Genomic DNA, 56,187 nt, shown 5'->3' with positions numbered 1-56,187 from the left:
GCGAGGCTTCCATATCGATGCCGCGCAGGTGCGCAGCGCGCATTCCGAACTGCTGTCGCGGGCGCGCCTGCTGTTCGTCGCCGCCCACGCCCGGCGTTTTTCCGACACGGTGATCACCGAGATCGTCGGCTACAGCAGTGATGAAGGCCACTCGCCATTTTGGGACGCCGTGGGCAAGCATTTCTTCGACCTGCCCTACATCGAGGCCGAACGGCTTTGCGGCTTGCAAAACCGCAGCTTTCTCGCCGAACTGATGCCGCAGTATCCGATCTACGTGCCCATGCTGCCCCAGGCGGCACAGGACTGCATCGGCAGCATCCACCCCGATGGCCAGGAAGCCTTCGATATCCTCGAACGGGAAGGCTTCGAAACCAACAGCTACATCGATCTGTTCGATGGCGGCCCGACACTCTTCGCGCGCACCTCGGGCATTCGCTCCATCACCCACAGCCAGTGCGGCGTAACCCAGCCTGGCCTGGTGATCGATGCTCGTGGCAGATTTCTGGTGAGCAACGATTCACTGAAGGATTATCGGGCCATCGTCGCCGATCTTGATTACATCCCCGGGCAACCCGTGACCCTGGACACCGCCATGTGCGAGGCGCTGAAGGTGACCGAGGGCAGCCCCATCAGGCTGGTTGCCCTGTGAACACTCAGCAGATTCAACGCCCGGGCACACGCGCACAAGGAACCACCGCATGATTGTTCGTCCGGTCCAGATCACCGACCTGCCCGCCCTGTTCACGCTGGTGCGTCAGGCCGTTCCGGGGCTTACCAGCCTGCCGGCCGACGAAGAACGCCTGGCCAACCGGATTCGCTGGGCCCAACGCACCTTCGCCGGGCAGGTCGATCGGGCCGATGCCGATTATCTATTCGTGCTTGAGGACGACGAGCAACAAGTGATGGGCGTCAGCGCCCTGACGGGTGGTGTTGGCCTGCGCGAGCCCTGGTACAACTACCGGGTCGGACTGACAGTCAGCGCTTCGGTGGACCTGGGCATCCAGCGCCAGATCCCGACCCTGTTCCTGAGCAATGAATTGACCGGGCAATCGGAGATCTGCTCGTTGTACCTGCGCCCCGATCAGCGTCAGGGCAGCAACGGCCGTTTGCTTTCCCTCGGGCGCCTGTTATTTGTGGCCGAGTTTACCCAGCTGTTCGGCAACCGGATCATCGCCGAACTACGCGGCAGTGCCGACGAACGCGGCGGCTCGCCGTTCTGGGACAGCCTCGGCCGGCATTTTTTCAAGATGGAATTCAGCCACGCCGATCACTTGTCCGGGCAGGGCAACAGATCCTTCATCGCCGAACTGATGCCGCGCCAGCCGCTGTACACTTGCCTGCTCACCGAACAGGCCCAGGCAGTGATCGGCAAGGCCCACCCCAATACCGAACCGGCCCTGAAAATCCTCAGCGCCGAGGGTTTTGCCCACAAGGGCTACATCGATATCTTCGACGGCGGGCCGGTCATCGAAGCCCCGGTTTCCGCGATCCGCACCGTGCGCGACAGCCGGCCGCTGTCACTGGCCATCGGCTCGCCGGACGAGAAAGCGCCCCTCTGGCTGATTCACAACCGCCGCCTGGAAAACTGTCGCATTACCTGCGCCCCGGCCCGACAGGTGGGCAATAGCCTGGTGGTTGATCGCCTGACCGCCAAGCGCCTGCAGTTGCAACCCGGTGACTCGGTGCGAGCCGTACCGCTGCTTGACCAGCGGCAACAGGCTGTGGCGGCGTGACTTATCAGTTCCATCGCTGCGACGTCAATCGGCCTGATCCAGCAAATTCGTCATCATTCTCCCCTGGCGCGCGTGATAGCCTTTTATCTCTTCGGCGTTGACACTTTTGCTCAAGCCCTTCCATTCCATTCCATTGGTGGAACTCATATGTCCAGGCTTTCCCATCAAGACTTGCGCCGCAATTTTCGCCAACTGTTCGCCTCCGACACCTGCTACCACACGGCCTCGGTGTTCGACCCGATGTCGGCCCGCATCGCCGCCGACCTGGGCTTCGAAGTCGGGATCCTCGGCGGTTCGGTCGCCTCGCTGCAAGTGCTGGGCGCCCCCGACTTTGCCCTGATCACCCTCAGCGAATTCGCTGAACAGGCCACCCGCATCGGCCGTGTCGCCCAGTTGCCGGTGATCGCCGACGCCGACCACGGCTACGGCAACGCGCTCAACGTCATGCGCACCATCGTCGAACTCGAACGGGCCGGCGTCGCCGCGCTGACCATCGAAGACACCCTGCTGCCCGCGCAGTTCGGCCGCAAATCCACCGACCTGATCACGGTCGCCGAAGGCGTCGGCAAGATCCGCGCAGCGCTCGAAGCCCGCTGCGATTCGGAAATGGCAATCATCGCCCGCACCCATGCCGGGATTCTGCCGGTGCAGGAAATCATCAGCCGCACCCGGCAATACCAGAGCGCCGGCGCCGACGGGATCTGCATGGTGGGCATCAAGGACTTCGACCATCTGGAGCAGATCGCCGAGCACCTGAGCGTGCCACTGATGCTGGTGACCTATGGCAACCCGCTGCTACGCGATGACAAGCGCCTGGCCGAATTGGGTGTGCGCGTGACCATCGACGGCCATGGCGCCTACTTCGCCGCGATCAAGGCGACCTACGACAGCCTGCGCGAACAACGCCAGATCCTCACCCAGACCTCGGACCTGAGCGCCACCGAGCTGACGCACACCTACACGCAACCCGAGGAATACATCCGCTTCGCGGAAGAATTCATGAGCGTCAAGGAATGACCGTTTAAACCGACACGCCGCCTTCGTCGGATCGCCGCCCGGAGCAAGCCCGCTCCCACAGGGATTCGGAGTGAGTACAAGATTTGTGTTCAACAGAAATCAACTGTGGGAGCGGGCTTGCTCGCGAATAGGCCATCACATCCAGCATCCCTGCCGACTGACACCCCGTCATCGCGGGCACAAATGTCTTGCGCTAGACAGTCACACCGAGTCGAGCAGTTCGCGATGGGGTTTGCCGTTACCGCAGCAGATCACTCGATTGCGCCCGGTGGTCTTGGCTTCATACAACGCATGATCGGCGTCATTGAGCCAAAGCGTCGCGTCGGCGTGGGCCGGGTTGAATGACGCCAGGCCGATGCTCAGGCTGACTTTCAGCGCCGGATTCTGCTCGTAGCCCAAGGTGGCGAAGCGATCACGCAGGGCATCCATGACGGCGATGGCGCGGTTCAGGGGCAGGTCCGGAAGGATCACGCAGAACTCGTCACCGCCGTAGCGCCCTGCCACATCAGTCGCCCGCAGGTTCTGCTTGAGCATTTTGCTCAACTGACGCAAGACGATGTCGCCGGCAACATGGCCGTAAGTGTCGTTGATCGCCTTGAAATGGTCGATGTCGATCAGGGCGATCGCCCCACCTTTTTGCTGGCGTTTGCAACGCTGGAACTCGATCTCCAGCTGGTCCTTCCAGGTGCCATGGTTCAGCAGGCCTGTCAGGCTATCGGTGCGGCTCAGTGCCAGCAGTTCACGCTTCTGACAGCCGAGCGTATGGGCCTGGCGGAAGCAGATCCAGCCCAGCGCCAGTGGATACAGGCACAGCAACGGCAAACAGGCATAGAGCTGCACTGCGCTGGTGGCAGGAATGAACGCCGGGGCGAAAATCCGCAGGCCAACGAGCACGCCGAGGATTTGCGCGGCTGTCCCGGCCAGCAGGAAGCGCAAGCCGCCGATGGCCACGTTGTTCATGGCCATCATGGAAATGGTGGTCGCGCTGGGCAGTGGATTGAATTGCATCGCGGCAATCCAGAAGCCGCCGAGAAAGGCATCGATCAGCAGATTGCGGTGTTCGGCATGATAGGGCGTCCTGGCCCGGCGCGCCCATTGGTAAGCCAGATGCGGCCAGACCAGGCCATTGAACCACATGAAACCCCAGACCCAGGGCGCCGGATCGAGTGGATACATTGCCGCGCTCACGCACACCAACCCCAGGGCCAACCCCAGGGTCCGCGATGTATAGAGCCTCCTGGCCAATGAAGCTCCTTTTCCTCCCGCTTTTGCCATAGGGCCTCTGTGCCACTCGACGGAATGCGATTACAGCCTGTGCCTGTGCGCTGGAGTCTATCAGGGTGAGATTAAATAGCCATCACCGGCTGACAGGCTGAATATCGCGACATCACGCTCACATAAAAGCAAAAGCCTCACCCCGGAAACGGCTATACATGAAAGAAGGGGTTGATCGATGACCATAAGAGGAGGCCCATGCAGACCTTTCAAGTATTGATCATCGGCAGCGGGTTTGGCGGCCAATGTGCAGCAATCAATTTGCTCAAGGCCGGCATCGACGATTTTCGCCTGCTGGAGCGGCGGGATTTCTTCGGCGGCACCTGGTGCCAGAACACCTACCCCGGCGCGGCAGTCGACGTGCCCTCGCCACTGTACTCCCTGTCTTTTGCTCCGTATCACTGGAAACAAATGTTCGCCGAACAGGCCGAACTGCACCGCTATACCCGCCACGTGGTGGAACACTTCGGCCTGCGCGACAAGGTGGAACTGGGCGCCAATGTCGAGCGCGTCGAATGGGACGACACCAACAGACGCTGGACGGTATACACAACCGACAAAGGCACGTATTGCGCGCAGTTCCTGATCAACGCGACCGGGCCGCTGAGTCAACCGGTGGTCCCGCGCTTCGACGGACAGGAACGCTTCCAGGGCAAGACGTTCCACACTAACAACTGGGATCACCACTACGACTACCGGCAAAAACGCGTGGCCATCGTCGGCAGCGGCGCCAGTGCGGCCCAGGTCATTCCGGCCATCGCTCCGGACGTCGGGCACTTGCATGTATTCCAGCGCACGCCTCACTGGGTGCTGCCCCGGGCTGACCGCCGCTTTGGCCGTTTCCAGCGCTGGCTGTTGGGATTCAAGCCGGCCTACAAGCTGCTGCGCTGGGGGATCTACTGGCAATTCGAAACCCGGGTGATTGCCTTCAAGTATTCGAAACCGGCGGTGCACATGGTCCAGCGCCAGGCCCTGCGCTTTCTCAAACGCCAGGTGCCGGACGCCGAACTGCGGCGCAAGCTGACTCCGGACTACACCATCGGCTGCAAACGGGTAATCCTGTCCAGCACGCTGTACCCGACCCTGGCGCGCAGTAACGTGACGCTACACGGGCGCGAGCAAGGCATCGCGTCCATCGACGAAACCGGCATCGTGACCCTGGACGGCCAGCACATCGACCTGGACCTGATCGTCTGGTCCACCGGCTACGATGCCACCGACGGGGTGATTTCCTACCCGGTAACGGGCAAGGACGGCACCCGTCTCAAGGAGGTCTGGGCTCAGTACCCGCGGGCCTACCTCGGCACCGCCCTGCCCGACTTTCCCAACCTGTTCATCGTCACGGGACCGAACACCGGCATCGGCCACACTTCGGCGCTGTTCATCATCGAATCCCAGATGAATTACATCCTCGATTGCATTCGCACCGTGAAGACTCAAGGTTTACGCAGCATCGAAGTTCGCCATGAGGCGGAACGTACCTACACTGAAATGATCCACCGGGAAATGGAACGCACCGTGTGGAAATCCGGTGGGTGCCACAGTTGGTATCAAAGCAAGAGCGGTCATGTGATTGCCATGTTTCCGGGATTCAGCTTCAGCTTTCATCGCTTGACCCGAGCGCTGAAACCCGCCGATCACATATTGTCCTGAGCAGATAGAAGGGAGACGCGTGATGCTTTTGTTGTTCGTCGTTCTCGTAGTGTTCGTCGCCTGGAGCTGGCTGACCTACCCGGCCATCGGCTACTGGCTCTATGACTTGAGCATGGCGGCCGAGGCCAAGTTGTACCGGCTGCACAAGATCGTCGTGCCCATCCCCGAAATGACCGTCTCGACCTGGCAAGGCGGGCCGTACGAGGCCACCAGCAGTGTGCTGATGCTCCATGGCTTCAGCGCCGACAAGAACCTCTGGCTGCGTTTCGCCCGGCACTTTGTCGGCAGCCATCGGGTGATCATCCCGGACATCGCCGGCCATGGTGAAACCGGCTTCAAGGCGGGCGGCGGCTACGACATCCCGCTGCAAGCCAAGCGCATGATCCAGCTGCTGGACGTGTGTGGAGTCGAGAAAGTCCATGTCATCGGCAACTCCATGGGCGGCTACATGGCGGCCTGGCTCGCGGCCACGTATCCGGAGCGCATTGTGTCGGTGGCCCTGATCGACCCGGCCGGGGTCACTTCGCCCGAGCCCAGTGACCTTGAACGGCATTTGGCCAAGGGCCACAACCCGTTTCTGATTCATTCGCGGGAAGAATTCCAGCGTTTCTACGCCATGACCATGGCTTCGCCGCCCTGGGTACCGAAGCTGGTGCTCGATGCCGTCGCCCAGCGCTATGAACAGTCCCGCGAGGAGCTGGAAGAAATCTTCCACGAATTCCGCGCCAGCCCGCCGATGGAACCGCGCCTGCCCGACATCACCGCCCCGGCGCTGTTGCTGTGGGGACGCAAGGACCGGCTGATCGATGTCAGCAGCGTGGCGATCTGGAGCAAGGGCATCGCCGACCTGCGCGTGCATATCTGGGACGCCATCGGGCACATGCCCATGGTGGAAGCGCCCTACGGCTCGGCGCGCCTGTATCGCGAGTTTTTGGCATCGCTGCGTTCGGAGAGCCCACAGGATCAACGACTGCACTAGGGGGCGTTCTCAGGTGGGGAAACTAATTGAGAACGCCCCCTGACAGTCCTTTACAGAATGAAGTTCGTCAGAAACTTCGTTTGTCGGCGTCGCGCAAGGCTGCGATCTTTTGTCCATCCTTTACGTCACCGCGCCAGGAATCCTGTTCATGAACCACCCGAACTTCGTCAGCCCTGACCTGATCCGCCAACGCTTCTCCAAAGCGATGTCCGACATGTACCGCGAGGAGGTGCCGTTGTACGGCGCTTTGATGGAACTGGTGGAACAGACCAACCGTCACGTGCTGGACAGCGATGGGCAAATCCTGCGGCAGCTCACCAGCACCGGCGAAATCGAGCGCCTGGACCTGGAGCGTCATGGGGCGATCCGCGTCGGCACCGCCGACGAACTGGCGACCCTCGCCCGCCTGTTCGCGGTGATGGGCATGCAACCGGTGGGTTACTACGACCTGACACCGGCCGGCGTGCCGGTGCATTCCACGGCGTTTCGCGCGGTGCATGAAGCATCGCTGCAAGTCAGCCCGTTCCGGGTGTTCACCTCGCTGTTGCGCCTGGAATTGATCGAAGACCAGGAGCTGCGAGCGTTCGCCCAGTCGATGCTCGACCAGCGCTCGATCTTCACCCCCACGGCCCTCACGCTCGTCGAACGCGCCGAATCCCGGGGTGGCCTGACCGAGCAGGAAGCCCAGGCGTTCGTCGAACAGGCACTGGAAACCTTTCGCTGGCACCACAGCGCCACCGTCACCGCCGAACAGTATCGACAGCTCAGCGCCCAGCATCGTCTGATCGCCGACGTGGTGGCGTTCAAGGGCCCGCACATCAACCACCTGACACCGCGGACCCTGGACATCGACATCGTCCAGGCGCAGATGCCGGCCCATGGCATCACCCCCAAAGCGGTGATCGAAGGCCCGCCTCGCCGCCAGTGCCCGATCCTGCTGCGCCAGACCAGCTTCAAGGCCCTGGACGAGCCGATTGCCTTCACCGATCAAAACGAGGCTCGCGGCAGCCACAGTGCCCGGTTCGGTGAGATCGAACAGCGCGGTGCCGCCCTCACGCCCAAAGGTCGCGCACTCTACGACCGCTTGCTCAATGCCGCACGGGATGAACTCGAGGACTTCCCCAACGAAGCCAACGCCGCACGCTACAACGCCCTGATGGCACAGCATTTCAGCGAGTTCCCTGACACCTGGGAAGGCATGCGCCAACAGGGCCTGGCTTACTTCCGCTACTTCGTGACGGAAAAAGGCATGACGGCGGGCGACCTGAAAAGCACGCCCCTGGAAGACCTGCTCAGCGATGGATACCTGCGGGTTGAACCGCTGGTGTACGAAGACTTCCTGCCGGTCAGCGCGGCGGGGATTTTTCAGTCAAACCTGGGGGATGCGGCACAAACCCGTTACGGCGCCCATGCCAACCAGCAGGCGTTCGAACAGGCCCTGGGGCGTTCAACGATCGATGAACTGGAACTGTATGCCGAGAGCCAGCGGCGTTCGATCGAACAGTGTTTCGCCGCGTTGGCCGATGTTGTTCAAGTCAATAAAAAACAAGGCTGAAGGACTTGTTACAACTCAATAAAAAAGGGCGACCTGCAGGCCGCCCGTTTTTTTTATATCCAAAACCTTCAATACAACAAATAAAGTGTTCGCCCAGTGCAATGGCCTCGGCAATCCATGCACTGGTAAAGAGCCCTGACACTGGGCGAACGGAAAGCATTTTAGTAGAAACGGACTGATATGTCCGTGCCACAAAGATGAAATTTATCGACACAATGTTTAACAAGATGTCGATTTAAATACTATGCAACACGACAGTACAAACTCACCTGTTCGGCCATTACGGGCTGATTATTCCTATACAAAACTTGCACAAAAATAATCAGCCTGTATAGAACCATTACTCAATATTAGTGTTGGCTGGTCACCGTCAATACGTCGGTATAAACCACGTTGACGCTTTGCCCGACTTTCAAGTCCTTGAGTTTGGCCTGGACTTCAGGTCGTTTGACGTCGACGGTCTTGGACTTGCCTTCCGGGTTTTCGAAGGTCACCTGGTTTTTCTTCAGGTCAATGTGGGTGATTTTCAGCTGCACTTTCACCTGGCGGTAAGCTTCGCCGCCCGGATTGGCGCTGCCGGGTGCTGCGCGGATTTCGCCGATGGCTTCGGCGGTGCCGGGCAGGCCTTTGTCGATATCGGTGTCGAGGTACGCTGCAACGGCGCTGGTGACCGTGATGTCGACCGTATCGCCGGCCTTGAGGTTATCGAGGTTTTTCGCCTTGTCGGTCAATTGCACCGGGAACTCGTTGCCCTGCGGGCCCTTCAGAACCACGGAATGGTTCGCGGCATCAACCGAAACGACTTTGGTGGAGACCTGATCAGCCACAACGACTTCGGACAATGGGATATCGGCGGCAACCGCGCCAAAACTGGCGGCAGACAACATGGTAGCGAGGGTGATGGCTTTGGTCAGTGCATGGCGTTTCATAGGCAGAACTTTCCCTGTGATAGATGGCAACAGACGGCGTTGAAAACGGGCTCAACGCCATGTGTGCGCTGAGCATAGACGCTGTTCGGCAAGTGGTCGCGGCAGACCGCTGAATTTCGTGGCGCAGGGTACTAATACCCGGTCATTTCCAGATAGCCACTCCCTGCATGACTGCCGCTGAGGCGCACCGGGCCTTCCCAGTACGGAATGCGCAAGTCCATCCAGGCCTGGGGATTGAGCGCGGTAATGGCGATATCGAGGTGTCTGGCGGGGATGTTGATCGACCAGCGAATGGGCATCGTGCGCCCGGCAACCCGGGCGGTGTCTTGCGGCGTGAGGATGATGTCGCCGGCATGCAGCAACTGTACCTGGCCCCGGGCGTCGATCCAGGTGCCGGTGAGGTAAGGCTCGCCGTCCTTTTGCCGCATGCGATACAGCATCACCTGCTCGCCGCTGTCCAGGTGCAGGGAAAACCAGTCCCAACCGGTCTGGTTGCCCGTCAGGGGCTGGCTGCTCCATTCCCGGTCGAGCCAGGCCGGGCCACTGACCTGGAAGGTCTTGCCGTCGATGTCCAGGGTGCCGCTGGCCCGGAAGAACGGCTGGCTGTAGTAGTAAGAGGCCTGACCCTGTTCTGATTTCTGGCTGAAGCCACGGTCCCCCTGAAGCACCAGCGGACCTGTCGGGGTCAACCTCAGCCGGTAGCTGAATCGCCGGTCGCGGGCACTGAGTAGCACGTCAGCCAACGGGTCGTCGGCAGTCGCCTGGCTACGCAATTGCCAGTCGTCGATCCATGCATTGAACGGCGCAACGCTGACACCGGCCTGACCGATGCCGCCACGGGCATAACGTTCGGCCGCGTGATGTGCCGTCGCCGAGGTCACTGCGGCGTGGCCGAGCCAGATCGTCTGGTTCTGCCAACCCGCCACCTCGGGGCTGGCTTTCAGGGCGCTGCGGAACAAGGTCCATTGCACGCCGAATTCATTGCCCTGATCGTCCTTCAGGTTGGCCGTGACGTACCACCATTCGATGCGAAAGCCGTCGTGGGGGCCGTGATCCGCCGGGAAACTGAACATCCGACCGGGCACCACCGGGGTGAACGCAGCGGCCTGGGTACCCAGCCCGGCAAAGCCCTTTTGCTCCGGTGCCGGCTGATCGCAACCGCTCGCCAGCAGCGCCAGGAGTAACACGCAGGCCTTAATCTTCATGGGCAAACGTACGCAGCAGGTCCGCCGGTTGCGTGCGGTACAAACGGTACAACGGCCAGGCCGAGGCCAGTAGCGTCGCCACCAGCGCCAGCCCCATCAATTGCAACAGTTGCAATGGAAACACCCGCAACGGCAGGCGCCAGCCAAAGGCCTGCACGTTGATCACCGTGTCCAGGCACCACGCCAGGGCGATGCCCAGCGGCAACGCCAGCACCAGGGTCAAGATCGCCAGCAACCAGGTTTGCCCGAGGTTGAGCAACATCAGATGCCGCCGGGTCACGCCCAGCGCCCACAATGGCGCCAGTTGCCCGAGACGGCTCTGGCTTTGGGTCAACAGGCTGATGAACAGCGCCACCCCGGCCACGCACAGCGTCAGGCTGTTGAGGGCGGCGGTGGCGGCGAAGGTGCGCTCGAAGACTTGCGTGGACCAGCCCTTGAGCCGCGCCTGATCGACGATGCGGCTGTCCTCCAGGGTAAAACGCGCCTGCAATGCCGTGACGAACGCCGGGATCGACGGCGGTTCGATGCGCAGGTTGAAGCGGTTCGGTGTCAATTGCGGCCAGCCGCGCAGCAGGTGGCTGATGTTCACCAGTATGTGGCCCTTGGGATTGCCGTAGTCGGCGTAGATCCCGACGATCCGTGGCGACCACAGGCCGGTGGGCGTCGGCAGCGTCAAGTGATCGCCCAGTTGCACGTGCAGGCGCCGGGCCAGTTGTTCGCTGAGCATCACCGCATCGTCCTTGGCCAGCCGCTCCCAAGGGTTGTCGCCCAAGGTCTCGAGCAACGGCCAGTGCTGGCGATAGGTCGGATGGTCAATGATCCCCGACAGGTCCGTCGGCCAGCCCTGCAACCGGATCGAAACCTGCCAGTTGGGCAGCACCGCCGCCAATTGCGGCTGCTGATTGAGCCAGCTGTGCAGCTCCCGGGCCTGGGCCGGGTTCTGGGGATTGAGGTAAAGCTCGGCCGTCAGCCGTTGTTCGAGCCAGTCACTGAAGGTCTGGCGAAAGCCTGCGGTCATGCTACCGGCACCGATGTTCGCCGCCATGGCCAACAGCAGCGCCATCAAGGCCAGGCTCAACGCCGGCAGTTGCTGGCGGCAATCGGCGACAAACCACTGGCCGAGTACCGAGCGACTGCGCTGCGAAACGAGACTGAGCAGCCAACTGAGCATCACCGGCAAGGCCAGCGCGGCACCAATCAACAGCGCCGCCATCAACACGAAGCCACTGATCAGGCTGTCGCCGAAAATCAACGCCAGCAGCGCAATCACCCCGGCCAAAGCCGCCACCCAACCCTGGCGGCGCAACCAGCGTGCGTGGGCCTGATGCCAGGCCTGCGGGTCGGCCAGCGCCAACAAGGGCAGACGCGCCGCCCGCAACAGACTGTTGGCCCCGGCCAGCAACGCGCCGATCAGACTCAAGCCGATACCACTGAACCACCACGACAGGCTGAGGCTCAACTGCCCCGCCACTTCGGCGCCGTACAAGCCACGCAGGCTGGCGGCGACATCGGGCAACAGCACGCCGGCCAGCAGGTAGCCGCTGACCACCCCGGCCACGCCGCCGATCAGGGCCAATCCAGCCAATTCGACGGCGAGACAAGCGATCAGCATCCGCGCACTCACACCGCAGGCACGCAGGGTCCGCAGCAGGCTTCGCCGTTGCTCCAGCGCCAGCCCGATGGCGGCGTGCACGATAAACAGGCCGACCACGAACGACAGTACCCCCAGGGCATCGAGGTTGAGGTGGAAACTTTCGGTCAGGCGCGCCAGGTTGTTTTCTTCGTCGGCGCGCTTGAGTTGCAACTGGCCCTTGAACGGCTCCGGCAGCGACGCGGTGAAATCCTTTGGTAACAGCAGCCGCGACAGTTGATCTGGCAATCCCAGAATCTGCTGGGCAAAACCGATGTCCACCAGCAGCACACCGGGCGCCATGTCGGCCTGCACCTGCAGCGGCGGCAGTGCCACGCCCGCCAGGTTCAGTGGCCGGTCTCCCTCACGCAATCCCAGTGCCTGCAAGGTCTGCGACGAGATCCAGGTACTGCCCGGCGGACTGAAAAAGCCGACCACCTGTTCAATCGCCATGGCCTGTCCGGCCACCGCCGCACCCGCCGGCAGCGACACCGGCTCGATGCCCATCAACTGCAAACGCTGCTCTTCGTGCCCCTTGAGCATGACCCGACCTTGCAGCACCGGTGACACCGGCCACCCGGCGCGGCGCAGATCGATAAACCACTGCTGGGGGAACGTGCCGCCGCCAGGTGCACCGAGGCTGGCCTGGGGCTCGCCGCCGATCAACTGACTGGCGCGGGCATAGCTGTCACGGGCCTGGCTGTTGAGTGCCTGGACGCCGGTCAACAGACCGGTAGCCAGCCATAACCCGGTCAGTACACTGAAAAACTGCACCGGATGCTGCCGCCAGTGGCTGAGCAGCGCGCGCAGGGTTTCGCCAAAGATGCGCATGTCAGCGCTCACCCGCACCGGCCAGGCGACCGCCGCACAGCAGGGCTTTTTTGGCCAGCCGCGCCGCCACGCCGGGACTGTGGGTGACCATCAACAGGCTGGTGGGACTGTCCTCGAGTAATTCCAGCAGCAACTGCAATACCTCGGCACCAGTGGTTTCATCGAGGCTGCCGGTGGGCTCGTCGGCCAGCAGCAGTGGCGGGCGCGCCGCCAGCGCCCGGCCCAGCGCGACCCGTTGCTGCTGGCCGCCGGACAGTTGCTCCGGATAGCGCCGCAGCAAATCGCCCAAGCCCAGGCGTTGCACCAGGTGCGCCTGCCAGCGTGGGTCATGACGCCCCGCCAGGCGTGCCTGAATCGCCAGGTTGTCTTCGACCCGCAGGCTGCCGATCAGATTGAATTGCTGGAACACCAGGCCGATTTCCGTACGCCGCCAGTTCGCCAGTTGCCCTTCATTCATCTGTTCCAGGCGATGCTCGCCACTGCGGATGCTGCCGCGATCGACCTTGTCCAGCCCGGCGATCAGGTGCAGCAAAGTGCTTTTGCCACTGCCCGACTCGCCCATCAGCGCCAGGCTGCTGCCGGGCTTGAGCGTCAGGTCGACGCCTTGCAGCACCGGCAGTGGCCCCTGCGGTGTGGCGTAGCTTTTGAAAACGCCATGGACTTCAAGCATGGGTCAACCTGCTGGATATGCATGGCCCAAGGATAGCGGCCCTGAATGTTTTTTGTCCGTTGCTGATGATCGCCCCGGCTGAACCCCGCCCTACCCTCGACGCTGGTCTAACCATAACGATAAAAAACGGAGACGCCATGCCTCGTTTCACCTTGAGCCCTCGTGGGTTGTTCGCTTGCCTGATCACTGCCTGCCTTGCGCAATCGGTGGTCGCCGCCGATGGACCGGTCGCGGCCAGCCCGCAAACCACCGCCAGTAACGCCGCGGTGCTGCAGCAACTGCCCTTCACCGACCGCACCGACTACGAGTCGGTCACCAAGGGTCTGATCGCGCCGTTCAAGGGCCAGGTCAAGGACGCCTCGGGCAAGGTCATCTGGGATATCCAGGCCTATGACTTCCTCGCCAAGGATAAGGCCCCGGAGTCGGTCAACCCGAGTCTCTGGCGCCTGGCCCAACTCAGTGCCCATGCCGGATTGTTCGAAGTCAGCCCCCGGCTGTATCAGGTGCGCGGCCTCGACCTGGCCAACATGACCATCATCGAAGGCGACGACGGGCTGATCATCATCGACCCGCTGACCATGGCCGAAACCGCCAAGGCGGCGCTGGACCTGTACTACCAGAACCGTCCGCACAAACCGGTAGTGGCGGTGATCTACAGCCACACCCACGTCGACCACTTCGGTGGCGTGCGCGGAGTCATCGACGAAGCCGACGTCAAGGCCGGCAAGGTCAAGGTGTTCGCCCCCGCCGGGTTCATGGAACACGTGATGAGCGAGAACGTCTACGCCGGCAACGCCATGAGCCGCCGCGCGCAGTTCCAGTTTGGCAGCCTGCTGCCCCGTGGCGAAAAAGGCCAGGTCGACGCCGGCCTGGGCAAGAGCACGCCGAGCGGCGGCACCGTCACCTTGATCCCGCCCACCGACCTGATCGACAAGGAACTGGAAACCCGCACCATCGCCGGCCTCGACGTGGAATTCCAGTTGACCCCGGGCACCGAGGCGCCGGCGGAAATGAACCTGTACCTGCCGCAGTTGCGCGCCTTGTGCATGGCGGAAAACGCCACGCAAATGATGCACAACATCCTCACCCCACGCGGCGCCCAAGTACGCGACGCCAAGGCCTGGGCCGAGTACCTGGACGGCAGCCTGGCGCGTTACGGCGACAAGAGCGACGTGTTGTTCGCCCAGCACAACTGGCCGACCTGGGGTGGCGAGCGCATCCGCACCTTCCTCGCCGACCAGCGCGACATGTACGCCTTCCTCAATGACCGCACCCTGCACCTGCTGAACCAGGGCCTGACGCCGCTGGAAATCGCCGACTCGATCAAGAAGTTGCCCGGCAGCCTCGACCAGAAGTGGTACACCCGTAGCTACTACGGCTCACTGAGTTTCAACACCCGGGCGGTGTATCAGCGCTACATGGGTTTCTATGACGGTAACCCGGCCAACCTCAATCCGCTGCCGCCGGTAGAAACGGCCAAGCGTTCGGTCGAAGCCATGGGCGGCGAAGCGGCGGTGCTGGGGAAAATGCAGGCAGCAATGGCCAAGGGCGAATACCGTTGGGCCGCGCAACTGGGCAATCAGTTGCTGTTCACCAATCCGGACAACGGCGACGCCCGCAAAGCCCAGGCCCAGGCGCTGGAGCAAATGGGCTATCAAAGTGAAAACGCTACCTGGCGCAACATGTACCTGACCGGCGCCATGGAACTGCGCAACGGCGTGCCAGCCAATGCCGGCACTTCGGTTTCGGTGGATATGGTGCGGGCGATGAGCCCGCAGATGTTCTTCGACTTCCTGGCAGTGCGCCTGGACAGTGAAAAGGCCGTAGGCCATGACCTGACCCTGAACTGGACCTTCGATGACCTGAACCAGGACTTCAACCTGACCCTACGCAATGGCGTGCTGACCCACCGTGCCGGGCTCAACGCTCAGGCGGATGCCAGCGTGACCATGAGCAAGGCCACCCTGGAACAGATCAGCCTCAAGCAACTGGATATCCCGACGGCGATGCAGAAAGGCCTGATCAAGTTGCAGGGCAATGGCAAGAAGCTTGGGGAGTTGATGAGCAGCCTCGATACGTTTGCGCCGCAGTTCAATATCGTTACGCCTTGATATCGCCTTCGCGAGCAGGCTCGCTCCCACTGGAATCCATGCAGCTCACAGCATTTGTGAACGACACAGATCCACTGTGGGAGCGAGCTTGCTCGCGATGGCTATGTGTCAGGCGATGATTGTTTTGTGGGTGTACATATCCATTGCTGCGGTAACGGCCTCTGGCGGTTTCGCTCTTACAGCGAGTTACTTGGAAAAACGGAACGCCGCCCGACCCCAAGTAACCAAGGGCTCTTGCCCCTTACGTTCGGTGCCTCGCCTAGGCTCGGCATCCCCTCGCTCCGGTCCTGCTCCGTGGGCCCGCCGCCATCGGCCATCCATGGCCGGGGGCGGCTAACCCGGCATCCATGCCGGGTTGCCAAGAAGATCAAAAGCCAAAGCAAAAGCGAGGCGGCCTACCGGCCGGCCTGGTTACTGGCTTCGTTCACCTGTGATTCACAGGATAAACGCAGTACCTGTGGGAGCGAGCCTGCTCGCGAAGCGGTTCAGGCAGACACTACTTCAACCACCGGCATTTGCCAGCGTTGATTGACCACCTGCTGCCCGGGTCCATACAGGCGCAGGACCAGGCTGAATGCCCCGCTCGCCGGCGTCGGCAACCAGTTGCTCTGCTCCGGCGGAGCGGCGTTCTGCAGGACCAACGTCAACCCACCGTCCGAATCCTCTTGCAAATGATCCCGGCTGCTCAGGCAGTAGCGATTGATCGGGTTGGCCACCAGTTGCCGGTCAGGCAAGTCATACAAGGTCAGCGACCAGAACTCGCTGGCCGGCGGCAATTGCCCCGGTGCGAAACGCAGGCGATAGCTTCGCCCGCCCTGCAAGGGTTGCCCCTGGTTATCCAGGCGAGTGCCGGTGTAGAAGGCCTCTTCCACGCTGTTGCCGTAGATGCCGACATTCGCCGCGACTGCGCGGTTGAGGTAATTGCCGTTCAGCGCTTCGCGCGTGCCGAACAGGCCGAGGGTGGTGCGTACCTGGCTCACGGCGGTTTGCAGTTGCGCCCGGGCGTCCTGAATCCCGGCGAGCAGTGCCTGGCGCGTGGCCTGCGGCAACGTCGCCGGGTCGAAAGCCTGGCCCGGCACGATGCCGATCCGGGCAAAGCGTGCGCGCAAGGCTTGTTCGGACGGCTGCGTGGGGCACAGGCTGAGGATCTGGTTGAGCGCCGGGATAAACTCCAGCCCCAGCCCGGTCTTGCTGTCCCAGGGTTGCCAGTCAATGGCTGGCGCAGCCACGGGCGGCGCACTGCCGATGTATTCATGCAACGAAACCAGACCGTATTGCTGCTGCAAGGCCCGCACCGCCGGCAGGTCCCCGGCGTTTTTCAGACCCGTTCTTCCAAGCACCATGACGATTTCGGTTTCACTGCGCAGCACGGCCTTGACGCCATCCGGTGTCGGGCCTTGCCAGCCGGGTCCGGCGATCAGGTAATTCCCCGCTTCGCGACCGGTGCTGAGCACACCGACATAGGCAAAGTTGTGGGTGTACTGGTCGACCAGTTGAAGCACGTAATAGCGCTCGTCATCGACCGCCGGCACACTCAACACCTGGGGTTCGCTGCGCAGGTCGAGCCAGGCCCAGGAGTACGGTGTGTCGTTGTTCGGCGTGACGATGTCGCGGTTGTTCGGGGTAAACAACTCGCCGTAATGACGAAAGCGGTTGAAGCCACCGACATACTCCGGCGCAGCCGGGTTGAGCGCCTGTTTTTCCATGGTCTGGTAATGCATGAGCATGGGGTAGGCGTAAATCCACGCCTCTTTGGCAATCTGCCGAGGGTCATCGGAATCGGCGGCCAGCAACCAGCGTGGAAACATCAGGCTGCCGCCCAATACCCCCATGCCGCCCAACACCCGACGGCGACTGCAAATCAGGTTCATGATTCGATCCTCGTTATCGTCGGCAACTGATAACTCCCGTCCAGTGCCCCGCCCCTGGGCAGGTACAGGCGCAACAGCAGGTTGAACGGACCTTGCGGCGTCGGCAGCCAGTTGCCCTGCGGCGCAGCCTTGGGCGCATCGGCTTGCAGGATCAGGGTCAAGCCGCCATCGGCATCGTATTGTAGACCAGGGCTGCGGTCGCCCAGGGCGTAACGCTGGATCGGGTTGGCCACCAGCAACTGGGTTTTGCCGTCATACAGGGTCAACGACCAGAACGCATTCACCGGCGGCAATTGCCCGGCGGGAAAATGCAGGCGATAGGCGTGCTGGCCGGTGAGCGCCTGGCCCTGGGCATCGTGCAACGCCATCGGGTACTGCGCTTCCACCGCATCGTTGGCGTAGATGTAGATATAGCGCCAGGCGACTGCGGCACGGGTCAGGTCATCGCCGCCGTATTTGCCGACGTTGGACGGCGACGGTAACCAGCCCTACCGTTCTACCGACAGTTGGCTGGAGGCTGCGCGGACCAGTTCGCGACCGGCCTCGGCGCCTTGGGCGACGGCTTCGCTCAAGTCTTCCGGGGCCTGGAATGCGGTCCCCGGCTTCACGCCGATGGCGGCGAAACGGGCCAGTTTCTGTTGTTCGCTGGCGGTCCATTGGTGCAAGGGAGCCAGCGCGTTGAAGGTGCTGAACAGCGCCTGCGCCGGCCCTTGCTTGGTGTCCGCATACGCCGGCAGTTGCAGCGGTGCCAAGGGTTCAGGGGCCGCGCTGCCGCTGACTTTGGACAGCGGTTGCAAGGCGTAGCCCTTCAGCACTTGTGCGGCGTCTTTCTGATCCGCTTCGCCCTTGACCTCGGTCCGTCCCAACAGGAAGACCAGCCGGCTCGGCGAGCGAATCACCGCACTGAAACCCGATGGCACTGGCCCCTTCCAGTCCGGCCCGACCATCAGGTAGCGCCCCGCTTGCTCACCCGTGGCGCGGGTGCCGATGTAGTCGAGGTTGTCGGTGCGCATGTCCACCAGTTGGAAGCTGTAGTAGCGGCCTTGCACGGCCGGCACGTCCAGCACCATCGGTTCGCTGCGCAGATCGAGCAAGGCGCGGGAATAGAAGGTGTCGTTGTTGGGCGACACCACTTTGTCGTCTTGCGGGCCGAGCAGGCGCGGCTCGCTGTAGAGATGGTTGAACGGCAGTTTAGCGGCGATGGCGCTGAGTACCTTGTCGTGTTCGACGGTGGCGTAGGCGAACACGTAGGCTTCCTGGGCCAGGGCTTTCGCTTGCTGTCGGTCGAGGGTTGCGGCGTGAACAGTGCCCAGGCTCGCGCCCAGGGCCAGAGCGGATATCCAATAGCGCATGGCAGATCTCCTTGGCAGATACAAAAACATCATCCCCCCGTCCCCTTGTGGGAGCGGGCTTGCTCCGGGCGGCGTTCCGACGAAAGCGGTGTGTCATGCAACATTGCAGCCGCCTGACACTCGCTCTTCGCGAGCAAGCCCGCTCCCACATTGGATTTGTGGTGGTTTGGCGAATGGTTACTTGGCCCAGCGCCGCAGGTCCGACGGGGTGTAGTCGTCAGTCTTGGCGGCGAAGCCCACACGCATCGGCTCGGTCTCTTCGTTGGCCAGGCCGCCGGCGTAGTAGCGTCCGGAGATCAGGTCATAGGAGGTTTCCAGCACGTTATAGGTGAAGCCGTGGTCGTACTGCTGGATCGCGTGCAGTTCACCGCTGCGCCACAGTTCACCGCGGCTGTCGTACTGGTCCGACTGGGCGATCTGCCAACTGTCTTCGTCCACATAGAAGCGACGCTTGGCGTAGATGTGCCGGGCACCGGGCTTGAGGGTTGCCTCGACGACCCACACCCGATGTTTCTCGTAGCGACCCAGGTCCTGATTGACGTGATTGGGCTTGATCACGGCGTCGTACTTGAGGTCGCGGCTGCCGATCCTGTAGCTGTTGTAAGGGATGAACAGCTCTTGCTTGCCCACCAGTTTCCAGTCGAAACGGTCCGGTGCGCCGTTGTAGCCGTCGATGTTGTCGGCGGTGATCAGGCCGTTGCTGTAACGGGCGCTGTTGTCGTAGGCGATCATCGGCGCACGACGCACGCGACGTTGCCCCGGCAGATATTGCCAGGCCGAACGCGGCTCGGCGACCTGGTCGATCGGCTCATGCACCAGCACCGCCTCGCCTGACAAGCGCGCCGGTTCCAGCACCCGGCTCTTGAACATGAACAGAATGTTCGAGTTGGGTTCCAGCCCGCCCACGGTGTCGGCGAAGTTGATCAGCGACTGGTTGCGCACGTAGCTGGTGGCGCCGTTTTCACGCACCAGCGCGGCGCTGCTGATGCGCTCGTAGCTGCCGCCGCGATAACGGGTCATGTGGTTCCACATCACCTCCAGGCCTTCGGTGGGCAACGGAAACGGAATGCCCCTGGCATAGTCATGCAAACCGTTGCCGCCGTCGGCCATGCTGGTCTTGGCGACGTTCTCACGACTGGCCGCCAGTACCTCCTTGGGCAGATTGGCGCTGCGATGGCTCGGGTAGATGTTCATCTTGTAGGTGTCGGGAAAACGCTTGAACAACGCGATTTGCCCGGGGCTGAGAAACTTCTCGTACTGCGCCACGTTCTTTGCCGTGACCGTGAACAACGGTTTCTCGGCGGCATACGGATCGCTGTAGCCGCCCTTGCTGTCGACGGTGCCGGCGTTGCTCCCCAGGCCGCCGGTCCAGGCCGGAATGCTGCCGTCGGCATTGGCAGCCACTTCCGAGCCCATGGGGGTCAGGGTCTTGCCCAGTGCCGCCGAATCGGTGCCTTTGGCCTGGGCCAGGCCGACGGTGCAGGCCAGGGCCAGCACGCACAATTGCATACGCATAACGGTTCTCCTTAGAAGTCTGCCTTGAAGCTGACGGATGCGAAATCGCGATCGTCGAGGGTGCTGTAGTCGTTGGAACCGAAGAACGTGTTGTAGGCCAGTTCCACGCTGTAATCGTTCATGTAGACGCCGGTCAGGCTCACGCCCAGCGCTTGCTGGCCTTCCTGGAACGGCCCTTGCGGATCGTAGGAATAGCCCGAGACGTCATGCCGCCAGTTGACGGCGGGAATCAGGTTGATGCCCGGCAACACATCGCTGTATTCGAGGCTGGCGCGCAGGCGATAACCCCACGACCAATCGGTGGCAAAGCCCTTGTCGGTGCAGTATTGGTTAGTCACGCCTGAAGCTACCGTGTTGCACGCCGTGCCGTTGCGCGGGGCGCTGCGGCCGAACGCGGCGTTACGGCCCAGGCGCTCGTCCCCCAGATCGTCGATGTGCACGACCCCGGCTTCACCGAACAGGCTCAGGCGCGTGGCACCCAGTACGTTGTCGATGGCCTGGGTGGCCGAACCGGTCAGTTGCCAGACACCCTTGCGTTCCCACGCATCGAACTGGCTACCATTGGTGGTGCTGAAGCCTGGCGGCAACTGCAACCAGGAACTGCCCCCCGGCCCTGAAATCACGGCGACGTTGACGTCAGGCGCGTTGATCGCGATCGGCATGTTCGGCCGGTAGCTCAACTCACCGGCCAGGGAAATCCCGGTGACCGGCTCGACGCCATTGAGGCTGATGCCGTAAAGGTGAATGTTTTCCGGGAAGGCCGCCGCATAGCTCGGCCCCTGGATGCCACCGGGGAAGGTGCCGGGCAAGGCGGTGTTCCTGGCGTCAATGGTGAAATACGGCAACCGCGAGTGATAGTTGATGTAGTAGATCGCCGCTTCCGCATCGTTGAGCGCCGGGATCATCTGGCGCAGGGCGAAGCCGAATTGGCCGTTGTCGGAGGGCGATTCGTTACCCCGGGACGTGGCGTACAAACCGGCGGCCTGCATCTGTTGATCGGTCTGTACCTGACTCAGGTACAGTGGCCCGCAACCCGGCTGGATCACATCGCTGCTGGCGAAGAAGGTGCCGCAACCATCGAGTACGCTGGGGCGCCAGTTGTACTGGTAGAAACCTTCGAGGTTGGTGCTGTCGGTCAGGCCGAAACTGAAGGAGACCATCTCCACCGGCAACTGGCCTTCCTTGATTTCCACGCCGGGACGGTTGAACGCCGAGATGTCCAGCGGGTTGATCACGTTGATGCCGTTCTGGATCAGCAGCGCTTCGCCCCAGGACAGCACCTGGTTACCGACCTTCACGTTCAGCGGATGCCCGGCCACCTGGAAGTCTTTCCAGACGTAGGCATCGAGGACCTCGAAACCCTTGAATTTTGACAGGTTGTCCCAACCCGAATCGTCGAAATCCTTGAAGCGGCCATTGCCGGTTTCATAGGCATGGTCGTACCAGTATTTGAAGCGAATGAACGCGCCCTGGCCCTGGCCGTCGAGACTGACATCGGTGAGGCCCTTGAAGAGTTGCGAGATGGTGTCGCCCTTCTCGAAGTTCAGCCGGTTGTCGTCGGCGCTGACGCTGGTGCCATTGGCATTCACGCCCTGGGCCTGCAAGGCGTTGGCGCGGGTCATCAGGCTTTTGTCGGGGTTTTGCGTCGACCAGCTGCTGCCCAGGCTCAGGCTGGTCCTGGTCGACAGGCTCCAGTCTTCGTTGATGTCGAATGTGGTGGCGTAGGTTGGCCCCGTCAGTACGGCAAGAATCGCCAGCGCAAGGGGTTGCGGGCGAGAGTGGCCAAGCCGGTGAAGCCGCGGACGGACTCCGGCTATGGCCGAGCGTTTTTTTATCATTATTGGGCTCCGGTCAGGTTTGCTCAGCCTGGACACGGTGCCCAACTATCGGGCGGGACACGCAAGCGATGGCCGACAAAAAATAATCATCGGGGGAGTGCGGGGGGCCTCGGTTAATTTCTGAAGGTGTGCATTTCCATCTCTGCGGATGCGGTCCCCTGTGGGAGATTCTATGGTTGAGGGAAAGCCCTCAACTGGCTTTTGGCTGATATTCGCTTTGCCCTTTCAGCAAGGCGAATACCACCCGAGCAAGCTTGCGAGCCAGCATCACCAGCGCCCGAGGCGGCCTACCGGCCGGCCTGGTTCTGATGTGTGCGTGTTTCCCTGTAGGAGCTGTCGAGTGCAACGAGGCTGCGATCTTTTGATTTTTGACAATGTCGAAGGGTGCGGAACAAAAGATCGCAGCCTGCGGCAGCTCCTACAGGGGGAATGCGTTTAGCCGAAAGAGATTGGTCGGCCATAAGGCCGCCATCGTCGGAACGCCGCCCGGACCAAGCTCGCTCCCACAGAAGAGCAAAGACAGAGCAGCCCACACCACCGCGTCGCTTCTCACCACTCATCAGGCCGAGCGTTAGCTCGCCTGCAGCTCTTGATCTTGATCCACCCGCCCCCTCGGCAGGCTGAGTGGAGGTGTTCATCCGGGGACTGGCGCGCAGCGCCGTTCGACGCAGTCGAACTCATTGCATGTAGGTCGAAGCGAAGCCGACCGGAGGGCAATGCCCCCGGATGAATGCCGCAGCGAAGGAACCCCGAGCCTTAGCGAGGGGCCGTACGTTCGGGGCGAGCGTTTTTTTGGTTACTTTTTTTAGGCGCTTGTAAAAAAAGTGACTCGCCGTAAGGGCGAAAGAGGGGCCGTACGTTCGGGGCGAGCGTTTTTTTGGTTACTTTTTTTAGGCGCTTGTAAAAAAAGTGACTCGCCGTAAGGGCGAAACCATAAGCCGCCGTTACCACAGAAACGGATATGTACTCAGTCACTTTTTAGACCGGCACCACGCCCTCGACAATAATCACCTCAGCCAAAGCGCCCCCCTCACGATACCCCCTGGCCTCCTGATACAACGCCGACCGATAGCAAGCCACCGCCTGCTCATAGGAATCAAACTCGATCACCACACTGCGTTGCGGCGTAGGCCGGCCTTCCATCGCCTCGCTACGCCCACCCCGCGCCAGGATCCGCCCCCCATACAGGGCAAACGCCTGCGGCGCCCGCCGGGTGTATTGGCTGTATTGATCGGCGTCGGTGACATCCACATGAGCAATCCAGTAAGCCTTCATAGTGACCTCTCGGTTTATTTTGTATTATGGTATACCACACTACCAATCCAACAAATACCGAGACTCCAGCATGGCCTTCAACAGCATCGAAGAAATCATCGAAGATTACCGCCTCGGCAAAATGGTCCTGCTGGTCGACGATGAAGACCGGGAAAACGAAGGCGACCTGTTGCTGGCCGCCGACTGCTGCACACCCGAGGCGATCAGCTTCATGGCCCGTGAAGCCCGGGGCCTGATCTGCCTGACCCTGACCGACGAGCACTGCAAGCGCCTGGGCCTGGAGCAGATGGTGCCGAGCAACGGCAGCGTGTTCAGCACCGCCTTCACCGTGTCCATCGAGGCCGCCGTCGGGGTGACCACCGGTATTTCCGCCGCAGATCGCGCCTGCACCGTGGCCGCTGCCGTCGCCGCCCATGCCGGCCCCGCCGATATCGTGCAACCGGGCCATATCTTCCCGTTGCGCGCTCGGGAGGGTGGCGTGCTGACCCGCGCCGGCCATACCGAAGCTGGTTGCGACCTGGCACGCCTGGCCAGCCATACGCCGGCCTCGGTGATCGTCGAAGTGATGAATGACGACGGCACCATGGCCCGCCGCCCGGACCTGGAAGTGTTCGCGCGCAAGCACGGGATCAAAATCGGCACCATCGCCGACCTGATCCACTATCGCCTGAGCACCGAACACACCATCGTGCGCATCGGTGAACGTGACCTGCCGACCGTGCATGGCACCTTTCGTCTGATCACCTTTGAGGATCGCATCGAAGGCGGTGTCCACATGGCCATGGTCATGGGCGATCTGCGCCGCGAGCAACCGACACTGGTGCGGGTGCATGTGATCGATCCATTGCGCGACCTGGTCGGTGCCGAATACAGCGGGCCGAGCAACTGGACCTTGTGGGCCGCCTTGCAGCGTGTCGCCGCCGAAGGCCACGGCGTGGTGGTGGTGCTGGCCAACCACGAATCCTCCCAGGCGTTGCTCGAACGGGTGCCGCAATTGACCCAGCCGCCCCGGCAGTTCAGCCGTTCGCAGTCACGGATTTATTCGGAAGTGGGTACCGGTGCGCAGATCCTGCAGAACCTGGGAGTCGGCAAATTGCGCCACCTCGGCCCGCCGCTGAAATATGCGGGCTTGACCGGGTATGACCTGGAGGTGGTGGAGAGCATTCCATTCACCGAGTGATGCCCCCTGTGGGAGCGAGCTTGCTCGCGATAGCGGTATGACAGTCAACACTTGTATCGACTGACACGCCCTCATCGCGAGCAAGCTCGCTCCCACAAGGGATTGCATTGCCTGACAGGCTCAGACCAATCCCCAGAGCCAAAAAAACCACTTTCGGCTGATAGCCGGTACGGCAAAGTGCTTGCACAAAGCTTGGAATACCATAATATGATATTCCATAGACCGAACAGTCAGCACTGACTCGACGGACCTACTGCTCCCGATAGGCGGGCACTCCAAGCCCCGCTCATAAACACAACAATGAGGGCGTGAAAATGGTGTTGAACAAACGTGCGACCGCGGTTCTTTTTGCGGGACTGCTGAGCGTCACCAGCCAGGCACTGCTGGCGGCTGAAAGCGTCAACTTCGTCAGTTGGGGCGGCAGCACCCAGGATGCGCAGAAGCAGGCCTGGGCCGACCCGTTCAGCAAGGCCAGCGGCATCACCGTGGTGCAGGATGGTCCGACCGACTACGGCAAGCTCAAGGCCATGGTCGAGAGCGGCAATGTGCAGTGGGACGTGGTCGACGTCGAAGCCGACTTCGCCCTGCGCGCCGCAGCCGAAGGCTTGCTCGAACCCCTCGATTTCAAAGTCATTGATCGCGACAAGATCGACCCGCGCTTTGTCAGCGACCATGGCGTCGGCTCGTTCTTCTTCTCCTTCGTCCTCGGCTACAACGAAGGCAAGCTCGGCGCCAACAAGCCTCAGGACTGGTCCGCGCTGTTCGACACCAAGACCTTCCCCGGCAAACGCGCCCTCTACAAATGGCCAAGCCCTGGCGTGCTGGAACTGGCGCTGCTGGCCGACGGTGTAGCGGCGGACAAGCTCTACCCGCTGGACCTGGACCGCGCGTTCAAAAAACTCGACACCATCAAGAAAGACATCGTCTGGTGGGGCGGCGGCGCACAGTCGCAGCAGCTGCTGGCCTCCGGTGAAGCGAGCATGGGTCAGTTCTGGAACGGCCGGATTCATGCCCTGCAAGAAGACGGCGCCCCGGTCGGCGTAAGCTGGAAGCAGAACCTGGTCATGGCCGACATCCTGGTCATTCCAAAAGGCTCGAAGAACAAGGACGCGGCGATGAAGTTCCTGGCCAACGCCAGCAGTGCCAAGGGCCAGGCGGACTTCTCCAACCTGACCGCCTACGCCCCGGTCAACGTCGACAGCGTGCAGCGCCTGGACTCGACGCTGGCCCCTAACCTGCCGACCGCTTACGCAAAGGATCAGATCACTCTTGATTTCGCGTACTGGGCCAAGAACGGTCCGGCCATCGCGACACGGTGGAACGAATGGCTGGTCAAATGAAAATGACGGCAACCGCGTCTCGTCCATCCACTGCCACCGGGAGCGCCACTGGCGCTGCCGGTTCGGCCCCCGCCAAGGCAGCTGTGATGACGCAATCCCCTTCCCTGGCGCAGCGCTGGCGTGGCGCAAGCAACCTGGTGCCCGCCCTGCTGTTTCTCGGCCTGTTTTTTCTAGCGCCGTTGATTGGCCTGCTGCTGCGCGGCGTGCTGGAACCGGTGCCGGGCCTGGGTAACTACGAACAACTGTTCGCCAACTCGGCCTATGCCCGGGTGTTGCTCAACACCTTCTCGGTGGCTGGCCTGGTGACCCTGTTCAGCCTGTTGCTGGGCTTCCCGCTGGCCTGGGCGATCACCCTGGTGCCCCGTGGCTGGGGTCGCTGGATCCTGAACATCGTGCTGCTGTCGATGTGGACCAGCCTGCTCGCCCGCACCTACTCCTGGCTGGTATTGCTGCAAGCCTCCGGGGTGATCAACAAGGCGTTGATGGCCATGGGCATCATCGATCAACCGCTGGAGATGGTGCACAACCTCACCGGCGTGGTGATCGGCATGAGCTACATCATGATCCCGTTCATCGTGCTGCCATTGCAGGCGACCATGCAGGCCATCGACCCGATGATCCTGCAGGCCGGTTCGATCTGCGGCGCCAGCCCCTGGACCAACTTCTTCCGGGTGTTCCTGCCGCTGTGCCGGCCGGGGCTGTTCTCCGGTGGCCTGATGGTGTTCGTGATGTCCCTTGGTTACTACGTGACCCCGGCGCTGCTGGGCGGTGCGCAAAACATGATGCTGCCCGAGTTCATCATTCAGCAGGTGCAGTCGTTCCTCAACTGGGGCCTGGCCAGCGCCGGCGCCGCGTTGCTGATCGTGATCACGCTGGTGTTGTTCTACTTCTACCTGAAGCTCCAGCCGGAATCCCCGGTTGGCGCCAGCAACGCGAGGTAAGCCGTCATGCTCCTGACCCCCAATGCCATGAGCCGGCGCATGCGCTTCGGCCTGTACACCACCACCGGGCTGATCGGTCTGTTCCTGCTGCTGCCGATCGTGTTCATCGTGCTGCTGTCGTTCGGATCGTCGCAGTGGCTGGTGTTCCCGCCACCGGGCTGGACGCTGAAATGGTACGGCCAGTTTTTCTCCAACGCCGACTGGATGAACGCGGCCATGGCCAGCCTCAAGGTCGCGGTGCTGACCACCTTCTTCGCCGTCGCTTTGGGCCTGCCCACCGCGTTCGCCCTGGTGCGTGGCCGCTTCCCCGGCCGGGAAATGCTCTACGGCCTGTTCACCCTGCCGATGATCGTACCGCTGGTGATCATCGCCGTGGCGGTGTATGCGCTGTTCCTGAAACTGGGTTACACCGGGACCATGTTCGCCTTCGTGGTCAGCCACGTGATCGTCGCGTTGCCGTTTACCATCATCTCGATCATCAACTCGCTGAAGCTGTTCGATCAGTCGATTGAAGACGCGGCGGTGATCTGCGGCGCCTCGCGCTTGCAAGCGGTGTTCAAGGTGACCTTCCCGGCGATCCGTCCGGGCATGGTGGCCGGCGCCCTCTTCGCCTTCCTCGTCTCGTGGGATGAAGTGGTGCTCAGCGTGATGATGGCCAGCCCGACCCTGCAAACCCTTCCCGTGAAAATGTGGACCACCCTGCGCCAGGACCTGACGCCCGTGATCGCCGTCGCTTCGACGCTGCTGATCGGCCTCTCGGTATTGGTCATGGTGATCGCCGCCGCTCTGCGCCGGCGCAACGAAATCAGCGCTTGAGCGCCAGGAGTACGACATGAGTGCAGTGATCAAAGATTCCGCGCAGCAAAATGACAAGCCCCTGGTCAGCCTGCGTAACCTGAACAAGCACTACGGCGACTTTGCCGCCGTGGACAACATCTCGCTGGACATCAAGGACGGTGAATTCCTCACCTTCCTCGGCTCCAGCGGCTCGGGTAAAAGCACCACGCTGTCGATGCTGGCCGGCTTCGAAACCCCGAGCAGCGGCGAGATCCTGGTCAACGGCCAGTCGCTGGTGAACGTGCCGCCGCACAAACGCGACATCGGCATGGTGTTCCAGCGCTATTCGTTGTTCCCGCACCTGTCGGTACGCGACAACATCGTCTTTCCGCTGGCCATCCGCAAACTGGCGGCCGCCGAGCGCGAGCGCCGGGTCGATGCGATGCTCAAGCTGGTGCAGCTAGAGCAGTTTGCCCATCGCCGCCCTTCGCAACTGTCCGGTGGCCAGCAGCAACGGGTCGCCATTGCCCGGGCGCTGGTCTACGAACCACGCATCCTGCTGATGGACGAACCCCTCGGTGCACTGGACAAGAAACTGCGCGAAGACTTGCAGGATGAACTGCGTCAGCTGCATCGACGCCTGGGCATCACCATCGTCTACGTGACCCACGATCAGGAAGAAGCCATGCGCCTGTCCCAGCGCATCGCGATTTTCAGCCACGGCAAGATCGTCGGCCTGGGCAGCGGCTATGACCTGTACCAGAATCCACCGAACGCCTTTGTCGCCTCGTTCCTCGGCAACTCGAACTTCCTCAAGCTCAAGGCCCAGGGCAATGCGGTGGCGACCTTCGAAGGGCAGCCGCTGTCGATCCGACTCACCGCCAGCCTGCAAACCGACCAGGACGTGCTGCTGATGGTGCGTCCGGAAAAAGCCCTGGCCCTGAGCAATGAACAAGCCCTTGCCGAACCGCTGGCCGCCGGCTGGAACGAAGTCTCGGCCAAGGTCGTGGAAGTGTTGTTTCTCGGCGAGAGCCAGACCTGCAGCGTGGTCACTGCTGGCGGTACCTCGATGACGGTCAAGGCGCTGTCCGCCGCCGGCATGCCGCTCAAGGCAGGCGACCCGGTGCGGGTGCGTTGGGCCACCGCCGATGCCTGCGTCTACACCGAATGGGCCGAAAGCGACCTGAACAAGGCTGCCGGCGCTCACTGATCCATTGGCCTGCGCGCGCGGGCCACTATAATGAGTCACCCTCGGGCCACCACAACGTCGGGTTGTGGTGGCCTTTTTTCTGTCGCCTGTAAGATAAATTGGACAACGGATTCCTAAAATCCCGGTTTAATGCTAAATAGTGCTCAGTATTTTTAACACCCGACCCTGTCGTGCCACACAGTGCAACGAGAATAACGATATGAAAGTCCATTTCGAGAAAAGTGAAGTGTTTGGGACCCTCCACCTGCAAGCGGCGGTGGCAGCATGATCGAAGTTACCGAAGTTTCCATCGCCGAGCTGCGCGCCGCGCTCGAATCCGGCCAGACCACCTCGGTTGAACTGGTCCAGGCTTATCTCGCGCGAATCGACGCCTATGACGGCCCCGAAACGCCTACCGCGCTGAACGCGGTCGTGGTGCGCAACCCGGAGGCGCTGGCCGAAGCGCAGGCGTCCGACGCCCGTCGTGCCAAGGGCCAGACGCTGGGAGCGCTGGACGGTATCCCCTACACCGCCAAGGACAGCTATCTGGTCAAGGGCCTCACCGCCGCTTCCGGCAGCCCGGCCTTCAAGGACCTGGTCGCCTATCGCGATGCGTTCACCATCGAACGCCTGCGTGCTGCCGGGGCGATCTGCCTGGGCAAGACCAACATGCCGCCGATGGCCAACGGCGGGATGCAACGCGGCGTCTACGGCCGCGCCGAGAGCCCGTACAACGCTGACTACCTCACCGCCCCTTTCGCCTCCGGCTCGTCGAACGGCGCGGGTACTGCCACTGCCGCCAGCTTCGCGGCCTTCGGTGTGGCGGAAGAAACCTGGTCGAGCGGGCGCGGCCCGGCCTCGAACAATGGCTTGTGCGCCTACACCCCTTCGCGCGGGGTGATCTCGGTACGCGGCAACTGGCCGTTGACCCCGACCATGGACGTGGTCGTGCCGTTTGCCCGGACCATGGCCGACCTGCTCGAAGTGCTCGACGTGGTAGTGGCCGATGACCCGGACACCCGTGGCGACCTGTGGCGCCTGCAACCCTGGGTGCCGATCCCGAAATCCTCTTCGGTACGCCCTGAATCCTACGCGGCGCTGGCCGCCAACAGCGAAGCGCTCAAAGGCAAGAAGTTCGGCATTCCACGCATGTACATCAACGCCGACCCTGAAGCCGGTACGTCCGAAGCACCGGGCATTGGTGGCCCGACCGGCCAGCGCATCAATACCCGTCCTTCGGTGATCGGGCTCTGGGAACAGGCGCGCAAGGCCCTCGAAGCCGCAGGCGCCGAAGTGCTCGAAGTGGACTTCCCGCTGGTTTCCAATTGCGAAGGCGATCGTCCTGGTGCGCCGACCGTGTTCAATCGTGGCATCGTCTCCAAAGAATTTTTACACCATGAATTGTGGGACCTGACCGCCTGGGCCTTCGATGATTTCCTGCAAGCCAACGGCGATCCCAAACTGAATCGCCTCGTCGATGTCGACGGCCCGCAGATCTTCCCTCACGACCCGGGCACCCTGCCCAACCGCGAGGGCGACCTGGCCGCTGGCATGGACGAATACGTGCGAATGGCCGAGCGCGGCATCACCCCGTGGGACCAGATCAGCACGGTGCCGGACGGCCTGCGCGGGCTGGAAAAAACCCGCAAGATCGATCTGGAAGACTGGATGGATCGCCTGGGGCTCGACGCGGTGCTGTTCCCGACGGTTGCCGATGTGGGGCCGGCGAATGCCGATGTCGATCCGCAATCGGCGGACATCGCCTGGAGCAACGGGGTTTGGGTCGCCAATGGCAACCTCGCCATCCGTCACCTGGGCGTGCCAACGGTCACCGTGCCGATGGGCGTGATGCCGGACATCGGCATGCCGGTCGGCCTGACCTTTGCCGGTCGTGCCTATGACGACTCGTCGCTGCTGCACCTGGCATCGGCGTTCGAGTCGACCGGCAGCAAACGCATGATCCCGCCGCGTACTCCGCCATTGGTTGCGGGCAAGCAGTAAATCGTAAAACCGTGGCGGCTCACTCGAGCCGCCATTGCTTGCCGATCAAGGATCAACCTGAGCCATCAGTTCCGGAATCGATTCCGACCGCTTGGCATAACGCTGCGCCAGCACCGCACAGACCATCAGTTGAATCTGGTGGAACAGCATCAGCGGCAGGATCAGCAAGCCAATGGTGCTGCCGGCAAACAACACCTGCGCCATTGGCACCCCGGTCGCCAGGCTTTTCTTCGAACCGCAGAACAGAATGGTGATGCGGTCTTCCTGATTAAAACCGAACGCCTTGCCCAGTACGGTCGCGGCCACCAGCACCAGCGTCAGAACGATGCAGCAAACCAGCACCAGCCCGACCAGATCCAGCAATGGAATCTGCTGCCACAGGCCTTCGATTACCGCCTCGCTGAACGCGCCGTAGACCACCAGCAAAATCGACCCCTGGTCGACGAACTTCAACCAACTCTTGTTGCGCGCCACCCAGTTGCCGATCCAGCGCCGAGCGATCTGCCCGGCAATGAACGGCAGCAGCAACTGCACGCTGATCTTGAGGATGGCGTCGAGGGTCGAGGAGCCTTCGCCGTGCACGTTCAACAGCAGGGCCACCAGCAACGGCGTGAGGAAAATCCCGAACAGGCTCGACGCCGCCGCGCTGCAAATCGCCGCCGGGATGTTGCCCCGTGCCAGGGAGGTAAAGGCAATCGCCGACTGCACCGTGGCAGGCAGCGCGCAGAGGTAGAGCATGCCCATGTACAGGTCATTGCCGATCAGCGGCGACAGCAGCGGCTTGAGCGCCAGGCCGAGCAGCGGGAACAGCACGAAGGTCAGGCTGAACACCAGCAGATGCAGGCGCCAGTGCCCGGCACCGGCGATGATCGATTCGCGGGACAGCTTGGCGCCATGCAGGAAAAACAGCAGCGCGATGGCGATGTTGGTCAGCCAGCCAAAACCGACCGCGACCTGACCGCTGGCGGGCAGCAGGCTGGCGAGCGTCACGACGCCGATCAGGGTCAGGGTGAAGTTGTCGGGTAACAGACGGGGGCGAGTCATGGGGTTGATCATCCGGGGGTTGCCAGTACGTGAAAGCGACTCTAACGTGACTGGGAATTACCGACTAACGCCGATGAGCCAGCTGATGCCGCCTAAAGGACATGACAAGAGTGTTCGACGCAGTATTCCCGGGCTGTCCAGCCTGCCACGACCGCTCTATGGCCGTACCGAATCGCTGCCCAATCGCGCCCTGACCCGGCGCCACAGCCATCCGTGGGTGCAGCTTTCCTATGCGATTGCGGGCGTGCTCGAAATACAGACCGGCGCCGGGCGCTTCGTCGCCCCGCCGGAGCGTGCGGTGTGGATTCCGGCGGGCATGCCGCACCGGGTGTTCAGCTCGCCACGCACGGAAATGCGCAGCCTGTACATCGATTGCAGTGTCTCGACGTGGGCGCCGCCGGGGTGTCATGTGTTGGGGGTCAGCGACTTGTTGCGTGAGTTGATCCGCGCCTTCAGTCAGATACCGGTGGAATACGATCAGGACGGACCGCACGGTCGGTTGGCCCAGGTGATTCTGGATCAGTTGGCTGAGGCGCCACAGATCGACCTGATGCTACCCCTGCCCCAGGACAGCCGATTGCGGCAAATCGCCCAAAGCCTGGAGTCGCACCCGGAGCAACAGACCACCCTCAGTCACTGGAGCGACCAATTCGACGTCACTGAGAAAACCCTCAGTCGCCTGTTCCTGCGCGACACCGGCCTGACCTTTCGCGCCTGGCGCCAGCGCTTGCGTTTGCTTGGCGCCCTGACGCCACTGGAGCAGGGCGAGCGCGTGACCGACGTCGCGTTGGCCTGTGGCTACGATTCGACCTCGGCGTTTATCGCGGCCTTCCGTCAGCAGTTCGGCGAAACACCGGGCGAATTCTTTCGCTGAGCCCCACACAGAACAAACTGTGGGAGCGGGCTTGCTCGCGAATGCGCTGGATCAGTCGACATATGCATTGACTGACACTCTGCCTTCGCGAGCAAGCCCGCTCCCACAGGGTCATGTGGTGTACACAAAATCTGTGCCCCACAGAGCTCTCACACAATTTCTCGCTGTTACTGATCGGACTTGATGCTGGTCCAGACCCTGGTGCGCACCCGCTCAAGCTTTTGCGGCAATGGCTGCACGACGTACAGCGTCTTCAAGGCCTCGCTGGTCGGTGTCAGGTTCGGGTTGCCGGTGATGTCCTTGTTGATCAGCGCCAGCGAGTCCTTGTTGGCATTCGGGTAACCGAGGAAGTCGCTGATCGGCGCGATGACTTTCGGGTCCAGCAGGTTGTTGAGGAATTCGTGGGCCTCGGCGACGTTCTTCGCGCTTTTCGGGATGGCGAAGGTGTCGAACCAGATCGGTGCGCCCTCTTTCGGCAGGCGCCAGTCGACGACCACGCCGTTGCCCGCCTCTTTGGCGCGATTGCCGAATTGATAGAAGCTGCCGGAGTAACCGATGGCCACGCAGATATCGCCGTTGGCGATGTCGGTCATGTACTTGGCGGAGTTGAAGTAGGTGACGTAGGGGCGAACCTTGAGCATCAGCGCCTTGGCTTTTTCGTAGTCATCGGGGTTCTGGCTGTTCGGGTCCAGCCCCAGGTAATGCAGGGCCAGCGGCAGGATCTCCGACGGCGAGTCGAGCATGGCGACGCCACAGGCCTTGAGCTTCTCCATGTTCTCGGGCTTGAACACCAGGTCCCAGCTGTCCACCGGTGCATTCTCGCCCAGCGCCGCCTTGACCTTGGCCGGGTTGAAGCCGATCAGCACGGTGCCGTACATGTAGGGCACGCCGTACTGGTTGCCCGGGTCGTTCTTGTCCAGCAGCTTGAGCAAGGCCGGGTCCTGGTGCGACCAGTTCGGTAGCTTGGACTTGTCGAGTTTCTGGAACACGCCCGCCTTGATCTGGGTTTCGATGAACTGGTTCGACGGCACCACCAGGTCGTAACCCGAGTTGCCGGTCAGCAGCTTGGCTTCCAGGGACTCGTTGGTGTCGAAGGTGTCCCAAGTCACCTTGATCCCGGTGTCCCTGGCGAAATCCTTGGGCACCGACGGCAGGATGTAGTCCGCCCAGTTGTACACCCGCAATTCGCGCTGTTCGGCGTGCACCGCGCTGGCCAGCAGCGACAGTGTGCAAACGGTGGCGCCCAGTATGCGTTTCATTGAGTCCATGGATCATTTCCCCAAGTGTGGCGTGAGTTCGATGGTTTTTATGTTCTGTACACGGCAGCGGCCTTGAAAGTAGCCAAGGGCAAGGAAGTGAAGCGTCTGGTTGTGGTTTCAATGCAGGTTGCCGACTCAGCCACCCGCGTCTGATTCTTGCTGACGGCGTGGTCGGTTCACAGCGTGAGGCAGGCCAAAAGGAGACCGAAATGGCCAAAATAGGTGTCCGCATTGATCAGCGGCGCGAAGCACTTCACCGTGGGTTAGTCCAAACAGCCGATGCCCGGGCAGTCTCCTTGCTGCTTATGCGCATCACACCAATAACAAGATCGCGAGGCTTCGATGCGTGCTCCACTCCTGCTTGCCCTGCCCCTGCTCGGCCTGCTCAGCGCCTGTTCCGAACCTTATGACCCACAACCGCTGGCCAGCACCGGCAATGCCACTGCATTGATCGGTAGCGCCACTGTCCCTCGACCGCTGAGCGGCGCCATACCCGCCAACCCCTTCATGGCCAGCAACGGCAGCAGCTACATGCATGCCGATGGCTACAGCTCCGATTCGCACCCCGGCCCCGGTCCATTGGGCGGCGACATGCAAGTGAGCAGCCGCGACGGCAGTCGCAAGCCCGGCGGCATGTGCCCGATCCATACCTTCGATCAGCAGGGTCGCCTGGTGGTGCTGTGCGCCAACCTGATGCAGTTCGAACTGCAACTGCTCGAACCGCGCACTCTCAAGCTGCTGGCCCGCTACCCGCTGCCGCCGCGTCCGTCGACCTTCCACGCGCTGATTACCCTGGACCCGGACAAGATCATGGCCGACACCTCCGGCGCCTATTTCTATGTCGACGAACAGAATCGCGTGGTCATCGCCGATGCCGAGCAGCACATCCAGCGCGTCGTGCATCGTCTGGATCAATCCGGTGCGTGGTCGTTCGAAGAGGTCGACAACTGGGACCTGAGCGACAAGGTTCCCCACGATTGCGTGCGCCCTACTTCCTGGTTTCCCAAGGGTGAGTGCGATCCCATTACCGGGGTCATGCCTGATCATCAGGGCTTGATCTGGTGGATCACCCGACGCGGGCGCATCGGTACCCTGAACCCGAACACCGGCAAGGTCCAGAGCATCCAACTGGCCAACGAAGAAATCCAGAACGGCATGTCGGTGGCGGCCGATGGCGTCTATCTGGTGTCCGACCACGCCATGTACCGCTTCGCCGCCGATGCCGATGGCAAGCCCGTGCAAGGCTGGCGCGAAGTCTACGACCGTGGCACCGGGCGCAAGGTCGGGGCGATCAATCAGGGCAGCGGCACGACCCCGACCCTGCTCGGCGAGCGCTACGTCACCATCACCGACAACAGCGACGGACGCATCAACCTGCTGGTCTACCGTCGCGAGCAGGACTACGCCGGCAACCGGCTGATCTGCAAGCTGCCGGTGTTCGACAACAACGCCTCGGCCACCGACAACTCGGCCATCGGCTGGGGGCGCTCGATCATCCTCGAGAACAATGCCGGCTACACCAGCGCCTTCGCGCAGAAGGACTGGCAGGCCGTGCATGGCGGCATCAGCCGCATCGACATCCGCACCGATGAGTCGGGCTGCGACCGGGTCTGGGAATCGAAGGAGCGGTCGCCTTCGGTGGTCCCCAAACTCTCGGTGAGCAACGGCCTGTTGTACTTCTACACCTTCGAGCCGCAGCCCGACGGCGAGAACGCCTGGTACCTGATGGCGCTGGATTTCGACAGCGGCCAGACCCGATTCAAGGCGTTGAGCGGGGTCGGCCAGGCGTTCGACAACAACTGGTCGCCGATCACACTGGCACCGGATGGCACGGCCTATGTCGGGACTTTCGGTGGGTTGGTTGCGCTTTGGGACAAGGGTGTGAATGCAGTCAATGAGCCACCGCGCTTCAGCGAGAAACAGACAAACCGGGTACCTGAATGAGCCGGGCCCCCTGTGGCGAGGGAGCTTGCTCCCGCTCGGCTGCGCAGCAGTCGCACATCCTGCCGACGCGGCATATGACCGAATAATGGGGGCCGCTGCGCGACCCAGCGGGAGCAAGCTCCCTCGCCACAATCACCCTCTGTTCTATCTCGTTGCTCACCTACAACAACGACAAGGTGTAGTTGATGATGAACCGGCTCTGATCCACGTTGCGGCCCGCGTCAGTGTTCGATTTGGCATTGCGCAAGGAGAACCCCACCCCCTTGAACGTGCCCGACTGCAACACGTAGTCCAGGGTCATGTCGCGCTCCCACTCGGACTGGTCACTGGCGTTTTGCGCCTTGATGTCCGTGCCCTTGAGATACACGATCGAGGCTTTCAGGCCCGGCACGCCCAAGGGCGCGAAGTCGTAGGTGTATTGGCCGAAATTGGTCTGCTCGCCGGCCCGGGCAAAGTTCTGGATCATCTTGTCGGTGGGCAGGTAGACACTGCCGCCGCCCGCCCCCTTGTCCACCAGGCTGCCCTGGTTGGGCTGGACGAAGTTGCTGCCGCCACCCACCTGTTGATGCCCCACCGACACCGCGTGCCCGCCATGGGTGTAGGTGACCATCGCAGACCAGGTGCTGTTGTCGATTTCACCGTCGTTGTCGTCGGTATAGCCCGACACCCGATAGCCTTGCGCGCGGCCGGCGGCAGAGCTGTTGGCACCGCTCGACGTGGTGCGGAAATAGCGCAGGTCGGTGGTCAGTGAGCTCGCGCTGTCGATGGACAGGATGTGCGTCAGCCCGAGGAAGTTCTGGTTGTAGAAGTCTTCCAGTTGCGCGAAGTAATACTGGCTCTTCAGATTCCTGGTGAGGTTGTAGTCGCCGCCGGCGTAGTAGAACTTGTTGCTGTCCTGCGTGCTGCCGGCGACCGACAGGCCTGTGCGGTCCGTCGAGGCACGCCCTACCGCGTGCTCCAGCACACCGCCGGTCAACGTCAGGCCATCGATGTCGTTGGATGTGACCTGCGCGCCGGTAAACGATTGCGGCAACACACGGGCATCGTTCGCCAGCAGGATCGGCAATTTCGGCAGCAAGGTGCCGTAGCGAAATTCCGTCCTGGCCAGGCGCATCTTCGCCGTAGGACCGAAGCTGCTCCAGGCGGCCGCCGCGCCGTCGCCGTCAGAGGGAATCATGCCGCTGCCGACGTGGCGCCCCGCGCCGCTGTCCAGCGTGATGCCGAGCAATGCCTGGGCATCGAGCCCGAACCCCACCGCGCCCTGCGTAAACCCGGACTCATAGCGCAACACGAAACCCTGGGCCGCCTCTTCGGTTTTCGAAGGGGTCGCGCTGCCATCGCGATTGTCGCTGTTGAAGTACAGGGTGCGCATGGACAGGCTGGCCTTGCTGTCTTCCAGGAAACCATGGCTTGCGGTGTCAGCCGCTTGTGCGCACACCGAACTGGTGGCCAGCAAGACTGCGGTGGGGATGGCTCGTTTGAACATAGGGTGCTCCTGGGTGTTTCTTATCGTTATTTGAAGGTTTCACCGCCAGGCAGGACCCGGTTGCCACCCACGCAACAGCGCTCAACACGGGCGCGAAAACAGGCGCGCTCGATGAGTGGCATGAGCATCGTACGTTCGGGGTGAGGGTTGACTGACTGGCTTGTGAAACTCTTAAAACATTTCGAGAGGCTATTATCAAACGCGATGAAAGTAGTTTTCGTGCAGGGATAAGGCTTGTCGCGCAGGGGTATGGACGATCACTGTTTTTGTATATCGGTGAGGCGGATTTTCACCATACTGACATCGTCGGCGGTGCTCGGTGGCTGCTTGCCTGTCCCAACAGGAGCAATGACCCATGAACGATCAAATCGAACTTTACGGCGCGAACACCGGCAACAGCCTGCGGGCAGCGATTGCCCTGGAAGAGTCGGGCATCGCCTACACCGCACGCAGGCTCGACCTGTACGCACAGGAGCATCGTGGGCCGGCCTTCCTGGCACTTAACCCGGCCGGGAAGGTCCCGACCCTGATCGATCACGGGACAGCGCCGCCGCTGGTCATCAACCAGTCCAACGCCATCATCCAGTACGCCGACTCCATTGCCCCCGGAAGGCTCGCACCGGCGCAGCCGGGACCTGCGCGCACCCGGGTGATCGACCGCTATTTCTTTTTCGTGACCGATGTCATCGCCCCCAGCCATGCGGCGTTTTTCCTGCACCAGGCGGGGCAGGACAAGGCCGCGGCGATCATTGATCTGCGGGTGATCGAGCAACTGACTTACGCGGAATGTTTTCTGGCTGCCGGATTCATGGCCGGAGAGCAGTTCTCCATGGCCGACATTTCGGCGTTCACCATCGTCACAGCGTTCCGTGATCGACTGGAATGGAAAGAGCTTCCGCAACTTTCGCGCTGGTTCGACTCGGTCGAAGCCAGGCCGGCGGTACAACGCGGCCTGAATGCGTTCAATCATTGCTGAGCGATTGCCGAAAACAAAAATGCCCGACAAAGCGCCGGGCATTTTCAGACGAACACGAAAGGATTTGCCTCAGTCGGTGTAGCCGAGTTCGACCGAGCGGCTTTGCTGCGACTGGTTTCGTGTTGCGAGGCAGTAATACAACGGGCACGTCACCGCCAGCCCCACCAGCCACGACAGGTCCGCGCCCTCCACAAGATTGGCGTACGGCCCGACGTACAACGATGTGTTGGCAAACGGCAGTTGCACGATGATGCCGATGAAGTAGGCAATGATCGCGTGCAGGTTGAAGCGCCCGTAGATACCGCCGTCAGCCCGGAAGATCGAGGCGATGTCATAGCGACGACGCTTGATCAGGTAGAAGTCGATCAGGTTGATCGAGGCCCACGGCACCAGCACCAGCAACAGCGCCAGGATCAGGCCGATGAATTGCGCAATGAAATTCGCCGAGGCCCCCAGCGCCACCACGCAGCAGCCCGCCAGCACGATGCTCGACAACACCACGCGCACCTTGATGCTGGGCGTCCACTGGCTGGCGAAGGTCTGGATCGAGGTGATGATCGACAGCACCGCGCCATACAGATTCAAGGCGTTGTGGCTGATGATGTTGAGCAGAAACAACACCATCAGGATCGGCCCCAGCCAACCGGTGGACTGCTTGACCGCCGCCATCGCCTCGGTGCCTTCCGGGGTTGCCAGTACCGCCACGGCGCCGAAGGTGAACGACAGGATCGTGCCCAGGGTCGCCCCCAGGTAAGTGGCGAAGAACGGCCGGGTGATGCCGATATCCGCCGGCAGGTAACGCGAATAGTCCGACACGTACGGCGAGAAGCTGATCTGCCAGATGATGCCCAGCGACACCGTGGCCAGCCAGCCGGACAGGTTGAACCCGCCGCGGGTGAAGAAGTCCGCCGGCAGATCATGGGCGAAGATATAGAGGAAACCCGCGAGCAAGGCACTGCCCATCACCCAGGTGCCGATACGGTTGAGGGTATGGATGAAGCGATAGCCAATCACTCCGATGGCCGTGGCGCTGAGGGCGCCGATGAGGATGCTGGCCGGCACCGGAACCGACGGCGCAATGCCGACAATCGATTTGCCCGCCAGCACGATGTTGGAAATGAAGAAACCGATGTAGATCAACGCCGCGAAGAACACGATCAGCAGCGCGCCATAACGGCCGAACTGGCCACGGCTCTGCACCATCTGCGGGATGCCCATGCACGGCCCCTGGGCCGACGCCAGCGCAATCACCACGCCGCCGACCATGTGCCCGAGGGCAATTGCCAGCAACCCCCAGAACAGGTTGAGGTGGAACACCTGGACCACCATGGCGCCGGTGACGATGGGCAGTGGCGCGATGTTGGTGCTGAACCACAGGGTGAAGAGATCGCGGGCCTTCCCGTGGCGCTCTGCGAGTGGAACGTAGTCGACCGTGTGGTTCTCGATCAACGGGTCTTGCCGGGACATCTGGGACATGTGCATGAACTCGAGTTTGTCTGTTCTTATCTTTGTATGAAGCCAAACCGGGGGGACTCTCTGGCCGCCCCTCAGATGCGAACCATATTATGGTATTCCAAACTTTACACAAGACTGATCCGGTCTTTAAACAAGCATCTGAGCCGGCATCCTGCCCGAAGCGCGCCAGCACTGACTAGCTGAAAGCCCTGTAATCATTGGGCTTAAGACGAAAGCCTTACGTTTATCGGTTCACCCAAAAAGACCTTGCAATCGACGTATTACGGTATACCATCAGACCTACAAACACATAAAAACGCACCACAGCACCCGAGGACCGTCCAATGATCGATGCCGCCATCTATAAACAAGTCATGGGGTCGTTCCCGTCCGGAGTGACCGTGATCACCACCCTGGATGACGACGGGCAAATCGTCGGCCTGACCGCCAGCGCGTTCAGCTCGCTGTCGATGGACCCGGCCCTGGTGCTGTTCTGCCCCAACTACAGTTCCGATTCCTACCCGGTCCTGATCAAGAACAAGCATTTCGCCATCCACGTGCTGTCCGGCGGCCAGCAAAACGAAGCCTATGCCTTCGCGCGCAAGGGCAAGGACAAGGCCCAGGGGATCGAGTGGACGTTGAGCGAACTGGGCAACCCGATTCTGGCCAACGCCACGGCGGTCATCGAATGTGAGCTGTGGCGCGAATATGAAGGTGGTGACCACGCCATCATGGTCGGTGCGGTGAAGAACCTGATCGTGCCCAACCAGAATGCCGGCCCGCTGGTGTATTGCCACGGCAAGATGGGCGCTTTGCCCGTTCTGGCCTGACCATTGAAAAGATCGCAGCCTTCGGCAGCTCCTACAGGGGCAAACGCATATCGCCCGTAGGAGCTGCCGAAGGCTGCGATCTTTTGCTCTTCAATTCGTATTATGGTATACCAAAAATCAACAGGCCCGCGATCGACCGGCCGACAACAATAGATCCGAGGTAAGCGTCATGAAGTTTTCCCTGTTCGTACACATGGAACGTTGGGACGAAAGCGTCAGCCACCGCCAGTTGTTCGAAGACCTGACCGAACTGACGCTGATGGCCGAGGCCGGTGGTTTCAGCACCGTGTGGATCGGCGAACACCACTCCATGGAGTACACCATCTCGCCAAGCCCGATGCCGCTGCTGGCTTATCTGGCGGGCAAGACCACCACCATCCACCTGGGTGCCGGCACCATCATCGCGCCGTTCTGGCATCCGCTGCGGGTGGCCGGTGAGTGCGCGTTGCTCGACGTGATCAGCAACGGGCGCATGGAAGTGGGATTGGCCCGTGGCGCCTACCAGATCGAGTTCGACCGCATGGCCGGCGGCATGCCGGCGTCCTCCGGCGGCCAGGCGTTGCGGGAAATGGTCCCGGTGGTGCGGGCACTGTGGAACGGCGACTATGCCCATGACGGCGACATCTGGAAATTCCCGACCTCCACCAGCGTGCCCAAGCCGATCCAGCAGCCGAACCCGCCGATGTGGATCGCCGCCCGCGACCCGGATTCGCACAACTTCGCCGTGGCCAACGGCTGCAACGTCATGGTCACGCCGCTGATGAAAGGCGACGAGGAAGTCCTCGACCTGAAGAACAAGTTCCAGGCCGCGCTCGATAACAACCCTGGCGTGCCGCGCCCGCAACTGATGGTGCTGCGTCACACCCACGTGCACACCGCCGACGATCCACAGGGCTGGGAAGTCGGGGCCAAGGCGATCTCGAAGTTCTACCGCACCTTCGATGCCTGGTTCGGCAACAAGACCACCCCGGTCAACGGCTTCCTCGCGCCGAGCCCGGAAGAGAAATTCGCCGGTCGCCCGGAGTTCGAGCTGGAAAGCCTGCACAAGACCGCCATGATCGGCACCCCGGAAGAAATCATTCCGCGCATCAAGTACTACCAGGAACTGGGGGTCGACGAATTCAGCTTCTGGTGCGATAACAGCCTGCCCCACGCGGAAAAGAAAAAATCCCTGGAGCTGTTCATCAAGCACGTGGTGCCAGCGTTCCGGTAGGAGCGAGTTCCCACAAGGGTCGATTCCAATGATGACTGGTCGCCTCCCATCACTCGCCCTTCCCTCCGGCGCCGCGCGGGCTTACCTGCGCGGTGAATGGACCGCTTCGCACCTGCATTTCAAGCGCCTGCGCGCCAGCGTTTCGGCCAAGCAGAACGGTTTCTGGCAAATAGTTCACTGAGCCCACCCGAACAGCCAATCACGCACCCCGCGTCTCGCCATTGCGTGGCGCGTACGGTGCATCGTGTTTCGCCTTGATCAGGTTTGCCCAATGAACAATAACAACGCGCTGTTGATCATCGACATGCAGCAGGAGGACGGCTTCGTCCTGGAAAACCTCGACAGGGTGGTCGCCCATACCGCCGCCCTGCTCGATACCGCCCGCCATCAGCGGACGCCTGTCATCTATACCCGCCACATCAATCAGGCCGATGGCAGTGACCTGCCCCACGGCGAACCCCTGGCCGCCGACGGAGGCCCCGGCAGTTACCGCGCCGGCACCCGGCAAGTGGAAATCATCGGGTCGCTGAGGCCGCAGCCCGGTGAGCTGATCATCGACAAGGGCCGGTACAGTGCCTTTCATCGCACCGACCTCGATGCCCGACTCAAGGCAATGGAGGTCAACACACTGATCGTCTGCGGCGTGCTGACCGACGTCTGCGTGCTCACCAGTGTGTTCGATGCCTTCGCCCTGGGTTATCGCGTGCGCCTGGTCAGCGATGCCTGCACCACGACCACCGAGGCCGGGCATTACTCGGCCCTGCTGATCCTGGCCAACTGGGTCTACGCACTGGAAATCCTCACCACCACCGAGTGCCAACGCGCCCTCGAACGCCGCGATTACATCAGCCTGATCCCCGAGCAGCCGGACCTGTTTGCCCACCAGCCCCATGAGCTGCAAAGCACCATCGCCCGTCTGCAATCCCGTCTCGTCCGGACTCAGGAGTGATCGCCATGCAAGTCGAAAAAAGAAGCATCGATTTCATCCCCGAGACCGAACGCCACGGCAAGCCGGGTTCGCTGTTCTATATCTGGTTCGGCGCCAACATGAACATCACCACCATCGCCTCCGGCGTGTTGCCGGTGGTGATGGGGCTCAACCTGTTCTGGAGCGCGCTGGCGATCATCATCGGCTCGTTGCTCGGGGCGATTTTCATGGCCTCCCACTCGGCCCAGGGACCGAAGCTGGGCATTCCGCAAATGATCCAGAGCCGGGCGCAATTCGGCGTGTTGGGGGCGGTGTTGCCGCTGCTGTTCGTGATGCTGATCTACCTGGGTTTCTTCGTCAGCAACACCTTGCTCGCGGCCCAGGCGCTGGAGTCCGTCAGCCCGCTGCCGATGTCCGGCAATATCTACCTGATCGGCGCGTTGTGCTTCATCGTCGCGCTCTATGGCTATCGGTTGATTCACCGCTTGCAGAAGCTGCTGTCGATTCTGTCGCTGGTGGTGTTCGTCGCCGCCACGGTGCTCGCCTTGCAGTTGCCGATCCCGGCCGAACAGTGGCTGCCAACAGGCTTCTCGCTATCGAAGTTCCTGGTGGCGGTGAGTATTGCCGTAACCTGGCAACTGTCCTACGCGCCTTATGTCGCCGACTATTCGCGCTACCTGCCGAGCAACACGCCGACCGCCCAGGTGTTCTGGTACAGCTACGCCGGCACGGTCAGCGGCGGTGCGTGGATGATGATTCTCGGGGCGATCCTGAGCGTCGGCATCGGCGACTTCTCCAGCAACGTCGGCGGGCATGTCGCCGGTCTGTTCGGCCCTGGCGCGGTGCTGCTGTTCGCCTTCATCGTCTACGGCCAGGTGTCGATCAACGTGTTCAACCTGTACGGCGCGTTCATGTCGACCATCACCGTGATCGAACCTTTCGCCCGACTCAAGGTGACGCCACGGGTGCGCGGCGTGTTCATGCTGCTGATCAGCCTGGTGGCCACGGCCCTGTGCACCATCAGTCAGGACGACTTCATCAGCTTCTTCCTCAACTTCATCTTCTTCATGAGCTACTTCCTGATCCCGTGGACGGCGATCAATCTGGTGGACTACTACTGCCTGCGCAAAGGCCAGTACCGGATTGACGACATCTTCGACCTGAACGGGATCTACGGACGGGTCAACCGGATTGCCTGCGGCAGTTTCCTGCTGGCGATTGCCCTGGAAATTCCGTTCATGAACACCACGCTGTACGTCGGCCCGGTGGCCACGGCGCTGGATGGGGTGGATCTGGCGTGGATCGTCGGGTTGCTGGTGCCGGCGTTGAGTTATTACTGGCTGATGAAAATGACCACGCGCGTCAGCGTGCCAGCGTAGTCATCAGCATTTGACGGCATAAAAGATCGCAGCCTGCGGCAGCGCCTACGAATGTAAGGCGTACATCCCCGTAGGAGCTGGCGAAGCCTGCGATCTTTTGATTCTCACCTGCCGACTAAATCTCAGGCAAAAAAAATCCCAGGCAGCTGATGGACGCCCGGGATTTAAAAATGCATAAACCGTGGTGGTGAACGCGGCGCGGATATTACGGAATATTTCGGCCTGTAACAAGATATTTTTATTCACTATCCGGTTACTAATCCTTCTAACCCCTTCAATATCCACATATTTTTTAAGGTCGACTACAAGAACCAACGATACTCCCGCGCGCTGATGTCATGCAGAAATGCCAGATGATCCTGACGCTTGTTTTCGCAATAGACGTCCACGAACTCTGCCCCCAAGCCTTCGCGCAGCGATGCATGATTTTGCATGGACTGCACGGCTTCAAGCATTTCCAGCGGAAAATCGATGCCACTGCCGCGGTCTTCGTTGAGCGGTGCAATCGGCTCGCGCTCCCCTTCCAGACCCTGTTCCAGCCCTACCAGAATCGCCGCCAACGCCAGATAAGGGTTGGCATCGGCGCCCGCCAGGCGATGTTCGATGCGCAGGTTTTTGACGTCCGACTCCGGTATACGCAAGCAGGCATCGCGATCCTCGAAGCCCCAACTGGCGCGGGACGCGACGTTCACCGTGCCGCTCAAGCGGCGCATGGCGTTGTGGTTCGGGGCAAAGATCGGCATGCAGTGCGGCAACACGTCCAGGCAACCGGCCACCGCATGGCGCAGCGCCCGCTGGCCGTTCGCCGCCAGCAGGTTGTTGCCGGCCTGGTCATACAGGCTGACATGCACGTGCATGCCGCTGCCGGGGTGCTGCAGGTAGGGTTTGGCCATGAAGCTGGCGCGGTAGTTGTGCTTGAGCGCCACGCCCCGGGTGCTGCGACAGAACAGGGCAGCCCAGTCGGCGGCGCGCAGGCCGTCATCGCAATGGCCGAAGTTGATTTCGAACTGGCCCGGGCCGAGCTCGGCGGTGATCACCGTGGCATCGACGCCTTGGGCTCGCGCGGTCTCGACCATTTCATCGAGCACCGGGGCGAAGCGCGACAGGCGTTCGATGTGCATGTTCGGCTGATCGTCGGCATCGCCACTCAGCTCATCACGGGGAAATTGCGGCAAGCCGTCCTTCAAGCGACTGTCGAACAGGTAGAACTCCAGTTCGAAGGCCACCACCGGGAAAATGCCCTTGCGCTTGAGCCGCTCCAGCACCCGCGCCAGCACTTCGCGGGGTTCGAATTCGATGGGTTTTTCGGTGCCGTCGGAGGTGATCAGCATCTGGCCCAAGGGCTGCTTTTCCCAGCTCACCAACTTCAAGGTGCCAGGCACCAAACGGCGCAGTGCATCCGGGTCACCATCGTTGAAGCAGTAATCGCCGATCTTGAACAGTCCGCCCTGGGTGCCGAGCAACACGCAGTTCTGCGGCAGCTTCAGGGCACTGCCGGCAGCGACTTTTTCCAGCATCTCGATCGGGTAGCGCTTGCCGTAGAAATGCCCCGGAATGTCCAGGGAGATCAGGTCGACGTAACGCACTTCGGGGTTGCAGTGGCGGAAGTTGCGAACCTCGGCCAGCAGTTCAGAGCACACAGCATCCATCGTTTTGTTCCTTGTTGTTATCAGGTGTAAACCCAAAGCACGCGGGTCAGTTGGTCGGACAGGTTGCCGTAGCGGCAGTGCGCATGGCTTGCCAGTTGAAAGCTGTCACCGGGATGCAGGGTCACCGGTTCGTTGTCGTCGAGCCACAGGGTCAGTTGCCCTTCCAGGACATAACCGCCCTGCTCGGAACTGTCCTTCATGTGCCGGTCGCCGCTGCTGGCGCCGGGTTCGAGCTGGCTTTCGAGCATCGAAAAGGACGCGCGCATCTTTGGCGAAACGAGGATGTCGGTGATGCCGTCGGCGTAGTACAGCGTGCGGCGTTCGTCCGGGCGGGTGACCCAGGACAAGGCCATGGGTTTGGCCAGGCTGTAGAAATAGGTGGTCGGCACCCCCAGGGTTTCGCTGATGGCGGTCAGGTCCGCCACGGTCGGGCGCGACAGGCCACGCTCGACTTGGGACAGAAAACCCACGGAGCGGCCGATTTTGTCCGCCAGTTCCTTCAGGGTGTACTTTTTGTGTTTGCGCAGGTCCTGGATCAGGATCGCCAGCGCCGAGATTTCTTCTTGCATGTCCATCTAGAGGCTTCCAGAAAAGTGTCGCTTCAAATGCTGTCGCGCAGTCGATACCAGGCCTTGCCGATGGCTTCCAGTGGCGCGGCCAGGTATTTTCCGCCGGGAAAACTGCCGTTGTTCAGGCCCTGGTACAGGGACAATTCGTCGGGCTGGCCGAGTACCGCGTCGGACACCGCCCGCGCCGCGGCGAGTGTCGGCAGCACGCCATGCCCGGAATACCCCTGCATCCAGTACAGATCGCCACGCCGGCCGATATCCGGCGTGCGCTTGAGGGTCAGGTCGATGTGGCCGCCCCAGGCAAACTCCAGATCGACGCCGGTGAGTTGCGGGAACACGCGCTCCAGGAACGGCCGGGTCGCGGCGGCGATGTCCTTGGGCATGCCGCCCAGGTAAGTGCAACCACCGCCGAACAGCAGGCGGTTATCCGGGGTGCGACGGAAATAATCGAGTACGAACTGGTTGTCGGTCACGCACACGTTGCTTGGCAGCAGGGCGGTAGCTTGCTCCTTGGAGAGCGGCGCGGTCGCGACTTGATAGGTCCCGACCGGCAACACGCAACTGGCCAGTTGCGGATCGAGTCGATCGAGGTAAGCGTTGCACGCCAGCACCAGCACATCGGCGCGAATACGACCACGCTCGGTGGTCACCACAAACCCGTCGCCCTCCTCGCCATAGCTCAGCGCCTTGCTTAGCTCATGGATGCGGCCACCGGCACGCTCGATCGCATCGGCCAGGCCCAGGGCCAGTTTCAGCGGATTCAAATGCCCGCCTTCGGGATCGAACAGGCCGGCCTGATAACGCTCGCTGGCAACCCACCGGGGCAATTCGCTGCGCTCGATAAATTGCAGTTTGTCGTGGCCCCATTTGTGGCTGGCCTCGTGTTGCCATTCGGTCAGCAGACCTACCCGACGGGGCATTACCGAGGTCCACAGATGACCGGCGCGGTAGTCGCAATCGAACTCATGGCGGCCAGGCAAGTCACGCAGTTCCCGCGCGGCCCAGCGCATGCCGTCCCACAGGCGCCGCGCCCGTTCGTAACCCAGTGCCGCTTCCAGCGGTGGCATGTCGCACGACCAACCAAGAATCGCCTGCCCGCCATTACGCCCGGACGCGGCCCAGGCCACCCGGCTGGCTTCGAGCAAAGTTACGCGCTTGCCGGCCAGCGCCAGGCGCAAAGCCGTGTGCAATCCGCTGAAGCCGGCCCCGATGATCAGCACTTCGGTGTCTTGCTCACCTTCCAGTGCGGCTCGATCGACCAGACGATCGGCGCAGGTATGGGCGTAGTAACTGGCGACATGCCGGGTGGATTGCTGAAACATACGGCCTCGTGAAATTTTGTATTTTTAATTTCATGAAAAAATACACGGTAAATTTCACACAGGCAAATGGCACGCAAAAAAAAACCGGATGCACGCCAGGCATCCGGTTTTTTCTCAATTGAGTCGAAAAACGGTCAGTGACCGATTTTCACCCTCCCTCGCTTACAAACAGTCGCGCACGATTTTGCGCAGGTCGCCTGACTTGGCCCAAGGTGGCCCCTGATAGAGCGAAACCCGGCTGCCGTCCTTGTATTTCACGATATCCAGCACTTCGTCGGCCGTGATCACGCTGGGCGCCGTGATGCGGTATCCATTGGATATCGAAACCTGAGTGGTATTCGATACTTCCTTTTTCCAGGCAGGCAACACACACGCCGCATACTCTTTTGGCGTTTTTTCGCTCTGCTTGCTGACATTTGGCTCGCCCGGTACCAGCGACGCCGGCAACGAACACCCGGCCAGTAATGCCAGCGCGACCCCTCCCATCAACATCCGCATGCTGCTTCCTTTAATTCGAAAAAAGAAAATGTAGCTCGCCATCGTCCCTACAGCCATCCCCAACGATTCGGCGACTTTCATTGATATCACTTTGCCCGGTTAGTTCCTTGCTTTCAGATAAAGCAGGAAAGCGTACTGTCATGTTCACGTTTATTTCCCCGACCAAAGGAAACCCCGCTCAATCAGACGAACATAACATCCGGCCCGGTAAACAGGTCTAGAATTCCTGAATGAGGTATTCAGGAGGTCATTATGTGGCTTAACGAATCGGAACAGGAACTTCGGCGCGATCTGCAGGGGCTTGCGTCAGATTTGCGCTGGTCGGCCGTGGAGCTGTTGCGCATCGAGCAGCAATTGCGCCTGCTTGGCAATGACATCGACGCGCAAGCCGTTCAGAAGCTGTGCGCCTTGTTTCAGGGCGATGAAGCAAAACTGTCCGGCTACGCCGAGGAAGTGAAAGCCAAGGTTATTAGCCGCAACAAGGCTCAATAGCGGGAGCGCTGCCATGAACAGGCCTCTATTTACGCTGGTCGTCGTACTGACCGCGTTGGCAGGCTGCAGCACCAACTCGATCTACCAGGACCAGCCTCTGGTCGCGAAAGTCGACACCGGCATGACCCAGGAGCAAGTCCGTCAAATCGGCGGCCAGCCCCTGACGGTCAGCGACCGTACCGCCGAACCCGGCACGTGCTTTGACTACAGGCTGACTCAGTCCGGCCATCAACAAGCGTTCAATGTCAGCTTCGACGGCCGGGGCATGGTCGACCACAAGAGTTTCATGACCTGCGCGCAATGGAGCAATACGCAGCTTAAGGCCCGGGAGCCCTCCCGCGCCGGTGGAGGTGGTGGCTACTAGCGTCGTAGCATCATGAAAAAGCCCCGGAGAACCGGGGCTTCTGGCCCGATTTCATTTTGTCTGATGGCTGCCCGCAGGCTTGCCAGTACGCGCCCTGTAGCCGGGCAACGAAGCGGCAAACGCCAGTGCTTCTTCTCGACTGGCAAACGAGCCCAGTCGGTCGCCCTGGGTGCACACCCGCCAGGGGCCGTGGTTCACACTGAGTACGTCGTAACCGTTCATGTGCATTTTGTTCAGCATCGGAACACTCATAGTCACCTCCTTTTGGGCAGTGATATCAGGTTGACTTGCTAACCTTACACCCACCCTTGTCCAAAATACCGACCAGCCGTCGCCATGGAAATTCCTTCTTTCGGTTGCACTTTTCGTCGCGTCGGCCGCTCAAATTACCCAGATAGCAGCACAATCGCGGCCCTGGCCCGAATGCTGCATTTGCATGCCTTTTCCATGACAACGGACATCGGGTAATCCATGAAAGTACGCGCAACGATCATCTGCGAGCGAGACAGGCATGTACTGCTGGTACGCAAGCGTGGAGGACGCTGGACGTTGCCCGGCGGCAAGCTTGAACGGGGTGAAAGCGCCGCCGATGCCGCCGTTCGCGAGCTGCTGGAGGAAACCGGCTTGCGGGTCGACGAGTTGGTGTACGTGCTGGAGCTGGAATCGGACGACACCCGACATCACGTATTCGAGGCGTCGGTACTGAACCTTGAGCAACTGCGGCCGCTGAACGAAATCACCGATTGCATCTGGCACCCTCTGGATGCGGTCCACAACCTGAACATCAGCGACACCATGCGCAGTATTGTCGGCACCTTTGTGCGCCGCCTGTAGGCCCTAGCCTTTGGCCAACGCCGTCGCGGCCCTGTCGATCAAGGCCGCCACTTCGGCGGGCATCGAAGCCAATGATGCGTGGCTGGCATGCAAGGTCAGAATCTCCCGGGCGTTGAGCCGCGCCGCCATCCATTGCTGGTTCTGAGGCGCGATCATCCGGTCTGCGGTCGAAACCTGATACCACGATGGCTTGTTCTTCCAGGCCACCGTGCCAATGGTGTCGCCAAAGGTGCTCGCCAGCGGTGCTTTCTGGGTGAGGCCCATGACCAACCCTTCGGTCGCCGGCAGGTCCTGGCAGAAGCTCTCGTGGTAGAGCTCGGGCTTGACCCACAGGTAACCGTCGCTATCCGGGGTCAGGTTTTCCGCTGCCGCAGGCGGGTGCCGTTGCGTGATGCCGCCGGGACTTTCGCCAGCGTCCGGGGCGAACGCGGCGATGTACACCAACCCGACCACGTTCGGCAAATCACCCGCTTCAGTGATGACCGCGCCGCCATAGGAATGCCCCACCAGCAGCACCGGACCGGGCACCTGGGCAACCATCTTGCGCGTGCGCTCGGCATCCTCGGCCAGGGACGTCAGCGGTAACTCGACGGCACGAATGTGCGTGTCACCCCGGCTGAGCAACTTGACGATGACCTTGTTCCAGTGGGCGGCACCGCCCCAGAAACCATGAACCAGCACGATCGTGGGTTTGTCACTCATCACCATGACTCCGTTCGCCGAAGGGGTTGTTCGCCGCTCGCCTCAGCCCTGATCGCCACCGCCCACGGGCATGACCATGCCGGTGATATAGGACGCATCGTCGCTGGCCAGAAACAGAATAGCCCCCGCTTGCTCATCCAGGGTGCCGTAGCGTTTCATCAGACTGCTGTCGAGGGTCTGGTCGACGATCTGCTGGTACCAGAGTTTTTCCTGCTCACTCTGCTCGGCACCGTTGCGGGGTATGCGTCGCGGCGGCGCTTCGGTGCCGCCCGGCGCCGTGGCATTGACCCGCACGCCGCGACCGGCGGTTTCGAACGCCAGACAAGCGGTCAAGGCATTGACCCCACCCTTTGCCGCACCGTAGGGCACACGGTTGAGGCTACGGGTGGCGATGGAGGATACGTTGACGATCGCACCACTGCCCTGCTCCAGCATGAACGGCAGCGCGGCATGGCAACACCACAAGGTCGGGAACAGTGAACGACGAACCTCGGCCTCGATCTGCGAGGCTTCATAGTGCTCGAACGGTTTGGCCCAGATCGTCCCGCCGACGTTATTGACCAGCACATCGAGGCGACCGAAGCACTCGACGGCGGTTTGCATCACCCGGCTGCATTCCTCGTATTGCTCGAGGTCGGCGGTCAGGGCCAGTACCTGGGTGGTTGACGCCAACTGCTGCTGGGCTTCGAACACCAGGTCGGAGCGATCCACCAGGATCAGCTTCGCCCCTTCGGCGGCCATGCGCTCGGCCACCCGCCGCCCGATGCCTTGGGCGGCGCCGGTGATCAGGGCGACTTTTTCGTGGAATCTGTTCATGTGTACCTCATCGGTCAATGACGATGTATCGGTCGAAACACAAGCCCGCTCCCACATTGGGTCTTTACCGACACCGGGAGTTCGTGTGCGACTCAAGCCGCGCTGGCAGCAAACTTTTCGTAGTAGAAGTTGGCCGGCGCGATGCCCTGTTCGCGAATGAACTGGCTGACCGCCTCGACCATCGGCGGCGGGCCGCACAGGTAGACGTCGACGTCGCCATCGTTCAGGTGCTTCGGCTCGATGTGCTGGGTCACATAGCCCTTGAGCGGGTGTTGGCTCTCGGGGCTGGCGACGCAGGCGCTGAAGGTGAAGTTGGGGATGCGCGCGGCAAAGGCTTCGAGGCGGTCGATTTCCACCAGGTCGAAATCGTGGGTCACGCCGTAGATCAAATGCAGCGGGTGATCGCTGCCCTGCTCGGCGATCTTCTCCAGCATCGCGGTGAACGGCGCCAGCCCGGTGCCACCGGCCAGCAGCAACAGCGGCCGACGGATGTCGCGCAGGTAGAAGCTGCCCAAGGGACCGGCCAGGCTCATGCAGTCGCCGGCCTTGGCCATGCCGGTCAGGAAGCTGCTCATCAGGCCGCCGGGCACGTTGCGAATCAGGAAGCTGACCTCGCCATCGCGCTGCAACGAGCTGAACGAATAGGCACGAGTCTGCTCGCTACCAGGAATCCCCAGGTTCACATATTGCCCTGGCAGGAACGCCAGCTTGCTCAGGGCTTCGCCCTTGATCGACAGCGCGATGGTGCTGTCGGACAGCTGGCGCACGGCGCTGATGGTGGCGTCGTAGCTGGCCTGACGGGTGCGGCAGACCTCGGAGGACGTCGGCACCCGCACCACGCAATCGCTCTGCGCACGCATCTGGCAAGTCAGGACAAAACCCTGCGCGGCCTCTTCCGGGCTGAGGGCGTCTTCGATGTACTCCTCGCCCAGATCGTATTGACCGGCTTCGGCAAAACACTTGCAGGTGCCGCAAGCGCCGTCGCGGCAGTCCAGCGGGATGTTGATGCCCTGGCGGTACGCGGCATCGGCCACGGTTTCGCCGACGTTGGCGTCGATGAACCGGGTGACGCCGTCTTCAAAGTTGAACGCAATGGAATGGGTCATGACGGCAGTCTCACAAGTGATAAACATCGATGACCTGGCGAACGTAGTCGTTCTTCAGGATCACTTTCTTGGCCAAGATCCGCGGGTTCTCACCGCGCACATCGAGGGTGTAGAAACTGCTGCCGAAATAGCTGTCGACGGTCTTGTAGCGAAAACTCAAGGTGTGCCAGTTGAAGCGCACCTTGCACACGCCGTCGGCCTGTTCGAGCAGCTCGATGTTGCTGATGTTGTGGGAGGTGCGGGTGTCCGGCACGCTGGCGCTGGAGCGCTCGGTCTTGATGCGGAAGATGCGGTCTTCCAGGCCGGTGCGGTTGCCGTACCAGATCAGCGAGATTTCCCGCTGCGGATCTTCGGTCAATTCATCGTTGTCGTCCCAGGACGGCATCCAGTACGTCGCGTCGGGGGCGTACAGTTCCAGCCATTCGTCCCACTGACGATCATCGAGGTAGCGCGCTTCGCGATAGAGGAAATCGCGCACCGCTTCATAGGAAATACTCATTGCACGTCCTCCACGGTGATCAGCTTCGACTGCTCGGCCGCCAGGGCCTTGAGCATGGTCTGCTGCCAGTATTTGTGTTGCAGCACGAACAGACCCTCGTCTTCGGTGCGCACGCCACTGAGCAGCGGATGCAGGTCAATCTCTTTCGCGGCCTCGTCAGCGCCTTCGATCCAGTGCTCGGCACCCCGGGACATGTCATTCCAGGTGGTGACGCTGCCCTGGTAGCTGGTCTGGCAGGAGCGGAATTCCTCCAGGTCGTCTGGCGTGGCCATGCCGCTGACGTTGAAGAAATCTTCGTACTGGCGAATCCGGCTGGAACGGGCGTGGTCGCTCTCGCCTTTGGGGGCGATGCAGTAGATGGTGATTTCCGTGCGGTTGACCGAGATCGGCCGGGCGATGCGGATCTGCGAGCTGAACTGGTCCATCAGGTATACGTTCGGGTACAGGCACAGGTTGCGCGAATTCTCGATCATCCAGTCGGCGCGGGCCTTGCCGAAGTCTTGCGCCAGTTCATCGCGGCGCTCGTACAGCGGACGGTCTTCGGGGTTGGCCCAACGGGTCCAGAGCAGCATGTGGCCCTTGTCGAAGGAATAGAAACCACCGCCCTGCTTGGCCCAGCTGCCGGCGCTCATGGTCGGATTGCTGTCGCCGGCCTCGCGCTGCTTGCGCTGGTTCTGGGTGGCCGCGTAGTTCCAGTGCACGGAGCTGACGTGGTAGCCGTCGGCGCCATTCTCGGCGGTGAGCTTCCAGTTGCCTTCGTAGATGTAGCTGGAGGAACCGCGCAGCACTTCCAGGCCATCGGCGGACTGGTCGACGATCATGTCGATGATCTTCGCCGATTCGCCCAGGTGCTCGACCAGCGGCAAAACATCAGCCTTGAGACTGCCAAACAGGAAACCGCGATAGGACTCGAAACGCGCGACGCGGGTCAGGTCGTGGGAGCCTTCGCAGTTGAAGCTCGACGGGTAACCGGCGTTGGCCGGATCCTTGACCTTGAGCAGCTTGCCGGAGTTGTTGAAGGTCCAGCCGTGGAACGGGCAGGTGTAGGAGCTCTTGTTACCGGACTTGTGCCGGCACAAGGTCGCGCCACGGTGGCTGCAGGCGTTGATGAAAGCGTTGAGCACACCGTCCTTGTTGCGCGCGATGAAGACCGACTGGCGCCCCATGGTGGTGGTGTAGAAGTCGTTGATGTTGGGGATCTGGCTTTCGTGGGCCAGGTACAGCCAGTTGCCCTCGAAGATGTGTTCCATCTCCAGATCGAACAACCGGGGATCGGTGAACATCTCGCGTTTGCAGCGATAGAGGCCCTGCTCGGGATCGTCTTCAAGCAGGGAATGCACGTATTCGGGTCGCAGGGTCATGGCCGCCGCCTCCATTGTTATTGTTCAGGCAGGGGTCATGCTAGGACGGGGAGGCAGGCTGGAATATCCGCGGGGTGCAGACCTTTATCCGTTTTGTGCAGATAAGCCCGTAGGAGCTGCCCAAGGCTGCGATCCGTTGATCTTGTCTTAAAAAACAAAATCAAAAGATCGCAGCCTTCGGTAGCTCCTACAGGGAATATTGATTCAGTGACGACGCTTGAGGGTATCGGACGGCAACTCGCCGAACTGCCTGCGGTAGCTGTCGGAGAACCGGCCCAGGTGCAGGAACCCGTAGTCCATCGCCACTTCGGTGACGTTGCGCACGTTGCAGGTCGGGTCGCTCAGGCAGGCGTTGATGCGTTCCAGGCGTTTCTGGCGCAGGTAGTTTTTCGGCGTAAGGCCGGCATTGCGCTCGAACAGGCCATACAGTGAGCGCAGGCTCATGTGCGCCTGGCGCGCCAGCTCTTCGCTGTCGATGTCCTGCTTGAGGTTATTGGCGATGTAATCGGCAATCGCTTCGAACGTGGCCGTCTGCGAGCCCAGTTCGAGGCGGCAGACATTGGTTTTCATCAGGCTGAGCATCTTGCTGACGATGATCTGCGTGTAATGCTCCTGCACCCTGGGGATCTGCTCGGTGGACTCGGCCTCTTGGCAAATCATCCCCAACAGGTTGACGAAACCTTCCAGTTCATTGAGCTGATAACGGTTTTCCAGAAACCGCACACCCTGCCCCGGATAGCGCCAGCGCTGCTCATCGCAGACCGATTCAAACAAGCGGGTCGGGACCTTGAGGATGAATTTTTCGCAATCGTCGGAGTACGTCAGGTCCACCGGATCGTCGGGATTGATCAGCAGCAACTCGCCGGGGGCGAAGTAATGCTCCTGGCCGTGGCCGCGCCACAGGCAATTGCCGCGCAGCAGCACTTGCAGGTGATAAATGCTGTCCAGCGCACCGGACGTCACGCGCACACTGGCGCCGTAGCTGATGCGGCACAGGTCGAGGCTGGCGAACTTGCGATGATCGAGACTGGCCAGCGGGCTGCCGGCGCGGGGCATGAGAATGCAGTGGTTACCGACATGCTGATTGACGTAGCCCGACACCGCGTACGGGTCGGCATGGTCGAACACCCGGCTACGCTGACTCAACAGTTGCGCTTGCATCATCAGGTCACTCTCGTTGTTGTTATAGGTTGCGTCGGATCATTCCAGAACAGTGCTCGCATCGATGTGTTATCGCAAGACCTTGTGGGAGCGAGCTTGCTCGCGATGACGGAGTGCCAGTCAACATGGATGTTGAATGTTAAACCGCTATCGCGAGCAAGCTCGCTCCCACAGTGTGGTGATCCCACAGGGTCGTGCGATCAGTCTTCCAGTGCGCGAACTCGCTCGTGGCGCTGCTGTTCTTCAGGCTGGGCCGAGGACTGCAGGGTGAAATCGAATTCGATTTCGGCAAAGCGTCCGCTCACACCGTGGGCCGCCGCACGCTGCTGATCATCGCTGAAGGTGATCTTGGCGATCAGCTCATCACGGGTGGCGTAGGCGAAATCGTCATGCAGGTACTTCTCGCCATCCAGGTTGATCTGGGTGGTCAGGTGGCGATGATCCGGCGCGGAAATGAAGAAGTGTACGTGCGCCGGGCGCTGGCCATGACGGCCCAGTTGATCGAGCAGTTGCTGGGTCGGACCGTCCGGTGGGCAGCCGTAGCCCGACGGCACGATGC

Annotated in this window: 52 protein-coding genes (2 of these 52 running past the window's edge); 24 read left to right on the top strand and 28 right to left on the bottom strand. The window is 61.6% G+C overall.

Features of this window, described 5'->3' with window-relative positions; translation table 11 throughout:
• A protein-coding gene (locus ASD95_RS07705; protein ID WP_056723625.1) for an arginine N-succinyltransferase crosses the window boundary here: on the top strand, window positions 1–649 show its 3' portion. Its footprint begins 368 nt before the window's first position; 649 of the gene's 1,017 nt are visible here — the last part of the coding sequence; its start codon lies beyond the left edge, outside the window; it ends in the stop codon at window positions 647–649.
• 49 nt (window positions 650–698) lie between these two features.
• Window positions 699–1,733 (top strand): arginine N-succinyltransferase, encoded by a 1,035-nt coding sequence (gene astA / locus ASD95_RS07700; RefSeq protein WP_056723623.1) that lies wholly within the window; start codon window positions 699–701, stop codon window positions 1,731–1,733.
• Window positions 1,734–1,757: 24 nt separating this feature from the next.
• Here astA and ASD95_RS30080 read toward each other — a convergent pair whose 3' ends face one another.
• Complete coding sequence (locus tag ASD95_RS30080) at window positions 1,758–1,880, bottom strand: hypothetical protein (protein WP_263291688.1); 123 nt, start codon at window positions 1,878–1,880, stop codon at window positions 1,758–1,760.
• On the opposite strand from ASD95_RS30080, the gene ASD95_RS07695 reads away from it, so the two are divergent.
• Window positions 1,881–2,750 carry an isocitrate lyase/PEP mutase family protein gene (locus ASD95_RS07695; protein ID WP_008052116.1) on the top strand — a complete coding sequence of 290 codons (870 nt, stop codon included), beginning with the start codon at window positions 1,881–1,883 and terminating at the stop codon, window positions 2,748–2,750.
• Window positions 2,751–2,951: 201 nt separating this feature from the next.
• On the opposite strand, the gene ASD95_RS07690 is transcribed toward ASD95_RS07695, so the two are convergent.
• Entirely contained in the window at window positions 2,952–4,025 is a 1,074-nt protein-coding gene (locus ASD95_RS07690) for a diguanylate cyclase (RefSeq protein ID WP_056723621.1), read from the bottom strand.
• 198 nt (window positions 4,026–4,223) lie between these two features.
• Here ASD95_RS07690 and ASD95_RS07685 point away from each other — a divergent pair, with 198 nt between their 5' ends.
• The 3 genes from ASD95_RS07685 to hglS all read left to right on the top strand — a co-directional run bounded on the left by ASD95_RS07685 (window position 4,224) and on the right by hglS (window position 8,212).
• Window positions 4,224–5,678, top strand: coding sequence for a flavin-containing monooxygenase (locus ASD95_RS07685; RefSeq protein ID WP_056723619.1), 1,455 nt, complete (start codon window positions 4,224–4,226; stop codon window positions 5,676–5,678).
• Between the two features lie 22 nt (window positions 5,679–5,700).
• Window positions 5,701–6,657, top strand: a complete 957-nt coding sequence (locus tag ASD95_RS07680) for an alpha/beta fold hydrolase (RefSeq protein ID WP_056723617.1) — start codon at window positions 5,701–5,703, stop codon at window positions 6,655–6,657.
• Window positions 6,658–6,805: 148 nt separating this feature from the next.
• Window positions 6,806–8,212, top strand: a complete 1,407-nt coding sequence (gene hglS, locus ASD95_RS07675; protein WP_056723616.1) for a 2-oxoadipate dioxygenase/decarboxylase HglS — start codon at window positions 6,806–6,808, stop codon at window positions 8,210–8,212.
• A gap of 350 nt (window positions 8,213–8,562) precedes the next feature.
• Here the strand turns inward: hglS and ASD95_RS07670 are convergent, their stop codons facing one another.
• The 4 genes from ASD95_RS07670 to ASD95_RS07655 all read right to left on the bottom strand — a co-directional run bounded on the left by ASD95_RS07670 (window position 8,563) and on the right by ASD95_RS07655 (window position 13,477).
• Window positions 8,563–9,141, bottom strand: a complete 579-nt coding sequence (locus ASD95_RS07670; protein ID WP_056723614.1) for a hypothetical protein — start codon at window positions 9,139–9,141, stop codon at window positions 8,563–8,565.
• Between the two features lie 131 nt (window positions 9,142–9,272).
• Window positions 9,273–10,346: a lipocalin-like domain-containing protein gene (locus ASD95_RS07665; RefSeq protein WP_056723612.1), complete on the bottom strand. Its 1,074-nt coding sequence runs from the start codon at window positions 10,344–10,346 to the stop codon at window positions 9,273–9,275.
• Window positions 10,336–12,807 carry an ABC transporter permease gene (locus tag ASD95_RS07660; RefSeq protein ID WP_056723610.1) on the bottom strand — a complete coding sequence of 824 codons (2,472 nt, stop codon included), beginning with the start codon at window positions 12,805–12,807 and terminating at the stop codon, window positions 10,336–10,338. Before ASD95_RS07660 ends, ASD95_RS07665 begins: the two co-directional genes overlap by 11 nt.
• Window position 12,808: 1 nt before the next feature.
• Window positions 12,809–13,477 carry an ABC transporter ATP-binding protein gene (locus tag ASD95_RS07655; protein WP_056723609.1) on the bottom strand — a complete coding sequence of 223 codons (669 nt, stop codon included), beginning with the start codon at window positions 13,475–13,477 and terminating at the stop codon, window positions 12,809–12,811.
• A 137-nt stretch (window positions 13,478–13,614) separates the two neighbouring features.
• Between ASD95_RS07655 and ASD95_RS07650 the strand changes: the two genes are divergently transcribed.
• Complete coding sequence (locus ASD95_RS07650; RefSeq protein WP_056723607.1) at window positions 13,615–15,588, top strand: alkyl/aryl-sulfatase; 1,974 nt, start codon at window positions 13,615–13,617, stop codon at window positions 15,586–15,588.
• 485 nt (window positions 15,589–16,073) lie between these two features.
• On the opposite strand, the gene ASD95_RS07645 is transcribed toward ASD95_RS07650, so the two are convergent.
• From ASD95_RS07645 to ASD95_RS07625, 6 genes are all read right to left on the bottom strand, one after another.
• The gene (locus ASD95_RS07645) at window positions 16,074–17,459 is read right to left on the bottom strand and encodes a DUF1254 domain-containing protein (RefSeq protein WP_056723606.1); all 1,386 of its coding nucleotides are present in this window, start codon (window positions 17,457–17,459) and stop codon (window positions 16,074–16,076) included.
• On the bottom strand, window positions 17,456–17,845 hold the full coding sequence (locus tag ASD95_RS29650; RefSeq protein WP_269083129.1) for a DUF1214 domain-containing protein: 390 nt from the start codon (window positions 17,843–17,845) through the stop codon (window positions 17,456–17,458). Before ASD95_RS29650 ends, ASD95_RS07645 begins: the two co-directional genes overlap by 4 nt.
• 102 nt (window positions 17,846–17,947) lie before the next feature.
• Window positions 17,948–18,811 carry a DUF1254 domain-containing protein gene (locus tag ASD95_RS29645; protein ID WP_236709723.1) on the bottom strand — a complete coding sequence of 288 codons (864 nt, stop codon included), beginning with the start codon at window positions 18,809–18,811 and terminating at the stop codon, window positions 17,948–17,950.
• 177 nt (window positions 18,812–18,988) lie between these two features.
• Complete coding sequence (locus ASD95_RS07635) at window positions 18,989–20,326, bottom strand: DUF1329 domain-containing protein (protein WP_056723604.1); 1,338 nt, start codon at window positions 20,324–20,326, stop codon at window positions 18,989–18,991.
• Between the two features lie 11 nt (window positions 20,327–20,337).
• Window positions 20,338–22,164 carry a DUF1302 domain-containing protein gene (locus ASD95_RS07630; protein WP_056723602.1) on the bottom strand — a complete coding sequence of 609 codons (1,827 nt, stop codon included), beginning with the start codon at window positions 22,162–22,164 and terminating at the stop codon, window positions 20,338–20,340.
• Window positions 22,165–23,142: 978 nt separating this feature from the next.
• Window positions 23,143–23,439 (bottom strand): DUF1330 domain-containing protein, encoded by a 297-nt coding sequence (locus ASD95_RS07625; protein WP_056723600.1) that lies wholly within the window; start codon window positions 23,437–23,439, stop codon window positions 23,143–23,145.
• 70 nt (window positions 23,440–23,509) lie between these two features.
• On the opposite strand from ASD95_RS07625, the gene ribBA reads away from it, so the two are divergent.
• From ribBA to ASD95_RS07595, 6 genes are all read left to right on the top strand, one after another.
• On the top strand, window positions 23,510–24,619 hold the full coding sequence (gene ribBA / locus ASD95_RS07620; protein WP_056723597.1) for a bifunctional 3,4-dihydroxy-2-butanone-4-phosphate synthase/GTP cyclohydrolase II: 1,110 nt from the start codon (window positions 23,510–23,512) through the stop codon (window positions 24,617–24,619).
• Window positions 24,620–24,933: 314 nt separating this feature from the next.
• Window positions 24,934–25,959 carry an ABC transporter substrate-binding protein gene (locus ASD95_RS07615; protein WP_056723596.1) on the top strand — a complete coding sequence of 342 codons (1,026 nt, stop codon included), beginning with the start codon at window positions 24,934–24,936 and terminating at the stop codon, window positions 25,957–25,959.
• Entirely contained in the window at window positions 25,956–26,900 is a 945-nt protein-coding gene (locus ASD95_RS07610; protein WP_056723593.1) for an ABC transporter permease, read from the top strand. The genes ASD95_RS07615 and ASD95_RS07610 overlap by 4 nt, the downstream gene beginning before the upstream one ends.
• Before the next feature lie 6 nt (window positions 26,901–26,906).
• Complete coding sequence (locus tag ASD95_RS07605; RefSeq protein WP_056723591.1) at window positions 26,907–27,716, top strand: ABC transporter permease; 810 nt, start codon at window positions 26,907–26,909, stop codon at window positions 27,714–27,716.
• Between the two features lie 16 nt (window positions 27,717–27,732).
• Window positions 27,733–28,887, top strand: coding sequence for an ABC transporter ATP-binding protein (locus tag ASD95_RS07600; protein WP_056723588.1), 1,155 nt, complete (start codon window positions 27,733–27,735; stop codon window positions 28,885–28,887).
• A gap of 264 nt (window positions 28,888–29,151) precedes the next feature.
• The gene (locus tag ASD95_RS07595; protein ID WP_056723587.1) at window positions 29,152–30,867 is read left to right on the top strand and encodes an amidase; all 1,716 of its coding nucleotides are present in this window, start codon (window positions 29,152–29,154) and stop codon (window positions 30,865–30,867) included.
• A gap of 45 nt (window positions 30,868–30,912) precedes the next feature.
• Here the strand turns inward: ASD95_RS07595 and ASD95_RS07590 are convergent, their stop codons facing one another.
• Window positions 30,913–31,911 (bottom strand): bile acid:sodium symporter family protein, encoded by a 999-nt coding sequence (locus ASD95_RS07590; protein WP_056723684.1) that lies wholly within the window; start codon window positions 31,909–31,911, stop codon window positions 30,913–30,915.
• A gap of 85 nt (window positions 31,912–31,996) precedes the next feature.
• Here ASD95_RS07590 and ASD95_RS07585 point away from each other — a divergent pair, with 85 nt between their 5' ends.
• A complete protein-coding gene (locus ASD95_RS07585) occupies window positions 31,997–32,785 on the top strand; it encodes an AraC family transcriptional regulator (RefSeq protein WP_056723682.1) in 789 nt (262 codons plus the stop codon).
• 167 nt (window positions 32,786–32,952) lie between these two features.
• Here the strand turns inward: ASD95_RS07585 and ASD95_RS07580 are convergent, their stop codons facing one another.
• Window positions 32,953–34,053 carry a polyamine ABC transporter substrate-binding protein gene (locus tag ASD95_RS07580; protein ID WP_056723585.1) on the bottom strand — a complete coding sequence of 367 codons (1,101 nt, stop codon included), beginning with the start codon at window positions 34,051–34,053 and terminating at the stop codon, window positions 32,953–32,955.
• 333 nt (window positions 34,054–34,386) lie between these two features.
• On the opposite strand from ASD95_RS07580, the gene ASD95_RS07575 reads away from it, so the two are divergent.
• Complete coding sequence (locus ASD95_RS07575; protein WP_056723584.1) at window positions 34,387–35,988, top strand: hypothetical protein; 1,602 nt, start codon at window positions 34,387–34,389, stop codon at window positions 35,986–35,988.
• Window positions 35,989–36,148: 160 nt separating this feature from the next.
• Here the strand turns inward: ASD95_RS07575 and ASD95_RS07570 are convergent, their stop codons facing one another.
• Window positions 36,149–37,474: an OprD family porin gene (locus tag ASD95_RS07570; RefSeq protein ID WP_056723582.1), complete on the bottom strand. Its 1,326-nt coding sequence runs from the start codon at window positions 37,472–37,474 to the stop codon at window positions 36,149–36,151.
• A 355-nt stretch (window positions 37,475–37,829) separates the two neighbouring features.
• Between ASD95_RS07570 and ASD95_RS07565 the strand changes: the two genes are divergently transcribed.
• Entirely contained in the window at window positions 37,830–38,450 is a 621-nt protein-coding gene (locus ASD95_RS07565; RefSeq protein WP_056723580.1) for a glutathione S-transferase family protein, read from the top strand.
• A gap of 69 nt (window positions 38,451–38,519) precedes the next feature.
• Here ASD95_RS07565 and ASD95_RS07560 read toward each other — a convergent pair whose 3' ends face one another.
• The gene (locus tag ASD95_RS07560; protein ID WP_056723579.1) at window positions 38,520–39,926 is read right to left on the bottom strand and encodes a purine-cytosine permease family protein; all 1,407 of its coding nucleotides are present in this window, start codon (window positions 39,924–39,926) and stop codon (window positions 38,520–38,522) included.
• Between the two features lie 323 nt (window positions 39,927–40,249).
• Here ASD95_RS07560 and ASD95_RS07555 point away from each other — a divergent pair, with 323 nt between their 5' ends.
• The 5 genes from ASD95_RS07555 (at window position 40,250) to ASD95_RS07540 (ending at window position 44,255) form a co-directional block, all read left to right on the top strand.
• Window positions 40,250–40,735 carry a flavin reductase family protein gene (locus ASD95_RS07555; RefSeq protein WP_056723576.1) on the top strand — a complete coding sequence of 162 codons (486 nt, stop codon included), beginning with the start codon at window positions 40,250–40,252 and terminating at the stop codon, window positions 40,733–40,735.
• Window positions 40,736–40,904: 169 nt separating this feature from the next.
• Window positions 40,905–41,948: an LLM class flavin-dependent oxidoreductase gene (locus ASD95_RS07550; RefSeq protein WP_007982502.1), complete on the top strand. Its 1,044-nt coding sequence runs from the start codon at window positions 40,905–40,907 to the stop codon at window positions 41,946–41,948.
• Window positions 41,949–41,979: 31 nt separating this feature from the next.
• Entirely contained in the window at window positions 41,980–42,129 is a 150-nt protein-coding gene (locus ASD95_RS29345) for a hypothetical protein (protein WP_162130443.1), read from the top strand.
• Window positions 42,130–42,219: 90 nt separating this feature from the next.
• Window positions 42,220–42,897 carry a cysteine hydrolase family protein gene (locus ASD95_RS07545; RefSeq protein WP_056723575.1) on the top strand — a complete coding sequence of 226 codons (678 nt, stop codon included), beginning with the start codon at window positions 42,220–42,222 and terminating at the stop codon, window positions 42,895–42,897.
• Between the two features lie 5 nt (window positions 42,898–42,902).
• Window positions 42,903–44,255, top strand: a complete 1,353-nt coding sequence (locus ASD95_RS07540; RefSeq protein ID WP_056723572.1) for a purine-cytosine permease family protein — start codon at window positions 42,903–42,905, stop codon at window positions 44,253–44,255.
• Between the two features lie 302 nt (window positions 44,256–44,557).
• Here ASD95_RS07540 and ASD95_RS07535 read toward each other — a convergent pair whose 3' ends face one another.
• The 4 genes from ASD95_RS07535 to ASD95_RS07520 form a co-directional block, all read right to left on the bottom strand.
• Entirely contained in the window at window positions 44,558–45,904 is a 1,347-nt protein-coding gene (locus ASD95_RS07535) for a glutamine synthetase family protein (protein WP_056723570.1), read from the bottom strand.
• Between the two features lie 20 nt (window positions 45,905–45,924).
• A complete protein-coding gene (locus tag ASD95_RS07530; RefSeq protein ID WP_056723568.1) occupies window positions 45,925–46,479 on the bottom strand; it encodes a helix-turn-helix domain-containing protein in 555 nt (184 codons plus the stop codon).
• A gap of 26 nt (window positions 46,480–46,505) precedes the next feature.
• The gene (locus tag ASD95_RS07525; RefSeq protein ID WP_056723566.1) at window positions 46,506–47,795 is read right to left on the bottom strand and encodes an NAD(P)/FAD-dependent oxidoreductase; all 1,290 of its coding nucleotides are present in this window, start codon (window positions 47,793–47,795) and stop codon (window positions 46,506–46,508) included.
• A gap of 162 nt (window positions 47,796–47,957) precedes the next feature.
• Window positions 47,958–48,293, bottom strand: a complete 336-nt coding sequence (locus tag ASD95_RS07520) for a hypothetical protein (protein WP_056723564.1) — start codon at window positions 48,291–48,293, stop codon at window positions 47,958–47,960.
• 252 nt (window positions 48,294–48,545) lie between these two features.
• On the opposite strand from ASD95_RS07520, the gene ASD95_RS07515 reads away from it, so the two are divergent.
• Window positions 48,546–48,785 (top strand): hypothetical protein, encoded by a 240-nt coding sequence (locus tag ASD95_RS07515; RefSeq protein WP_046043505.1) that lies wholly within the window; start codon window positions 48,546–48,548, stop codon window positions 48,783–48,785.
• Between the two features lie 13 nt (window positions 48,786–48,798).
• Complete coding sequence (gene osmE / locus ASD95_RS07510) at window positions 48,799–49,149, top strand: osmotically-inducible lipoprotein OsmE (protein WP_056723562.1); 351 nt, start codon at window positions 48,799–48,801, stop codon at window positions 49,147–49,149.
• A gap of 51 nt (window positions 49,150–49,200) precedes the next feature.
• On the opposite strand, the gene ASD95_RS07505 is transcribed toward osmE, so the two are convergent.
• The gene (locus ASD95_RS07505; protein WP_056723560.1) at window positions 49,201–49,401 is read right to left on the bottom strand and encodes an SPOR domain-containing protein; all 201 of its coding nucleotides are present in this window, start codon (window positions 49,399–49,401) and stop codon (window positions 49,201–49,203) included.
• A gap of 219 nt (window positions 49,402–49,620) precedes the next feature.
• Between ASD95_RS07505 and ASD95_RS07500 the strand changes: the two genes are divergently transcribed.
• On the top strand, window positions 49,621–49,983 hold the full coding sequence (locus ASD95_RS07500) for an NUDIX hydrolase (protein ID WP_056723558.1): 363 nt from the start codon (window positions 49,621–49,623) through the stop codon (window positions 49,981–49,983).
• Between the two features lie 3 nt (window positions 49,984–49,986).
• On the opposite strand, the gene ASD95_RS07495 is transcribed toward ASD95_RS07500, so the two are convergent.
• From ASD95_RS07495 to catA, 7 genes are all read right to left on the bottom strand, one after another.
• On the bottom strand, window positions 49,987–50,685 hold the full coding sequence (locus ASD95_RS07495) for an alpha/beta hydrolase (protein WP_056723556.1): 699 nt from the start codon (window positions 50,683–50,685) through the stop codon (window positions 49,987–49,989).
• Between the two features lie 42 nt (window positions 50,686–50,727).
• A complete protein-coding gene (locus ASD95_RS07490; protein ID WP_056723554.1) occupies window positions 50,728–51,501 on the bottom strand; it encodes a 1,6-dihydroxycyclohexa-2,4-diene-1-carboxylate dehydrogenase in 774 nt (257 codons plus the stop codon).
• A 92-nt stretch (window positions 51,502–51,593) separates the two neighbouring features.
• Window positions 51,594–52,607, bottom strand: a complete 1,014-nt coding sequence (benC, locus tag ASD95_RS07485) for a benzoate 1,2-dioxygenase electron transfer component BenC (protein WP_056723552.1) — start codon at window positions 52,605–52,607, stop codon at window positions 51,594–51,596.
• Window positions 52,608–52,617: 10 nt separating this feature from the next.
• Window positions 52,618–53,106, bottom strand: a complete 489-nt coding sequence (gene benB, locus ASD95_RS07480; protein WP_056723550.1) for a benzoate 1,2-dioxygenase small subunit — start codon at window positions 53,104–53,106, stop codon at window positions 52,618–52,620.
• Window positions 53,103–54,467: a benzoate 1,2-dioxygenase large subunit gene (gene benA, locus ASD95_RS07475; RefSeq protein ID WP_056723549.1), complete on the bottom strand. Its 1,365-nt coding sequence runs from the start codon at window positions 54,465–54,467 to the stop codon at window positions 53,103–53,105. The genes benB and benA overlap by 4 nt, the downstream gene beginning before the upstream one ends.
• Window positions 54,468–54,671: 204 nt before the next feature.
• Window positions 54,672–55,631 carry an AraC family transcriptional regulator gene (locus ASD95_RS07470; protein ID WP_056723547.1) on the bottom strand — a complete coding sequence of 320 codons (960 nt, stop codon included), beginning with the start codon at window positions 55,629–55,631 and terminating at the stop codon, window positions 54,672–54,674.
• A 197-nt stretch (window positions 55,632–55,828) separates the two neighbouring features.
• On the bottom strand, window positions 55,829–56,187 hold the 3' portion of the coding sequence (catA, locus tag ASD95_RS07465; protein ID WP_056723545.1) for a catechol 1,2-dioxygenase. The gene runs 571 nt beyond the window's last position; the window shows 359 of its 930 coding nt (coding positions 572–930); the start codon falls outside the window, past its right edge — the gene reads right to left on this strand; its stop codon occupies window positions 55,829–55,831.

The organism is Pseudomonas sp. Root71 (genome assembly GCF_001429045.1).
Taxonomy (GTDB): domain Bacteria; phylum Pseudomonadota; class Gammaproteobacteria; order Pseudomonadales; family Pseudomonadaceae; genus Aquipseudomonas; species Aquipseudomonas monachiensis.
The sequence above is the reverse complement of the archived record's forward strand: the minus strand, read 5'-3'. Positions and strand labels throughout refer to the sequence as shown.

What these genes read in the sequence shown, in the direction of transcription:
- ASD95_RS30080 (WP_263291688.1), bottom strand. Translation starts at nt 1,880, where the DNA reads ATGAGTTCCACCAATGGAATGGAATGGAAGGGCTTGAGCAAAAGTGTC.
- ASD95_RS07625 (WP_056723600.1), bottom strand. Translation starts at nt 23,439, where the DNA reads ATGAAGGCTTACTGGATTGCTCATGTGGATGTCACCGACGCCGATCAA.
- ASD95_RS07660 (WP_056723610.1), bottom strand. Translation starts at nt 12,807, where the DNA reads ATGCGCATCTTTGGCGAAACCCTGCGCGCGCTGCTCAGCCACTGGCGG.
- ASD95_RS07635 (WP_056723604.1), bottom strand. Translation starts at nt 20,326, where the DNA reads ATGCGTATGCAATTGTGCGTGCTGGCCCTGGCCTGCACCGTCGGCCTG.
- ASD95_RS07555 (WP_056723576.1), top strand. Translation starts at nt 40,250, where the DNA reads ATGATCGATGCCGCCATCTATAAACAAGTCATGGGGTCGTTCCCGTCC.
- ASD95_RS07515 (WP_046043505.1), top strand. Translation starts at nt 48,546, where the DNA reads ATGTGGCTTAACGAATCGGAACAGGAACTTCGGCGCGATCTGCAGGGG.
- ribBA (WP_056723597.1), top strand. Translation starts at nt 23,510, where the DNA reads ATGGCCTTCAACAGCATCGAAGAAATCATCGAAGATTACCGCCTCGGC.
- ASD95_RS07575 (WP_056723584.1), top strand. Translation starts at nt 34,387, where the DNA reads ATGCGTGCTCCACTCCTGCTTGCCCTGCCCCTGCTCGGCCTGCTCAGC.
- ASD95_RS07495 (WP_056723556.1), bottom strand. Translation starts at nt 50,685, where the DNA reads ATGAGTGACAAACCCACGATCGTGCTGGTTCATGGTTTCTGGGGCGGT.
- ASD95_RS07470 (WP_056723547.1), bottom strand. Translation starts at nt 55,631, where the DNA reads ATGATGCAAGCGCAACTGTTGAGTCAGCGTAGCCGGGTGTTCGACCAT.
- ASD95_RS07610 (WP_056723593.1), top strand. Translation starts at nt 25,956, where the DNA reads ATGAAAATGACGGCAACCGCGTCTCGTCCATCCACTGCCACCGGGAGC.
- ASD95_RS07530 (WP_056723568.1), bottom strand. Translation starts at nt 46,479, where the DNA reads ATGGACATGCAAGAAGAAATCTCGGCGCTGGCGATCCTGATCCAGGAC.
- ASD95_RS07595 (WP_056723587.1), top strand. Translation starts at nt 29,152, where the DNA reads ATGATCGAAGTTACCGAAGTTTCCATCGCCGAGCTGCGCGCCGCGCTC.
- ASD95_RS07500 (WP_056723558.1), top strand. Translation starts at nt 49,621, where the DNA reads ATGAAAGTACGCGCAACGATCATCTGCGAGCGAGACAGGCATGTACTG.
- ASD95_RS07520 (WP_056723564.1), bottom strand. Translation starts at nt 48,293, where the DNA reads ATGCGGATGTTGATGGGAGGGGTCGCGCTGGCATTACTGGCCGGGTGT.
- ASD95_RS07535 (WP_056723570.1), bottom strand. Translation starts at nt 45,904, where the DNA reads ATGGATGCTGTGTGCTCTGAACTGCTGGCCGAGGTTCGCAACTTCCGC.
- ASD95_RS07525 (WP_056723566.1), bottom strand. Translation starts at nt 47,795, where the DNA reads ATGTTTCAGCAATCCACCCGGCATGTCGCCAGTTACTACGCCCATACC.
- ASD95_RS07605 (WP_056723591.1), top strand. Translation starts at nt 26,907, where the DNA reads ATGCTCCTGACCCCCAATGCCATGAGCCGGCGCATGCGCTTCGGCCTG.
- ASD95_RS07630 (WP_056723602.1), bottom strand. Translation starts at nt 22,164, where the DNA reads ATGATAAAAAAACGCTCGGCCATAGCCGGAGTCCGTCCGCGGCTTCAC.
- ASD95_RS07670 (WP_056723614.1), bottom strand. Translation starts at nt 9,141, where the DNA reads ATGAAACGCCATGCACTGACCAAAGCCATCACCCTCGCTACCATGTTG.
- ASD95_RS07560 (WP_056723579.1), bottom strand. Translation starts at nt 39,926, where the DNA reads ATGTCCCAGATGTCCCGGCAAGACCCGTTGATCGAGAACCACACGGTC.
- ASD95_RS07585 (WP_056723682.1), top strand. Translation starts at nt 31,997, where the DNA reads ATGCCGCCTAAAGGACATGACAAGAGTGTTCGACGCAGTATTCCCGGG.
- ASD95_RS07580 (WP_056723585.1), bottom strand. Translation starts at nt 34,053, where the DNA reads ATGGACTCAATGAAACGCATACTGGGCGCCACCGTTTGCACACTGTCG.
- hglS (WP_056723616.1), top strand. Translation starts at nt 6,806, where the DNA reads ATGAACCACCCGAACTTCGTCAGCCCTGACCTGATCCGCCAACGCTTC.
- ASD95_RS29645 (WP_236709723.1), bottom strand. Translation starts at nt 18,811, where the DNA reads ATGCGCTATTGGATATCCGCTCTGGCCCTGGGCGCGAGCCTGGGCACT.
- benB (WP_056723550.1), bottom strand. Translation starts at nt 53,106, where the DNA reads ATGAGTATTTCCTATGAAGCGGTGCGCGATTTCCTCTATCGCGAAGCG.
- benC (WP_056723552.1), bottom strand. Translation starts at nt 52,607, where the DNA reads ATGACCCATTCCATTGCGTTCAACTTTGAAGACGGCGTCACCCGGTTC.
- ASD95_RS07685 (WP_056723619.1), top strand. Translation starts at nt 4,224, where the DNA reads ATGCAGACCTTTCAAGTATTGATCATCGGCAGCGGGTTTGGCGGCCAA.
- ASD95_RS07650 (WP_056723607.1), top strand. Translation starts at nt 13,615, where the DNA reads ATGCCTCGTTTCACCTTGAGCCCTCGTGGGTTGTTCGCTTGCCTGATC.
- ASD95_RS07570 (WP_056723582.1), bottom strand. Translation starts at nt 37,474, where the DNA reads ATGTTCAAACGAGCCATCCCCACCGCAGTCTTGCTGGCCACCAGTTCG.
- ASD95_RS07545 (WP_056723575.1), top strand. Translation starts at nt 42,220, where the DNA reads ATGAACAATAACAACGCGCTGTTGATCATCGACATGCAGCAGGAGGAC.
- ASD95_RS07565 (WP_056723580.1), top strand. Translation starts at nt 37,830, where the DNA reads ATGAACGATCAAATCGAACTTTACGGCGCGAACACCGGCAACAGCCTG.
- ASD95_RS07600 (WP_056723588.1), top strand. Translation starts at nt 27,733, where the DNA reads ATGAGTGCAGTGATCAAAGATTCCGCGCAGCAAAATGACAAGCCCCTG.
- ASD95_RS07505 (WP_056723560.1), bottom strand. Translation starts at nt 49,401, where the DNA reads ATGAGTGTTCCGATGCTGAACAAAATGCACATGAACGGTTACGACGTA.
- ASD95_RS07550 (WP_007982502.1), top strand. Translation starts at nt 40,905, where the DNA reads ATGAAGTTTTCCCTGTTCGTACACATGGAACGTTGGGACGAAAGCGTC.
- ASD95_RS07655 (WP_056723609.1), bottom strand. Translation starts at nt 13,477, where the DNA reads ATGCTTGAAGTCCATGGCGTTTTCAAAAGCTACGCCACACCGCAGGGG.
- ASD95_RS07490 (WP_056723554.1), bottom strand. Translation starts at nt 51,501, where the DNA reads ATGAACAGATTCCACGAAAAAGTCGCCCTGATCACCGGCGCCGCCCAA.
- osmE (WP_056723562.1), top strand. Translation starts at nt 48,799, where the DNA reads ATGAACAGGCCTCTATTTACGCTGGTCGTCGTACTGACCGCGTTGGCA.
- ASD95_RS07590 (WP_056723684.1), bottom strand. Translation starts at nt 31,911, where the DNA reads ATGACTCGCCCCCGTCTGTTACCCGACAACTTCACCCTGACCCTGATC.
- benA (WP_056723549.1), bottom strand. Translation starts at nt 54,467, where the DNA reads ATGACCCTGCGACCCGAATACGTGCATTCCCTGCTTGAAGACGATCCC.
- ASD95_RS07645 (WP_056723606.1), bottom strand. Translation starts at nt 17,459, where the DNA reads ATGAACCTGATTTGCAGTCGCCGTCGGGTGTTGGGCGGCATGGGGGTA.
- ASD95_RS07665 (WP_056723612.1), bottom strand. Translation starts at nt 10,346, where the DNA reads ATGAAGATTAAGGCCTGCGTGTTACTCCTGGCGCTGCTGGCGAGCGGT.
- ASD95_RS07695 (WP_008052116.1), top strand. Translation starts at nt 1,881, where the DNA reads ATGTCCAGGCTTTCCCATCAAGACTTGCGCCGCAATTTTCGCCAACTG.
- ASD95_RS07615 (WP_056723596.1), top strand. Translation starts at nt 24,934, where the DNA reads ATGGTGTTGAACAAACGTGCGACCGCGGTTCTTTTTGCGGGACTGCTG.
- astA (WP_056723623.1), top strand. Translation starts at nt 699, where the DNA reads ATGATTGTTCGTCCGGTCCAGATCACCGACCTGCCCGCCCTGTTCACG.
- ASD95_RS07690 (WP_056723621.1), bottom strand. Translation starts at nt 4,025, where the DNA reads ATGGCAAAAGCGGGAGGAAAAGGAGCTTCATTGGCCAGGAGGCTCTAT.
- ASD95_RS07680 (WP_056723617.1), top strand. Translation starts at nt 5,701, where the DNA reads ATGCTTTTGTTGTTCGTCGTTCTCGTAGTGTTCGTCGCCTGGAGCTGG.
- ASD95_RS07540 (WP_056723572.1), top strand. Translation starts at nt 42,903, where the DNA reads ATGCAAGTCGAAAAAAGAAGCATCGATTTCATCCCCGAGACCGAACGC.
- ASD95_RS29345 (WP_162130443.1), top strand. Translation starts at nt 41,980, where the DNA reads ATGACTGGTCGCCTCCCATCACTCGCCCTTCCCTCCGGCGCCGCGCGG.